Annotated in this window: 41 protein-coding genes and 1 pseudogene (1 of these 42 only partly in view); 24 read left to right on the top strand and 18 right to left on the bottom strand. The window is 61.4% G+C overall.

Going from position 1 to position 57,671, the window contains the following annotated elements:
- Window positions 1-101: 101 nt before the first annotated feature.
- The 5 genes from ACW73L_RS08190 to ACW73L_RS08170 form a co-directional block, all read right to left on the bottom strand.
- Window positions 102-1,382 (bottom strand): glycosyltransferase family 4 protein, encoded by a 1,281-nt coding sequence (locus ACW73L_RS08190; protein ID WP_498921239.1) that lies wholly within the window; start codon window positions 1,380-1,382, stop codon window positions 102-104.
- Window positions 1,363-3,018, bottom strand: a complete 1,656-nt coding sequence (locus ACW73L_RS08185) for a glycosyltransferase family 2 protein (protein ID WP_498921238.1) — start codon at window positions 3,016-3,018, stop codon at window positions 1,363-1,365. The genes ACW73L_RS08190 and ACW73L_RS08185 overlap by 20 nt, the downstream gene beginning before the upstream one ends.
- Window positions 3,019-3,656: 638 nt before the next feature.
- On the bottom strand, window positions 3,657-6,410 hold the full coding sequence (locus ACW73L_RS08180; RefSeq protein ID WP_498921237.1) for a glycosyltransferase: 2,754 nt from the start codon (window positions 6,408-6,410) through the stop codon (window positions 3,657-3,659).
- Window positions 6,411-6,979: 569 nt separating this feature from the next.
- Window positions 6,980-7,786, bottom strand: a complete 807-nt coding sequence (locus ACW73L_RS08175) for a class I SAM-dependent methyltransferase (protein WP_498921236.1) — start codon at window positions 7,784-7,786, stop codon at window positions 6,980-6,982.
- On the bottom strand, window positions 7,783-8,742 hold the full coding sequence (locus ACW73L_RS08170; RefSeq protein WP_498921235.1) for a transposase: 960 nt from the start codon (window positions 8,740-8,742) through the stop codon (window positions 7,783-7,785). Before ACW73L_RS08170 ends, ACW73L_RS08175 begins: the two co-directional genes overlap by 4 nt.
- Before the next feature lie 413 nt (window positions 8,743-9,155).
- Here ACW73L_RS08170 and ACW73L_RS08165 point away from each other — a divergent pair, with 413 nt between their 5' ends.
- The 3 genes from ACW73L_RS08165 (at window position 9,156) to ACW73L_RS08155 (ending at window position 13,585) form a co-directional block, all read left to right on the top strand.
- Window positions 9,156-11,183, top strand: a complete 2,028-nt coding sequence (locus ACW73L_RS08165; RefSeq protein ID WP_498921234.1) for a methyltransferase domain-containing protein — start codon at window positions 9,156-9,158, stop codon at window positions 11,181-11,183.
- A gap of 853 nt (window positions 11,184-12,036) precedes the next feature.
- Window positions 12,037-12,825: an ABC transporter permease gene (locus ACW73L_RS08160; RefSeq protein WP_498921233.1), complete on the top strand. Its 789-nt coding sequence runs from the start codon at window positions 12,037-12,039 to the stop codon at window positions 12,823-12,825.
- 4 nt (window positions 12,826-12,829) lie between these two features.
- Window positions 12,830-13,585, top strand: coding sequence for an ABC transporter ATP-binding protein (locus ACW73L_RS08155; RefSeq protein ID WP_498921232.1), 756 nt, complete (start codon window positions 12,830-12,832; stop codon window positions 13,583-13,585).
- Window positions 13,586-13,849: 264 nt separating this feature from the next.
- Here ACW73L_RS08155 and fdhE read toward each other — a convergent pair whose 3' ends face one another.
- The 4 genes from fdhE to ACW73L_RS08135 form a co-directional block, all read right to left on the bottom strand.
- A complete protein-coding gene (fdhE, locus tag ACW73L_RS08150; RefSeq protein WP_498921231.1) occupies window positions 13,850-14,737 on the bottom strand; it encodes a formate dehydrogenase accessory protein FdhE in 888 nt (295 codons plus the stop codon).
- Window positions 14,738-14,840: 103 nt separating this feature from the next.
- A complete protein-coding gene (locus ACW73L_RS08145; protein ID WP_498921230.1) occupies window positions 14,841-16,550 on the bottom strand; it encodes an ABC transporter ATP-binding protein/permease in 1,710 nt (569 codons plus the stop codon).
- Between the two features lie 243 nt (window positions 16,551-16,793).
- A complete protein-coding gene (locus ACW73L_RS08140; protein WP_498921229.1) occupies window positions 16,794-17,489 on the bottom strand; it encodes a hypothetical protein in 696 nt (231 codons plus the stop codon).
- 118 nt (window positions 17,490-17,607) lie between these two features.
- Window positions 17,608-17,853, bottom strand: a complete 246-nt coding sequence (locus ACW73L_RS08135) for a hypothetical protein (protein ID WP_498921228.1) — start codon at window positions 17,851-17,853, stop codon at window positions 17,608-17,610.
- A gap of 327 nt (window positions 17,854-18,180) precedes the next feature.
- Between ACW73L_RS08135 and ACW73L_RS08130 the strand changes: the two genes are divergently transcribed.
- Window positions 18,181-19,371 (top strand): hypothetical protein, encoded by a 1,191-nt coding sequence (locus ACW73L_RS08130; protein WP_498921227.1) that lies wholly within the window; start codon window positions 18,181-18,183, stop codon window positions 19,369-19,371.
- A 653-nt stretch (window positions 19,372-20,024) separates the two neighbouring features.
- On the top strand, window positions 20,025-25,616 hold the full coding sequence (locus tag ACW73L_RS08125; RefSeq protein ID WP_498921226.1) for a PAS domain S-box protein: 5,592 nt from the start codon (window positions 20,025-20,027) through the stop codon (window positions 25,614-25,616).
- A 139-nt stretch (window positions 25,617-25,755) separates the two neighbouring features.
- Here ACW73L_RS08125 and ACW73L_RS08120 read toward each other — a convergent pair whose 3' ends face one another.
- On the bottom strand, window positions 25,756-26,157 hold the full coding sequence (locus tag ACW73L_RS08120) for a hypothetical protein (RefSeq protein WP_498921225.1): 402 nt from the start codon (window positions 26,155-26,157) through the stop codon (window positions 25,756-25,758).
- 179 nt (window positions 26,158-26,336) lie between these two features.
- Between ACW73L_RS08120 and ACW73L_RS08115 the strand changes: the two genes are divergently transcribed.
- The 11 genes from ACW73L_RS08115 to ACW73L_RS08065 all read left to right on the top strand — a co-directional run bounded on the left by ACW73L_RS08115 (window position 26,337) and on the right by ACW73L_RS08065 (window position 36,799).
- Entirely contained in the window at window positions 26,337-26,834 is a 498-nt protein-coding gene (locus ACW73L_RS08115; RefSeq protein WP_498921224.1) for a hypothetical protein, read from the top strand.
- Window positions 26,835-26,998: 164 nt separating this feature from the next.
- Window positions 26,999-27,505, top strand: a complete 507-nt coding sequence (locus ACW73L_RS08110; RefSeq protein WP_498921223.1) for a hypothetical protein — start codon at window positions 26,999-27,001, stop codon at window positions 27,503-27,505.
- 36 nt (window positions 27,506-27,541) lie between these two features.
- Complete coding sequence (locus ACW73L_RS08105; protein WP_498921222.1) at window positions 27,542-27,841, top strand: hypothetical protein; 300 nt, start codon at window positions 27,542-27,544, stop codon at window positions 27,839-27,841.
- A gap of 88 nt (window positions 27,842-27,929) precedes the next feature.
- Window positions 27,930-28,532, top strand: coding sequence for a hypothetical protein (locus ACW73L_RS08100; RefSeq protein ID WP_498921221.1), 603 nt, complete (start codon window positions 27,930-27,932; stop codon window positions 28,530-28,532).
- Between the two features lie 52 nt (window positions 28,533-28,584).
- On the top strand, window positions 28,585-29,139 hold the full coding sequence (locus ACW73L_RS08095; RefSeq protein ID WP_498921220.1) for an NUDIX domain-containing protein: 555 nt from the start codon (window positions 28,585-28,587) through the stop codon (window positions 29,137-29,139).
- A 76-nt stretch (window positions 29,140-29,215) separates the two neighbouring features.
- Window positions 29,216-30,244, top strand: coding sequence for an FtsH protease activity modulator HflK (gene hflK, locus ACW73L_RS08090; RefSeq protein WP_498921219.1), 1,029 nt, complete (start codon window positions 29,216-29,218; stop codon window positions 30,242-30,244).
- Entirely contained in the window at window positions 30,241-31,194 is a 954-nt protein-coding gene (gene hflC / locus ACW73L_RS08085) for a protease modulator HflC (RefSeq protein ID WP_498921218.1), read from the top strand. The genes hflK and hflC overlap by 4 nt, the downstream gene beginning before the upstream one ends.
- 108 nt (window positions 31,195-31,302) lie before the next feature.
- Window positions 31,303-31,806, top strand: coding sequence for a helix-turn-helix domain-containing protein (locus tag ACW73L_RS08080; protein ID WP_498921217.1), 504 nt, complete (start codon window positions 31,303-31,305; stop codon window positions 31,804-31,806).
- Window positions 31,807-32,265: 459 nt separating this feature from the next.
- A complete protein-coding gene (locus ACW73L_RS08075) occupies window positions 32,266-33,696 on the top strand; it encodes a hypothetical protein (protein WP_498921216.1) in 1,431 nt (476 codons plus the stop codon).
- A 57-nt stretch (window positions 33,697-33,753) separates the two neighbouring features.
- Window positions 33,754-35,217, top strand: coding sequence for a hypothetical protein (locus ACW73L_RS08070; protein ID WP_498921215.1), 1,464 nt, complete (start codon window positions 33,754-33,756; stop codon window positions 35,215-35,217).
- A 136-nt stretch (window positions 35,218-35,353) separates the two neighbouring features.
- Entirely contained in the window at window positions 35,354-36,799 is a 1,446-nt protein-coding gene (locus tag ACW73L_RS08065) for a class I SAM-dependent methyltransferase (RefSeq protein ID WP_498921214.1), read from the top strand.
- A gap of 71 nt (window positions 36,800-36,870) precedes the next feature.
- On the opposite strand, the gene ACW73L_RS08060 is transcribed toward ACW73L_RS08065, so the two are convergent.
- Together ACW73L_RS08060 and ACW73L_RS08055 are read right to left on the bottom strand one after the other, a co-directional pair.
- Window positions 36,871-38,616, bottom strand: coding sequence for a tetratricopeptide repeat protein (locus ACW73L_RS08060; RefSeq protein WP_498921213.1), 1,746 nt, complete (start codon window positions 38,614-38,616; stop codon window positions 36,871-36,873).
- A gap of 87 nt (window positions 38,617-38,703) precedes the next feature.
- Window positions 38,704-39,465 (bottom strand): sulfotransferase family protein, encoded by a 762-nt coding sequence (locus ACW73L_RS08055; RefSeq protein WP_498921212.1) that lies wholly within the window; start codon window positions 39,463-39,465, stop codon window positions 38,704-38,706.
- A gap of 494 nt (window positions 39,466-39,959) precedes the next feature.
- Between ACW73L_RS08055 and ACW73L_RS08050 the strand changes: the two genes are divergently transcribed.
- The 3 genes from ACW73L_RS08050 to ACW73L_RS08040 all read left to right on the top strand — a co-directional run bounded on the left by ACW73L_RS08050 (window position 39,960) and on the right by ACW73L_RS08040 (window position 44,591).
- Window positions 39,960-41,717, top strand: a complete 1,758-nt coding sequence (locus ACW73L_RS08050) for a sulfotransferase family protein (protein ID WP_498921211.1) — start codon at window positions 39,960-39,962, stop codon at window positions 41,715-41,717.
- A 6-nt stretch (window positions 41,718-41,723) separates the two neighbouring features.
- Window positions 41,724-42,596 (top strand): hypothetical protein, encoded by an 873-nt coding sequence (locus ACW73L_RS08045; protein ID WP_498921210.1) that lies wholly within the window; start codon window positions 41,724-41,726, stop codon window positions 42,594-42,596.
- Window positions 42,597-43,115: 519 nt separating this feature from the next.
- Window positions 43,116-44,591, top strand: a complete 1,476-nt coding sequence (locus ACW73L_RS08040) for a choice-of-anchor tandem repeat GloVer-containing protein (RefSeq protein WP_498921209.1) — start codon at window positions 43,116-43,118, stop codon at window positions 44,589-44,591.
- Between the two features lie 250 nt (window positions 44,592-44,841).
- Here the strand turns inward: ACW73L_RS08040 and queE are convergent, their stop codons facing one another.
- From queE to ACW73L_RS08010, 6 genes are all read right to left on the bottom strand, one after another.
- Window positions 44,842-45,483 carry a 7-carboxy-7-deazaguanine synthase gene (gene queE / locus ACW73L_RS08035; protein WP_498921208.1) on the bottom strand — a complete coding sequence of 214 codons (642 nt, stop codon included), beginning with the start codon at window positions 45,481-45,483 and terminating at the stop codon, window positions 44,842-44,844.
- Between the two features lie 5 nt (window positions 45,484-45,488).
- Window positions 45,489-46,583 carry a 6-carboxytetrahydropterin synthase gene (locus ACW73L_RS08030; protein ID WP_498921207.1) on the bottom strand — a complete coding sequence of 365 codons (1,095 nt, stop codon included), beginning with the start codon at window positions 46,581-46,583 and terminating at the stop codon, window positions 45,489-45,491.
- A complete protein-coding gene (queC, locus tag ACW73L_RS08025) occupies window positions 46,580-47,296 on the bottom strand; it encodes a 7-cyano-7-deazaguanine synthase QueC (RefSeq protein WP_498921206.1) in 717 nt (238 codons plus the stop codon). Before queC ends, ACW73L_RS08030 begins: the two co-directional genes overlap by 4 nt.
- A gap of 118 nt (window positions 47,297-47,414) precedes the next feature.
- On the bottom strand, window positions 47,415-48,974 hold the full coding sequence (locus ACW73L_RS08020; protein ID WP_498921205.1) for an alkaline phosphatase D family protein: 1,560 nt from the start codon (window positions 48,972-48,974) through the stop codon (window positions 47,415-47,417).
- An 84-nt stretch (window positions 48,975-49,058) separates the two neighbouring features.
- On the bottom strand, window positions 49,059-50,339 hold the full coding sequence (gene purD, locus ACW73L_RS08015) for a phosphoribosylamine--glycine ligase (protein ID WP_498921204.1): 1,281 nt from the start codon (window positions 50,337-50,339) through the stop codon (window positions 49,059-49,061).
- Window positions 50,340-50,570: 231 nt separating this feature from the next.
- Window positions 50,571-51,563 (bottom strand): SPL family radical SAM protein, encoded by a 993-nt coding sequence (locus ACW73L_RS08010; protein ID WP_498921560.1) that lies wholly within the window; start codon window positions 51,561-51,563, stop codon window positions 50,571-50,573.
- Between the two features lie 507 nt (window positions 51,564-52,070).
- Between ACW73L_RS08010 and ACW73L_RS08005 the strand changes: the two are divergent.
- From ACW73L_RS08005 to ACW73L_RS07985, 5 genes and pseudogenes are all read left to right on the top strand, one after another.
- A pseudogene (locus ACW73L_RS08005) lies at window positions 52,071-52,724 on the top strand (DUF6531 domain-containing protein); the annotation flags it as partial.
- Between the two features lie 33 nt (window positions 52,725-52,757).
- Entirely contained in the window at window positions 52,758-56,471 is a 3,714-nt protein-coding gene (locus tag ACW73L_RS08000) for a glycohydrolase toxin TNT-related protein (RefSeq protein WP_498921558.1), read from the top strand.
- Window positions 56,468-56,710, top strand: a complete 243-nt coding sequence (locus tag ACW73L_RS07995; protein ID WP_498921203.1) for a hypothetical protein — start codon at window positions 56,468-56,470, stop codon at window positions 56,708-56,710. The genes ACW73L_RS08000 and ACW73L_RS07995 overlap by 4 nt, the downstream gene beginning before the upstream one ends.
- Before the next feature lie 139 nt (window positions 56,711-56,849).
- Window positions 56,850-57,074, top strand: coding sequence for a hypothetical protein (locus ACW73L_RS07990; RefSeq protein ID WP_498921202.1), 225 nt, complete (start codon window positions 56,850-56,852; stop codon window positions 57,072-57,074).
- A gap of 582 nt (window positions 57,075-57,656) precedes the next feature.
- Window positions 57,657-57,671: the 5' portion of a sialidase family protein gene (locus tag ACW73L_RS07985; protein ID WP_498921201.1), read on the top strand. The gene runs 2,145 nt beyond the window's last position; the window shows 15 of its 2,160 coding nt (coding positions 1-15); it begins with the start codon at window positions 57,657-57,659; its stop codon lies off the right edge, out of view.

The following is a 57,671-nucleotide window of genomic DNA, read 5'->3' as shown; positions in this document are numbered from 1 at the left end:
TAAGCGTTCCTGCTTCAACCGGCCGACCTAGTCGCGAGTCCGTCAGAGCACCATGACGAGGGCGAGAGCGAAAGTCCCCCAATGCAAGGTATCGATTCCACTCACGGGACCGCCGACAGACGGCGTTCACGGCAACAATTTTCGTAAACGGCAACGTGGGCCTGACAGATTTCCTTGATTGTGGGTGGAGGGACGATCCGAGCGCTCAAGCTCTCCCAGAGGCGTTGCGTGGTCGCCGCTTCAATCAAACGCCCTGCCAAATCCTTCGGGTCACCCACCCGGAAGTGTAAACCCGTCTCGTATGGCCGAACCTTCTCAGCCATCCCACCGATGTCGCTGCAGATAACTGGCTTCCCGTGGGAAAAAGCTTCCTGAATTACAAGCGGAGAGTTCTCCCACCAAATGGACGGCACTACTACCCAATCAACGTCCTGCATGATACTGGACAACGCTTCTCGTTGGTACGCCCCATAAAACCCGGCGGCAGTGCCAATCTCCGCGAGCAGTTGCCGGAACCGGCGCTGAAACGTTGCCGGCTGCTTCTCTAGGCCGCTTCCGTAGATCGAGAGGCAGAGCGACTCGCCGGATAAGCCCTGGCTTAGCAGCATGGCTTCCAGAAGTACCGTGACGCCCTTGAATAGGTTGATTTGTCCGAAATAGGCGAAGCGATTTCTTACCTTCTGTAGCGTTGGAACAAATGTGGTTGTGGGCGCTATAGGCGGTTGTCCGTTTTCCAGAAATATCATTCGCGAAGGGTCCAAACCCCAATCCACGTAACGATCGAACAGAAATCTACTGGGGCAAATGAATTTATCAACCAATGCGAGAAACGATTTGATATAGAGTTCGCGCAGAATAAACTCTTCCGTACGTTTCCCCGGAAAGCAATTCGCGCAGGCGGAGGGAGAGGCCTGCCAGCAAAGTTCCTGGCCGTTTGTGGTCACCATTTGGCCGTAATTGCAACAGATTGCGAGATATTCGTGTAGAGTAAGAACTATCGCAACCTCGCTGGAATAGTTGCGAACCTCGCGGATTAACTCAAGGCCTATGAGAATATAATGCTGAAAGTGCACCACATCCGGCTGTGTTCGCTTCAGGAACAGTCTAAACGCACCCAGCACGTCGCGGGTTTGTTCTAGGCCAATAACTGAGAAATGGAAGTAGTCGAAATGTTCGGACGTAAACAGTGTCTCGTTTGCGTGGTCGGGATAATCAAAAAATGTTCGACTGCCCCGACTTTCGATGGGGTCCGATCGGTGAGCCAAGAAAAAGGCCTCGCACTCGGGCCTCTCCTTAAGCTCTTGGAAAAGTCCGTAGGCAACATTCTCCCCACCGCCAAATGAGAAGGCCGGGTGCGCGTGACTAATTACAAGGATACGCATCCCATTCGCCTTCTTGTGGCCCGGCCGAATATCCTCGGCTTAAATCGCTAGAACCAGTTGACCGTCGATCACTCAGCCATCGATTGTATTCAATTATGAATTGCCAGGCGTGTGCATTCTGCAACGAGTATCGCGTAGGCTGCTTGAGGTGGTAAAGCGCCAACGTTTCCAGTTGATAGTTGATCTTGCCTAAACCACCCAGCCTACGACAGAAGTCTTTATCTGAAAAGGCGCCCCATAAAAAATCCTCGTCAAGGCCTCCGATTTCGAAATATAGTGTGCGATCGACCATAAGGCACGCTCCGGATATTGTGGGCACGGCATGTTTTCCGGAGTGCTCTCCGAGATGATTGCCAAATCCGCTCATGCTCTCTTTCTGCGTTTGAAGCTGTTCGTTTGACGTCGTCTTTTGTGGGAGTAGGTGTAGTCCGCTTGAGCGTTCGCCTTGTTCGAGTAGTCTCACTCCCAGTGCCCCTATATTCGGAAGTACAGCGTATGCACTCGTCATGGCTTTCAGCCATCCCTTGGCGGTAGGGAGAACGTCCGGGTGAAGTAGGAGAAGTAACTGTGCTCGAGCATATTCTGCGGCAATATTAGTGGCTTGGGCGTAACCTATGTCAGCGCTGCTGACGAGTACCCTAAATGCCAGTCCAAATAACGGCTCTAGCTGATCACACCAACGTGCGAAATGCTCATTGAGGTCCGCCTCCTCAAGTACAAATATTAGTTCCCCATCTTCCCAGTCGGCGTCATCCGCGAATAGACTAAGCTGGAACCGCATGCACTCTATCGGTAAAAAGAACGGAACTATGACGGAAACTGATGGGGCCTCTGGCTGTTTTCCAAATTGGAATTCCCTGGCCATGGGCCGATGCTGTTCCCTCGTCCTCCAGAGAACCGATACGGCATGTCCGAGTTTGTCTATCACGGCGTCCAAGTTCTTTCTATCCGGGACATAGCAGCTAGCCAAGTACTGAATTAAGTTTAATCTGTCGGTCGCTGGTTCGCAGACTGCCACTGATGGCAGTTGGCGGTGGCCGCCCCGAAAATGGGCGGTAACCTTGCAAACAGAGTGGGGTAGGTCAATCGCTGTTGGGGTTGGGATCCACGCCCAAAAGCCAACCTCGGAATTTCGCGGCACCCTTCCGATGGCGTTGAAGAAACAAGCTAGGTCCGGCCGGTGGTAGAAGGCCAATTCCCGTGCATGAATGTTTAAGGCATGGTCATTACCGAAGGTGCAGCTGAAAAGGTCAAGTGATGCCGAGAATTCAGCAATCCATCCGTTTAAAAGTAAACCCTCAAGAGGTAGATGGATAATCTTGTCGATGTGAAGTTGCAGAGCGCTGTTTTCGGTGTAGTCCACACCTAACGCGGCCGCTCGCTGTTGATAATCAAGCCATGCTTGATAGCTGGAAGTCCCTTTCAAGAGCGGGGACAGTGCTCGAAACGTTACTTGCTTGACTCTCAACTTCCAGGCCGTTGAGATTGGCGCTACCCGATATGCCGTTCGTACCGATTGGGCTCCCTGGGTGAGCAAGCGCAGGACGATAGAGCGAAACAATCGCTGGATTGGCGTTAGCATGATCGTCAGAAAGCCTTTGGTGAGATGATCCAGTGAGAGCCCAGGTTTGGTCAAGCTTGCCTTTCGAGGTCCGCATGTTTTGCGTGGTCTGTGTACCGCACACGCGACAAGTGAGACGTTGAAGCGAGCCGTAATTGACTGAGTCAGGGAGTCTTCCGGTCAAAAGGCAGGTTCTGCCTTGGGGCAGGATCGATTTGCCCAACTGTGAGGCGGGACATGGCGGCCGGACGCGCGAAACAGGGGATCGCGAGGCCGCTGTTCGACAGTTGAAATGATTGCCGTTACCGAACCACCCATGAACCTCCTCTAAGCCGTAGCTTACTCGTCCGGCTATCACGTACTGCGCCTTTCCTGCGGGCGGGGGCAGTCACAACTTGCGGGCAGTCCGGGTCGCGTGGTTTTCCTGTGGAGTCCTCACCGGAAACTAGCTGATCCCTGGAACGGTGACCACATGCCCCAGAGGGGCGGGAAGGGATGATCTTCTAAGTCGATTGCCCCCGGACTGACGTCTTGGCTGAGGCCCAGGGGAGACCACGCGACCCGGCTAGGCACAGCGCGAAGCGCTCGCGAAAATTTTCCCAAAATTCAGCCGGCGGTAACCATCGTAAAGCTGTTCGTGCGGCAATGTCAGGGATCCCGTTTCATAAGCAACAGATACCGACAGTCCCAGCGACAGGCGCGCGCAGGCCATTTCACGGAGTCGACAACGGCAAGTCCGCGACATGGCTCGGGTTCCTGCTGGACGCTCTCGTATAGATGGCTTCGTATTGATCAACCACTTTCGCAATGTCGAACCGCGCCGCAACCTTCGGAACCATTTGCCGAGCTTCATTATAAAATTGGCTATCGGCGGCGAAACGAGCGATCATCGACGCGCCTTCGTGAATCGGCAACGTCCAATCGAAGAGTGAAAAAAGGCCTCCCGCGACGCCGCCTTGTGGATGCGTCAGCATATCTCTAATTTCGCCAATATCGCTGGCGAGCACTGGCGCTCCGGCCAACAGGCACTCAATTACCGACAGCGGAAAACTCTCACCCTTAAATCGTGACGGGAGAAAACCAAGATTCGAGGCAGCGAAATAGTCGATCGGGTTTTCGACGAACCCCAAAAGATGTACATAATGAGGGAGTGTTTCGGATTTCAGCTCATCGTAGATCACGCCATCACCGAGAACTACCAGATGTATGTCACGATCAACCAGGGTGCGTGCTTCCTTCACCATCATTATCGCTTCACGCCAACCCTTCTCGGCCGTCCCGCGACTGGCGAGGCAGAGTACAAACGCACCAATCGGCACTCCGAGGAAATCTCGGGATACAGGGGAAATTTTTGGCGGTTTGATCCCATTGCCAATCTTGGTAAATCGCTCTGCCTGAAAGAAACCTCTTTGCTTAAAAGGCTGCAAGTTCTTCTCAGCAATGTATATCCATTCGTCAACGCTCCGCATGATCGTCGGGAGCTTGGCATCAATATAGTCGGGGTTATCAGTCTCGTAAAGGCCATGCATTGTGACCACATGCCGCACGTTCTGGTGCCGTCGTTGGATGTTCTCAGCGAGAAAATGGTCGACAAACGTGTGGTGGCTGTGAATGATTTCAATACCGAAATCATCGATAAGCTCATCAAGGCTGCAGGAAAGCCGTGAACGGTCCACCAGGGGAATCTCTGGAGGCAGCATCCTGCGCACGAGCGGATTGGGTTCGGCGCCATGGAAATCAAAAAACGTAACGGCGTACCCGCGTTCCTTGAGCGCCGCAGCGAGGCGTACGGGAAAGATTTCACCGCCGCCGGCACACAGCGAGAAGCCAACCATAAGGATGTTGGGCTTACGCGAAAGAGTCGCGCCGCTTGGCTTTTCAGGGCTGTAAAGTTGCTCAAATGTGGGTGTGGTCGAGGTACCTTCAGGGCAATTCGTTTGCCAGAATCGCTCGATAATCTGTCGATGTCTGTTCAAAACATCGCTGGGTGTGTTATAGAGCTTGGCGACTTCGATAGCGACACGTTCGTGTTCTCGATAGTAGGCATCGGAGGTTTGCGTACTGACTGAAGTGTTCTGCGTATGGAACCGATAGTAGCTATTGGTTTCCGGAGTAAAGGCCAACTTCCCGCCGCGGATTAGGTTTAAATAGAAGATCCAGTCCCCGCACAACCTCATTTTGGCCCAATCATCGTTTTCCAACAAAGGCATATGGGTTGGCTTACGAAACACGACGCTACTGACGTTCGGAATTGAATTCTTGATCCCAAGCGACTCGATCACTTCTCTGTGAGCCGTTTGAACATAACTGTGCGACCATCTATGTTCGTCGATTTCGGCAAGGTAAGTCTCAAAGCTGAATGTCAGCGGTCGGCCTTCGACATTCACGAAGATGTTTCGACAGTAAGCCAGTTGTACTGCCTCATCACTGAAGAAAGGAACTAGGCGGGACAGGAAATCTTCGTCACAAAAGTCGTCGCTCTCGGCAATCCAGATCAGGTCGCCGCGCGCAAGCGTTAGACCCTTCTTCCATTGTGCGAAGACGTTCCCGCTGTTGGCAGCGTTGGCGTGCAACTGGGTGATTTCATGGTGGCGGCGGGTGAAATCCTGAAGGATCGTCCAGCTGTTATCGGTGGAGCAATCGTCCAGGAGGATGACGGTGAAGTTGCGGTACGTTTGCCCATAGATGCTGTCGAGCCGCTGCTCCAGGAAAGGTGCATGGTTGAAATTTGGGACGATGACGGTTACTTCCGGACTCCGCGGATACGGAGAGTCCACCGGGGCTCGAAAGTGGAGGGGGCCGACGCCCGATCCATCGGGATAGACTGTTCCTGTTCTGGAATCCGCGGGATCGACCGCCTGGCTAGAATCAATCTCATTGATTGCGGCGTTGACTGCCCTGGGCTCTGAAATCGTCCCGCTGAATTTCGACGACTCGGCGGCCAGAAAGGAAGTGTGTCGTGGCGGTTGGTCCGACTCCGACCGTGCTCGGCCGGTTGCGACGGTTCTGATAATCGGGTGGAGCAACGCCAAGGCGCGGGTCTTTATGATGGCAAGCTTGGCGGATGTATGTGTTGACGGCGCCGCGAGTTGGGCCCGGACCCATTTGCCAACTTTAAGCCGCACTTCCGGCAGTCCGAGTTTTAGGAACCGAACGGGTGCCATCAGCCGCCAAGAGGTCGAGGCGTATAGCTCCGCGAGGTTCGCATCACGCTCGGTAAGGGCCCGCATTAGGTCAGCGATCTGTTCGTTACGCTCCAGAATAGTTCGATTGAGGGAGGCGATGTGGCTGTCACGGGCGGCGTTAGTACGTCTGAGATCCGCCAGCTGCGCTGTGAGGTTGTTGACGATCTGCTCCAAATCAGGTGGAACCGAATCCCTTATGCCGTCGAGCACTGGAGACGGCTCACAAACACAATCGGTGTCTATGGTAACGTCGTACATGTCGGTGGGTGAATGTGGCTTCATTCGGCAAATCTGGCTAGCGTGGACTCTTTGGTGCATTGGCTTGGGAGTGGATCGCTCATCGTATCGCACGGGATGAAAGACGGAACGCTCTTTGTCCGGCTCTGTTGTGGAATGTCAAGAGCCACGGTGATTCGCGGGACGCTACCATGATCACGTGATATAGGAGCTTCAATGCCATGGTCGAGAGATTCTTCCACGCCCGCCAACAGAACTGACCCCATTATCGCCGTTTTGAGACGCGGGAGCAGGCCCAGCAGAAAGTCTTCTAGTACATCTATGTATTATTCGACCGGCAGCGGAAGCATTCGACGCTTGGCTATGGAACTCCCGCCGAGTTCGATTAATAGTACCGAAAAGTCGCCTGATTTTGTGCCTGGCTAAGCCTAGCCAGATCTCTTTGATTGCTTTCTCTCGTTCATCTCGACACACATCGTCACTTTATCTCTATGGTCTCATTTGCGGTTGTGTGTCCGGTCTACTCTAGCCAAGTCAACCTTCACGCCGACGCCGAAATTTAAACTCAAGCCACTGCGAATCCTCAGTAGCCAAGAGTAGACTAAAGCCATTTATCATACTGTCAACTTGGAGACGGCCCGCAGCTTTCGGCTGATCAATACTTCAATGAGTTCCGCTCGTATTCCGTGCGCGAGGTCGTCAAAGTAGATAATTGTCGTGCGCAGTCCGCTATGCGCTTCGATGAACGGCACAATGTCGTATCCCCAATCGATTGTAACAAGGGATCCGTTGGCATCGATCGGATTCCCATGATAGTTCTCGGGGAGCAAATGCTCCACATTACCGTTCGGGTGTCGCAAGGCTCGTACTTGACTTGCCTTGTCTTTGCGCACGATAGGGACGGTAAAAACGTGGGATCCCCCTGGCTTCAGGGTCCGAGCAATCTCTGCGAAGGCCTTAGCCGGATCGAAAATGTGTTCCATGACGTCTTGGGTCACGACCATGTCGAACGACTCATCGGGGAAGGACAGAGCTTCGAGATTCTCGCAGCGCCACCCCGATGCATGTGTCTCGCCAAGTGGGACGTCAGGAAAAAAATGGCTTCCGATGTATTCGCGGCATTCCTTCCCTAGCTTGACACTTGCCCCTCTGCCGCAGGGAGAGGATTCGTGGATGCGGAACTCATGCCAACTCGGGAAGAATCGCTCGATGGCCAGCATGAGCGCTCGTTCCCTTGGAATGCTGCGGCAGTTGGAGCAGAGAAAATGGTCTCGGAGCCAAGGGTTGAAAGACTCGAACGTGACATTGGAATCGCAGGTGACACAGTAGCCTTTGGTCGAGAGAAAAGGTTCAGGGGACGGCCCTCTACCATCATTATTGTCGTCGAACGTCGCTCCGCCGTTCTCGCTCTTTTGAGTCATCTTAATCGCTCCACGCAGGTTTGTTCGATTAGGCACGCTGCAAGCATTAACAACGCAGTAAGACATCTCCAAAAACCTTGCAAGAGCCGATGGCGCGGCCAGGAGACACGCTGCAGGTGCTTGACAGCCCAGTATCTCCGGCTTTTTTCCGTGGAGTGGTTCCATTTGAAGCCCGAAATCACCGTTTTCGCGGATTTCAGGCGCTTCTCGTGCGAAATACGGTGACCAGGCCCAAGGTTTTCAGTCTGCACAACCGAGTTAGGTGATAGGTCGCATTTTTCCAGTGGAGCAGTGGCGTGGTGGGAGCCAAGCCGATACAGGGCGAGCCCCTCGCCGTCCAGTTGTTCCAAGGCGGCAAACAAGTGCTCCATGCGCACCCCGGCTCTGGGTGATGCGGGTGTTACGGAGTTTTGGCATTCCAAATAATGGCTTGCCTTGGCGCGCTTTTCGGTGCAGAGGGCCGCGGTGTTCTTCTTCCGTCGTGTCGCAGGCGCACACTCACTGGGCGTGGCCTGTTGTTGGAGAACCTCGGCTTCGTCGTTACCGATCCGTTGCCGCGGAACCGGGATCAGACTGACATCCATGATCTGCCCACCCCGTGCAGGGTAGCCGTGCTTCGCCAGCTCTCGATTGGCTGCGTCAAACAGGGTGTCCGTCGCGCCCGCGGTGATCAGGCGCTTCCGGAACGCCCGTCGCGTTGTGCTATCCGGAATCTGAGTGCTGTGCCGCAACCTAGAGAAGTATTGGAGACACAACCGATTGAGCAGTTGGAATTCCATCTGCTCACCTTTGAGATTGTACAGTCGCTGCAGCAAGAGCCCACGCACCATAATGTCGGTCGGAAACGGCGGACGTTCATCGCGTTCCCGACCAGGACGCGGGAGGGTCTGGTCGATCGCCGCCGCCAGCGTAGCGAAATGAAACTGCCCATTCAGCACTCGCAGAAAATCCCCCAACGGATTGATTTTCGAACCCGCCCTCCTTCGCGGCAAACAGCATCTCTTTGATCGTCGGCTCGCTCGGCTGTCTATCGACGATGCGATTCTCTCATGACGTAGGTTTCTCGAGGTGTCCATAAGGGCCCGCGGCCACACAGCTTAGCCCCGAAAGCTTACAGGGATCGGGTCCCTTGAGGCAGGGGCTCTGAGAAAGCTATTTTGCGATAACGACTTAATCAAGAGCTCCGGAGGGGTTCGATGCCGAAACATCGTAGCTCTGAGCGCCTTGAGTTTGGAAGGGTGGCAGCCAGCTTGCGCTGGTAACACGCCTCCCGGGGTGATAGCCTTTTCCGATGTCCATACGTCTTTACTCCGCGGTTGTCGACGCCATCGGCCCATTCCCACTCCAGGCCCGGTACCTGGTGTGGTCCTTGACCGAGCTTGCGGGGGTCTCGCCGCGGCAGATCGTTCTGCATGTCGTGAATGCTGCGGCCGACCCAGGGATTCTTGCCCGCTTGTCGGACTTGAACGTCGACATCGTGCCGGTAGATGCATACCCGGATCACCCTTACTGCAACAAGCTTCAGCAACTGCCCTGCCTGGCTGAGCGCGTTTTCGATGACGTTGTGCTGCTCGACTGCGACGTCATTGTCCTGGAAGAACCGCCACTGGCGACCGGCTGCGCCATGGGCAAGCCCGTGGACTTCGAACGCCCAGGCATCGCTATCGTCGAGCGACTCTTCGCTGAAGCAGGGCTCCCGCTGATACCAGCCGTCGCCGATGTCGACGGTGGGAAAACCGTTCGCGGCAACGTGAACGGCGGGGTCTATCTGATATCTCGAGATGTCTTCGCGCCCCTCGCGTCCGAATGGCGCAAGTGGGCCGCTTGGTGCCTGAAGCGTCGCGCCGTGTTCAACGATCAATGGATGCATATTGACCAGATTGCCTTTGCCATGGCAATTACCGCTCTCCGGACACCGTTTGCCGATCTCGAGCGGCGCTACAATGTGCCGACCCATGTGCGCCAGCCACCTGCGCTCGACTGCGACCCAGCGATCCTGCATTATCACCAAGCCCTGGATGATCAGTTTTTCTTGCGTCCAGTGCCAGACCTACCCAAAGTCAACACTGCTATCAATGAAGTGAATCGCCGCTTGGAAAACTGGAGACGGGAGCACTTCGACAACAGCGCCTTTTGGAATGCGAGATACTTGTCAAACCCGCGGCTCGGCTCAGGGGTCGGCTCCCGCGGGGCGACACTTGCTGTCAAGCGCCGCCTGCTCGCTAAGGTTGTTGAGCTCCTGCGGGCACGCACTGTTCTCGACATAGGCGGTGGCGACGGGCAAACGGTGTCCGAGTTGCCTTCTACCATCGGGGTCCATGCAACCGACCTGGCGGTTGCAGCCCGGCCCCTTTATCTCCAGGCTAACCCGCACGCGACCTGGGTACAACACGACATCACCGACGCGCCGCTCCAGACGAGCGCGGACCTGCTTATCTGCTTCGACTTACTCATTCATCTGTCGAGCCAACGGGAATATCGGGCGGCGATTCGGCACCTACTGGCCCAGGGCAAGCCGGTATTGCTTTCCGGCTTCGACGACCAACCCGTCGCGACGGGTCCAATGACTTATTTCCACGAGGCTTTGTCCGAATCACTTTCGAACGAAGGATTCATGCCCATTCCGGTCGGCGCGTATCGTGGACTGTTGGCTTGTGTTGCGCTGCCGGCGCATTCGGCCCGGGCAGCCCGGGACATCACGGATGCGACTCTGCGCCGCGCCGCCCCATTGGTGGACGATCCGCTCCTGCTGCTTGAAGCCTTGTGCGTCTCCCGCGCAAAGCTCGGCTTCTTTCCCAATCATCTGCCGCGCTGCATCGAGTATCCGTGGATCATACAACGGCTTGCCGGTCGTCGGGATCTACGGATCATCGAGGCTGGCGCCGGAGTTAGTGTGCTGCCCTTCTTGCTTGCTGATCGTGGGCACTCCGTCATTACAGCCGACCCACATCCGACTCGGCGGAACGACACATCCCCCGAGTCCTGGAACGAATGGGGATTCCTTGATTACGCGGACCTGGATCCGCGAATTCGTTCTGTGAATATTGCGTACCAGGATCTGGAACTCCATGGCGAGTTGGTGGACGCCGTTGTCAGCGTCAGCGTCATAGAGCATCTTACACGAGACACTCGACTCGCATGGATCAGCAAAGCCTTTCATCAATTGAAACCGGGCGGCTCGATCGTCTTGACTGTAGACACTGTGCCCTTCACGCGGAACTTGTGGTGTTACTCCGAGGGCCGTGAGGTGGAGGACCCGGTGCTCCACGGCACCCTCGACAGCATGCTGCAAGAGTTGGCAGAAGCCGGTTTTAAAGAGTTTGTTGTTGAGCATGCCCAATGGCTGCCTCAGTCACGCGTCGGAATGGGCCGTATCGAGGCCCGTAAACCGCAATAACGATCAACTGCTAGACAGGGGGCAATCCTCGCAAACCTGGTCGCCCCGGTTTGCCAAGCGTTCCGTCGATGACGGCAAATATTGCTGTCATACATCCTGCCTTGATCTGCGGCTGATTGACTGCGGGCCCTGATTGAATCGGTCACTGATTCCTGCTCGACTTAGCGATCTCGAGGATCTCTTAGAGAAGCGGGGTTTGCCAGTCACGGTCTGACCTACCCCGCCATCACCTCATGATTGCCTGAGCAATCTGTTAGGAAGGGAGTGTCACAAATTCTGTGTGTGAGGGGTTCAGGGAAAGGTCTTGTGATCACCGGATGAAGCGTTCTTCGTTGAGTATCGCAAACTGATTCATGGCGGTCTTCCAGCCGTGCGCGGGGCGCCCCCAGTCTGCGGTCACGACTTTAACCGCAGCGGACAGCCTGGGACCTTTGGAGCACTTACCTTCATTCACAATAGGCCGTCTGTAGTCGCCGCTGAGCACAGGTTGAGTTGCGCCTCGACGGGCGTTCGGACAAAATGCGTGCCTGCTGTCAGATGGCGAATTCGGGCGGCTTGGCCTGAGCTATCCGTGTCTGAATCGCGCCGATGACACTTTCAGACCGAGAGGGCGAGGTCAGGCTGGTCTCGCACAAGCTGTAAAGCGTTGTCGGCCCGATAAGCGCCAGTGGTCGCAGCGGCCTTTGTCGGGTTGCGCGACGAACGGGGGAACTCCCGGTCGCCTGCTGCTGTTTCGGTTTCAGCGGCAATCGCTGCTGGCGCTTCGTTGCCGGAATACTTTAATGAGCGCCCCGCTTTTGTCAGCTAGGCAACGGCCGCTGTAACTCGGACCTCCCAATCGACCATTCGATCCATGAACCAACTTCGTCTTGCCTTCGCAGACCTTGCCGACGGCTTAAGGGCCTGGCCCATCTGGGGCATGTTGGGATGGCAGGACGTCCGGCAGCGTTACCGCCGTTCAATCCTCGGTCCGTTGTGGCTGACCCTGAGCATGGGTGTCATGGTCGGTGCGCTAGGGTACGTCTACGGCGATCTCTTCAGGACGCCGCTCGATGACTATCTGCCGTTTCTGACGGTCGGCTTTGTCGCGTGGAATCTGATTTCGACGCTCGTTATCGACAGTTGTACGGCATTCATCGGCGCTACGGGCTACATTCGCCAGCTGCGATTGCCTGTGTCGCTTTATCTGTTTCGACTGTGCTGGCGCAATCTGATCATATTCTTCCACAATGCGCTGGTGTTCGTGGTCGTCGCCCTGATTTTCAAGGTTGTGCCGACGTGGCAGCTCCTTTGGCTGCTGCCCGGGTTGGCGATCATCCTCTACACGGGATTCTGGTTTGGTCTGGTGCTGGGCGCGCTCTGCGCGCGCTTCCGAGACATCCCGCAAGTGGTGTCCAGCCTGGTGCAGGTCGTCTTCTTCATGACCCCGATCCTCTGGAAGCCCGAGCTGTTGACCAGCCGCCCAGTGTTCGTGCAGGAAAACCCCTTCTTCCACTTCGTCGAGTTGATCCGGGGCCCCATGCTGGGCAACGGGATTTCACTCCAGACCTGGGCGGTGACCCTGGGTTGCGCACTGCTGGGTTCCCTGGTGGCCTTCTTCATGTTTGCCCGGCTTCGCCGCCGCATCGCATTCTGGGTGTAGTTCAGTGGCGCACATCACCGTACAGAACGTTTCGCTGGATTTTCCGCTGTTCGGCGCGGGCAGTCGCTCCCTGAAGAAGGCGATCGTGCGCATAGGCAGCGGCGGGCGCGTGGCGCGCGAGTCGAACGACACCGTTGTCGTGAAGGCGCTCAGGGATCTGTCCTTCACGATTTCGCACGGGGAGCGTGTCGGCCTGGTGGGGCCGAACGGTGCCGGGAAATCGACCCTGTTGCGCGTCCTGTCCGGGATTTTCGAGCCGGGCCAGGGCAAGGTCCAGTTACAAGGCCGGTCCGCAGCGCTCTTTGATCCGTCCCTGGGCATGGACATGGAGGCGACCGGCTATGAAAACATCTTTCTGAGGGGCTTGCTGATGGGGCTCTCCCGGGAGGAACTGCGGGAAAAGACGGAAGACATCGCCCGGTTCACGGAACTCGGGGAGTATCTGGATATGCCGGTTCGCGCCTACTCCAGCGGTATGTTGCTGCGACTGGCGTTCGCGGTCTCGACCAGCTTCGTGCCGGAGATCCTTTTGATGGACGAATGGATCGGCGCCGGCGACGCCCGGTTTCTGGACAAGGCTCAGGAACGGCTGGAGGGCCTGGTGCGTCAGTCCGGCATCCTGGTTCTGGCGTCGCACTCCGAGGACATCATCCGAAGGCTTTGCAATCGCGCGTTCCTGCTCGAAGGCGGCCGGTTGCTGGCTTCCGGCACACCGGACGAGGTCTTCGCACTTTACAACGCTCGCGGCGCGGCGGACTGACCCGCTCCGGCATCTTGCCGAGGGTCCGTGTGATCCGGTTCCGGCGACGCGATGTCCTTTTCTCCTGTCCAGCGTTGCCAGTTCACGTGCCAGCGCTCCGGCCTCTCGCCAAGTAACCGTTCGCGCCCCCCTCGCGGGAGCGGTCGGGGAGGCCGAGACACGCCGTGAATCCGTCCCTGGAGGCTCGGCTGCGGGTTCCCTCCCGCAGACGGTCTTGCCCTCCCGGCCCGCTCCCACTACCCAGCAAGGCAGCAGGGTGAATGGTTACTCTCGCTCAGCCCCCGGCAACAGAAACGGGTTCAGCCCAAACCGCGCGTAGCCTGCCTCCGCCATCATCACGTCCAGGCCAAGCGTCGCCATGTCATCGGCGAAGGACTCGAGCCCGGGGTGCTTTTCTTGATCCAGGATTTTCGTATAGGTCTTGCAGTCGTCGCAGGCTTCGGCCCGCACGCCCGCGTCGGCATCTTGGATGTGGTAGTAGCCGATGCGGCCGCTTGCCCCACACCAGACGCAGCGGATCCGGGGCAGGTTCCACTGCGTTGAGCAAAGCGAGCAGCACAGGTAGCGCAGTCCTTGCGTGTTGCCACCGGCCAGCAGCACGCTGCTGACGGGCGCCGAACCACACGCTGGACAGCCCCGGGGGCTCTGATCGGGGTCCAGAGCGACGGGGTCCAGTTGCGCGGCTGCGGCGGTCCAGACCACCTGCAGTGCCGCGGCCAACAGCGCTGCGTCGCCGCGGTCCAGTTGGTTCGGATTGCCTGAAAGCAGCGCAACGGCGAAGTCCTGTAGCACTTCCGGCGGCTGTTGTCCGAGGCGTGCAATACAGGCCCCGATGGGCTCATCCGGCACTTGCAGCGCATTCAGCAGCGCGCGCAGCGCCGTCAGCCAGATGTCGGGAAGAGGGGTATCCGCGCCGAGCGGCACAGGCCCTGCCCTCAGGATCGGCAGTAATGCGCTGCGCGCCAGTGTCGAGCAGACGCTTTGCTGTGCGTCGACAATCTTTGCCAGCAGCGCGAGGAACGGGGACAAACTGGCTTCGGTCGAGGCCAGTGCCCGCAGACGGTCCGCCCGCGCGCTGAATACCGTCGCCACGTCGGGCTGCAGGACTCGGGCGTATCCGGTGCCTTCGCTGCACGCAGTGTTCAGTGCCACGGCGCCCGTCCTGCCGGTGGCCGGCTGGAAGCATGCCGGCGGGGGCCCGCCGAGGTTGGGAATCCGCCCATGCGGGGCATCGCGGAGGAGATACGGGTGCCCATCATGCCGCGCTCTGCCACGCCCAGCCGCCATCCAGTTCGATCTCCAGCACGGCATCGTAGCTGCGTTGCTGCTCCTCGATGTTCTGTTGACCGGGACGGCCGATCACGAGGTACGAGATTCCTGCCGCGGACAGTTGCGCCAGCATCAGGCGTATTCGCTCCGGGTTCAGATCGGCGCTCGGCAGATTGATCACCGTAAATGGGGGCGATGCAATCAGAATTCGCGCGAAGGACAGCATGTACTGCTCGTTGAAGGTCAGCAGCGTTTCCCACTCCTGCTCCTTGTCGAGTCCGCCAGTCCGGGCGAGCACTGACTCGATCCCGAGCGAGCGCAGCGTCGCGATAAGGGTTTCGTCGTCGACGCTGCCGGGCTCCCCGGCCGATACCAGCGCCTCACGCAACGTGCCGGGCGGCAGGTAGGCCCGTTCGGGCAGGAACAACACGCGGCTCAGGCGGGGCCTGAACACCCTGCCCCGTCCGATGTCGAGAATGCCCGCCGTGGCCTTGAATATCGCGTCCTTGGCCGCGTCGTCGATCGCCGTGATCAGGGTGCGCTTGCCCTGCGGGATCGAGGCGGAGAGCTCCCGGACCAGGGTGTGTCCGTCGGTCGTGGAACGCAGGGTCAGGTTCTCGAAGGCGACGCGGTCGTCGCTCTCGGTCCAGTCGATGCCGGAGACGGTTTCGGTTTGCGCCAGCTCGATCGCATACCAGAGGTTGATCAACCTCTGGACTACGGCCGCGAACGATGAGATCGACTGAAACTGCGTGATGATCAGTGAAAAGGCGGCAACCAGGGTGGTAAAGGCCATTACCGACTGCGTGACGACGCCGAAGTCGACTTCACCGCGCATGTACAAGGGGGCCACCAGCAGAATGGGCAGCACCTGTACCAGATAGTTGTAGGCCGTCGTGAAAAAGCCGAGATTGCGGTTCACCTTGACGATCTTGCGAAAGTTTCCGGCCAGGTCGTCGAGCCGCATCAGCAACCTGCGGAGCAAGGGCTTTTCCCGGTGCAGCAGCGCCACGGACTCCGCGCGCTCGCTGATGTGCAGCAGTCCGGAGCGGAACGTCGCCTCCTTGTCCAGTTGCGCATGGTTGAGATCGATCAATGCGCCGCCCAGCCAGACCGTCAGCAGCGACCCGATCACGGCGTAGCCGACGGCGACCATGAACAGCGTCGGGCTGATGCGCCAAAGCACCCCGGAGAACGCGACGATCGTGAACAACCCGTTCATCAGCATCAGCGCGAACGACAGGGTTGTCGTCGTGAACGTCCGGACGTCATCGGCGATGCGCTGGTCCGGGTGTTCCATGCCGCTGTTCCGGATCACGGCGTCGTTCATCCGGTAATAGGTCGGATATTGCAGGTAGAGTTCGACGAAACGCCGCGTCATCCACTGACGCCACAGTATTCCAAGGCTCTCCTCCGCGTAGCGGATCAGTACCGCGACTACGGTCGATGCGGCGAACACGCCCAGGTAGATGGCGGCTTCACGCAGGTAGGTCGTCGTCTCCCGGTTGGCGATGGCCGTCATGAAGTCACGGCCGACGTAGCTGTTCAGTACGTTGAGGCCGTTCGTCGCGAACAGCAACATGGTCAACGTGACGAACAGGGCAACGGCTTTGCCGCCGACGTCCGACCGGGTTAGGTTCCGGATGAGCTGGACGAACAGGCCCCAACCCTGTTCGTTGATCGGAATATGCAGCATGCGACGCCCCTGCCGAGTTCTTGTCAGGCTCCCGATGGACCTGATCCTCACCGCGGGAGTAAGGATCAGGCCGTCAGCGAAGATAAGTGGGTAAGGGGCGCTTGTCGAGGTCTTTGCGTCAGTCCCTGAGGCCTCCAGGGTGCCGGATGAAGGTCATGCGGCGTGTGTCGGCGACCGGCTGACCTGCCGGACGCAGAGGGCAGAGTTCGGGCATCGTCCGTGTCGGCGCCGGGATGGTCCCGGTCAGAACCCGCTGCGGACCGTGTAGATGATCTCCTGGTTGTTGGCCTGCGTGACATCGATCTTGACATTGCGGAAGACGACCGACGTCGGGAAGGTCCCGATGTCATATTTGGCCTGCTGGGTGTACGACGGCCGGTCCAGCGATTTGCCGCGATACTCGCGGTATGAGAGGTGCAGCGTGTGATCCGCATACCCGTCGTAGGCGAGTTCGTACCTGAACGAGCCGCGGTGCGGTACCGGAATGTCCATCTTCGAATAGCGGAGCGGTGTCGACAGTGCACGTTCGACCCATGTCGATTGTTCCGGCGCGACCTGGACCGAGTCGAACACACCATCGCCACCGGTGTCCGCGAAGCAGGCCTTCGAGACGAATCCCGCGATCGGGTCCGAATAGATCTTCTTGTCCGAGCAGTAGACCTCGGTTTTGCCGAGTCGGGCAGGAAAGACCACTTCGCCCTTACCGATGAACAGCCCGCCGAGCCCGAAGGGCTGACGATTGGCGTCAAGGATGCGCGCCCCGGAACGATGCCAGTAGCTGTACTCGGTGTACATGAGGCCACCCAGCGGGGTATGGGCTGGCTGACCGACCAATGGCTGGCTGCCCGCGGCATCGCTGACCTGGGACAAGTCCGCGATAGGGAGCGGAGCGCATCCCGATAAGGCCAGCGCGCCGAGAAGCAGGGGCCGTGACAACATGTTGGCTACTCCTATTGCCGAGGGGAAAGATGCCGGCTGCTGCCCTCGCGGCGCGGGTTCAGGTGCGCGGCGCCGCGGCAGCGGTTACGACCTGGGAAGTATGCACGGCCAAGGGCCGTCAATGAACCGATTCTTCGAGTTCGCGGCGAAAACCGGGTCCCTCCCCTTCGAGAATGGTGCGCTTGAAGACTTGCAGGGCCTGATTCAGGCTGCCGCCGAGAGCATGCACCTGCAGCGTATGAAGCTTCAAGCTGACGGTGCCCAGGTCGACATGAAAGACGTTGCAACGGCGGCAGTAGCCGACTGAACAATGCTCGGTGCGGGCGAGAATCTCGATTCGACAGGTGGGACTTGGAGTCTGCATGGCGATATCTCCGGTAACGAGTGAAGGCCGAAGACATCATAAGTGAGAATGATTCTTAAAAAAAGACTGCCCGTGCCATCCATCTGCGGATTCCGCTTCCTGCCTCGGCGGGTCGGTGTCCTTGGCGGTAACCGCCCTGTCATACCGGATGGCTAGACTGCTGCAACTCAGCGTTAAGGGTGCAAGTTAAGGGTGATCGGCCTCGACACCGACGCCGCGCGGTGCTTCTGTCGTCTGCTGTGACGTTGTGAGGGGCCCGTCCTGGCTCTGCATGACCCTGTGGAGGTCTGCCCCCGGTTGGTCAAAGCCGCTTCAAACAGGCTATACGTGGCAGCTCATTGGTTCGTTGTCCGCTTCTCTGCGCTGGCGCTGGCGGCCAACGTGAGCGGGTGCATGTCGCCGATGACGCTCGATCGCGCGGTCCTTGGCTACGACCAGGCCAACGCCGACATTTTGGCGAAGCAGCTTCTGCTTAACATCGCGCGGTCGCGACATTCGCTGCCGGCGCACTTCACGGGGGTCGCGAATATCGCAGCGACCTACAACTTTCAGTTCACGGCAGGCGGCACGCCCGCGTTCACCGGCAGCAGCGGTGCCTTGCTGGCGCCGATCTTCGGTGGCAGCGTGTCGGAGAACCCGACCATCAGTGTCGTGCCGCTGCAGGGCGAGGAATTCACCCGGCGTCTGCTGACGCCCTTTCCGACCAGCAAGGTCATCCTGTTGCTACGGCAGAACTACCCCGTAGATCTGCTGTTTCGCGTGCTCTCCGAGGAATTCCGCCTGTCCACGCAAGGTCCGGACTTCATCTGCCACAACAAGCCTTCGGAGCAGGTGGGTTATCCGACGTTCCGCCGGATCGCGATGCACCTGTCGGCGATCCAGGACAGCAGCGATCTGCATATCGAATCGGTCATGCTGAGGCGTTCCTGGATTCTTCCAGCCGAGACCATGACGCTGGATGCGATGCAATCGCTGGCCAAGGATGACGTGGCGATCGAACTCGACCCCCAGACCCGGTTGTACTACCTGACCAAGCGCGTGCCAGGCGCGCTCGTGATCACCAACTACGATCCAGAGGAACTGATCGACGATGAGAAGATCAAGCTGAACGCCCAGGCCCAGGAGGGTCAAGCCAACGACATCATGGTCGACATCCGGGAGGGATATCCGGGTGGGGAGTACCCATTTCGCGGGTGGTTCCGCTTCCGGAGCTTCATCGCAATCCTGGACTTCATCGGTCGCTCGATCGATCAGGATCCAGAGTACTTCGTCGAACGCGATCCGCGGACGCCGGAGGTGTCAGAAAATCCGGAGAAAACGCTGGATGTGGTCGAAGGCGAAAGCGCGCCCGACGATGCAGACATGGTCGTCGAGTTCAATGACCATTACTACTCGCTCGCCAAGGACAAGGAGTATCCCTGGAACCGCGATGTCTTCCGCATTCTTCATCAGCTGTTTCAGATGGCCGTCAGCGAAGTCCCAAACTCCGGCGTGCCCAGCATCACGATCGCAAAATAGCGAGCACCCTAAGGTCTCCCGCCGGGGTTTGGCGGCTGCACAGCCGACGGCAGGCCGGGCGAGGCAGGCGTCGGGAACATCGGCGGGATGGGCACGGGGCGGATGGGTGCGCCCTGAACCGGCGCGCGCCGATCTTCGACGATTTGCGGCGAATACCAGAAACCGGGCGATCTCGACCGCGGCGTCCCGCGTTTAGTGGGCGCCGAGGTTTTCGGGGGAAGTGTCTGGGCGGTTCGTTCCAACGTGGCGCTCGTTTTACTGCCCACCGCGTCGCGCAGTGGCTGCAAGCCTTGAAAGCCAAATCCCGGCGTTGCCGTCAGGGCGAACCACAAAACCGCCGGACCGGCGCGATCGAGGAGTCGGCTCCCCATCTCTGCAAAGTTCCGCTGAGTCATTGACTTTCCCTCAATACGCTAACCACGTCGGGTAGCTGCCGATTCGGTCGAGGAGCTTTCCGAAGCCAGATTGAGATCCCCATGGTGAAATTCTGTGGAGACGAATGTCCTAACGCGGTAATGAATCATTCTGGCGTAGGGCGCGGTCCTTGCGCTAGGCTACACCTTGGAAATAGTTCCAATGATGGCTGTTTCCGTGCGCCCTTCCTAGCCCACCACCGCAACGCTGCGACCCCGTCCCACGAAGGACAGATCCTGATGAGCCAATCAACAGGCGGCCACCAGCCCGGCGGTGGAGCGCAAGCGAACTTGGAGAGTTGCATCGAAGTGGCCGAGCGCGCCGTCCTCCGCAGTTTCATGCAGGGCATCCCGGACCCGGTCTGGCTGAAGGATTGTCAGGGTGTTTACATGGGCTGCAACCCCGCGTTCGAACGGCTGTGCGGTCTGTCGGATGCGGCCATCCGAGGCAAGACGGATCGGGACCTTTTAGAGTCCGAATTCGCGGCCCGCTTCGAGGCCCAGGATCTCGAAGCCATGGAAACGGACGAGCCGCAACGTCACGACGAATGGCTGCGCTATGGGGCCGGGACTGCCCCGGCTCATTTCGAGATCACCAGGACCGCGCTGCGCGATGCCTCCGGTCGATCCATCGGGCTTGTCGGTGTCGTACGCCCTGCCCCGACCGGTGAGCACGCCGACAGCGAGTCGAGGCTGGCCCGGGACCGACTCGAATTGGCCCTCGATGGCTCGGGCTGCGGCTACTACGATGCCGACCGTCGCGCCGGCAGATCCCGTATCGACCCGCGCTTGCTCGCCACCTTGGGTTATGTGCACGACGAACCCGCTTTTGCCGATCGCGGTTGGCTGAATCTGGTCCATCCCGACGACCGGCCTGCCATCGAAGCGCAACTCGCCGACTGCGACGCCGGACGCCGCGACGGCTTCGACTGCGAGTACCGGGTACGCACCAAGGATGGGCAATGGGTCTGGATGCTCGACAAGGGCAGGACTGTGCGGGACGAATCGGGCCGGCCGCTCCGCGAAATCGGTATTCTGCTGCCGATCACCGAGCGCAAGGAGCTGGAACTGCGGCTGCGCGACAGCGAGGAGCGCTTCCGCAGCTTGGTCGAGAACTCGCCGATGGCTTACCAGTCGCTGGATATCCATGGGCGCTTCATCGACGTCAACGAACAGCTCTGCCAGTTGCTTGGCTACGCGCGAAGCGAGTTGATAGGACGCGGCTTCGACGAGGTCTGGGACGACACGGCGCGCCCAGAATTCCCGGACCAATTCGCCAGCCTCAAGCGTGAGTCGGCGACCTCGGTGGAATTACGCTTGACGTGCAAGGACGGCAGCGCCGTCGACGTGATCCTCGAAGGGCGGGTTCAGCGCGACGCTGCCGGTCGGTTCATCCGCACGCATTGCCTGCTGACGGACATCACGGCCCGGCGGCGCGCCGAGGAGGCGCTGCGTGAGAGCGAGGCGCGGGCCAAGCTCATCTTTGCGGCGTCGCCGGTCGCCATGTTGTTGGTCTCGGAAGCCGGCGTGATCGAGCAGGCGAATGCGTCCGCCGAACAGACCTTCGGCTACGACCACGATGGGCTGACCGGCCGTTCTATCGAGGAACTCGTGCCCGCTCGGGTACGCGAGGCCCACCCGGGCCTGCGTGCCGGCTATATGGCCAACGCGCTGCCGCGTCGGCTGGGGTTGGGACGCGAATTGACCGGGAAGCACGCCGCGGGGCATGAGATCCCGGTCGATGTCAGCCTCGCGCCGGTCGTCGTAGCCGGGACCAGGCATGTTATTGCGTCCGTCGTTGACCTGACCGAGCGGCGCGCTGCCTCTGCCGCTATGGAGCGAGTTCGGGAACGGCTCGATGCGGCGATACAGGGGGCCGGCATCGGTGTCTGGGAGTACGACTGCGCGACCGACTGCGTTTACTGGGACGAGACTATGTTGCGCTTGTATGGCCTGCCGCCCGGCACTGCCGTCACGGTGGCCGACTGGGTCTCCGCCCTGGCGCCGGAGGACCGGGATGCCCAGGCCGATCTGTGGACTCGCGCCTTGAAGGGCGAAACTGCCTACGACACCGCCTTTCGTATCTGCCGGCCGGACGGCGACGTCCGATACATCCGTTCGTTTGCGTTTTTGCAGCGCGATGCGTCCGGGGCGGTGGCTCGGACCGTTGGCGTCAATTGGAACGTGACAGACGAGCAGCGGGCTACGGCATCTCTGCGCGACAGCATGGAGCGCTACGACGAGTTGGTCGGGCGCATTCCGGTTGGGGTGTATACGTTCCGGATACGCCCTGACGGCACGATGGGCATGGACTATGTCAGCGACCGCTTCGCCGAGCTGCTCGGCATGGACGCCGCGGCGCTGATGCGAGACCTGCAGGCCGCTTTCGATATCGTTCACCCCGACGACTGGCCCAGCCTGCAAGCAGCGATTGCCCGCCGCGACGAGCACAACTGGTGGGAGGGGCGCGTCCTTGTTGATGGCGCTTTCCGCTGGCTGCGCCTCGATGCCCATGTGAACATCTGTCCGAACGGCGACTCGATCCATAACGGTGTCGCGAAGGACATCAGCGACCGCAAGCGGGTCGAGGAGTTGGAGCTTCGCTACCGGGAGGACCTCGAAGCTGCGGTCGCCGCACGTACGGCGGAACTCCTGGAAGCGCAGAAACAACTCTCCGTCACGGCAGAGCGCCTGCAACTGGCAACCGATGCGGCGGAGATCGGTGTGTGGGAATGGCGGATCCCGGAGGATGAACTGATCTGGGATCAGCGCATGTTTGAACTCTACGGGACCAGATCCGATGAGTTCAACTCAGCGTACCAAGCCTGGTCGCGCGCGCTGCACCCGGACGATAAGATTCGGGCCGAGCGGGAGATTCAGGAAGCCGTCGATGGACTGGGCGAATTCCGGACCAACTTTAAGGTGGTGCATCCCGACGGGGCGATACGCCATATCGAGGCCTTCTCGCGCGTCGTGCGCGATGCGGACGGTCGCGCCTTGCGTCTGGTCGGGGTCAATCGCGACATCACTGCGGAGAAGGAGGCGGAGCAAGAACTCGAGCGGAAGGAGCAGCGCTGGCTGGTCGCGCTCGAAGCCCACGACATGGGAGTCTGGGACTGGAACGTGGCGAGCGATGAGGTGCTGTACTCGCCGCGCGTGCTGACCATGCTCGGCTATGAGCCGGGCGAATGGCGCAGCCATGTTGACGAGTGGAGAATCCGTATTCATCCCGCCGACGCCGAGCGCGTGTTCGCTACGCTGGCGGATTACTTCGCGGGCCGTGCAGCGCGCTATGCGCCGGAATTTCGCTTGCGCTGCAAGGATGGCACCTACCGTTGGATCTTGGATTGCGGCAAGGTCGTTGAATGGAGCACCGATGGCCGGCCGCTCCGTATGATCGGCACCCATACCGACATCGACGAGAGCAAGCATGCCGAAGCCGAGCGGTCCCGCCTTATTGCGGTCGTCGAGGCCAGCGGCGATCTGATCGCGACCGCTGACACCGCGGGCCGACTCACGTACATGAACCGGGCCGGTCGGCGGATGCTGGGCATTCCGGACGATGAGCCGCTGGATGCCACGCACATTTCCGATTACCACGACGCCGAGACCTTCCGACGGGTGGCCGAGGTGGGCTTGCCCGCGGCCATCGAGCACGGGGTGTGGTTCGAGGACAACGTGGTCCGGCACCGCGACGGCTCGCCCATCCCCGTGTCGCAGTTGATCATCGCGGAAAAAGCCTCCGACGGCAGTGGCAACGTCGAAGTCCTGGCAACGATCTGCCGCGACATCACCGAGCGCAAGCGGGTGGAGGTGGCGCTGAAGGAGCGCGAACAAACCTTCCGCCTTCTGTTCGAAGGGGCCCTCGACCCGGTCATGCTGATTCACGAAGGGCGGTTCGTCGAGTGTAACGATGCCACTGTGGCCGTTCTCGGCGCCAGCGGGCGCGAGGACGTCATCGGACATTCACCGGTCGATTTCTCGCCGGAATTCCAGCCGAACGGTCGGCGCAGCGACGAGTATGCCGCGGAGTTGCTCGGTGCCGCGCTGCGGGGCGTGCCCTGCCGCTTCGACTGGCAATGGCTCAGACGCGACGGTGCCGATGTCTTCATCGAGGTGTCACTGACGTCGCTGAGGTTGCAGGGACGCGAGCTGCTCTACTGCGGCCTGCGCGACGTCACCGAGCGCCGCTGCCTCGAGGCCGCGCTCGCCGACGCACGTGATCAGGCCGAGGCGGCGAACCGCGCCAAAAGCACCTTTCTCGCGAACATGAGCCACGAGATCCGGACGCCGATGAACGCGATACTCGGCCTGACACATCTGCTCGCCGAGCGGAGCGTCGATCCCGAGCAGACGCAGCGCCTGCGCAAGATCGGCGATGCGGCCCAGCATTTGCTGTCCATCCTCAACGACATTCTCGACATCTCGAAGATCGAGTCGGGCAAGCTGCAACTCGACGCAACCGTCTTTGAGGTGGCTGGGCTGTTCGAGGCCGTCGAAGCGCTGTTCCACGACTCGGCTGCCCAGAAGGGTCTGGTGTGGAGAGTCGAGACCGACCCGCGGCTGGACTGCACATTGATGGGGGATCCGCTGCGTCTGCGTCAGATCCTGGTCAACTTCGTCAGCAACTCGGTCAAGTTCACCGAAGCGGGCCAGATTGCGCTGCGTGCGCGGCTGATGGCTGAGGATGACGAACATCTTCTGGTGCGCTTCGAAGTCCAGGACACGGGCATCGGGATTGCGCCGGAGGCCATGCAACGGCTGTTTTCGGCCTTCGAGCAGGCTGACGGAGAGGTAACCCGTCGCTATGGCGGCACCGGGCTTGGATTGGCGATCAGCCGGCGTCTCGTGCATCTGATGGGCGGGGAGATCGGCGTGGAGAGCGTTCCGGGACAAGGCAGTCTGTTCTGGTTCACCGCGAAACTGTTGCGTGGGAGCGATCCTGCTGCCGGCCGGGTCGACCCCGCTCTGCAAACTCCCGCCACGCCGGCCGCGGTGCGTGCGCGTCATGCCGGTGCGCATTTGCTGCTGGTCGAGGATAACGCGCTGAATCGCGAGGTCGTCCTCGATTTGTTGAGCGATTGCGGTTTGAGCGTGGATGTGGCCGAGGACGGCCGCGCGGCTGTCGAGCGGGTCGCCGAGTACGATTACGATCTGATTCTGATGGATATCCAGATGCCGGTCATGGACGGACTGACGGCCGCGGCGATGATCCGGCAGATGCCCGGCCGTGACAAGGTGCCGATCCTGGCGCTGACGGCGAACGCGTTCGCCGAAGATCGTACCGCCTCGCAACAGGCGGGCCTGAACGAGCATCTGGCAAAGCCGATCGAGCCGGCGGCCCTTTTCGGTGCCCTCCTGCGCTGGCTGCCTCTCGGCGGAGAGGCCGACAGAGGCGCGCCGGCCGCCGCGGCGTCGTGGCACCCTCGGCCTGCCCCCGAGGAGCCGGCGACCGTCCCTGCCGGAGCAGACCGGCTTGATGTGCTCTCGAACATCGAGGGTCTGGACGCGAGACAGGGGCTGGAATACCTCGGCGATCAGATAGAGGTCTATGTGCGCGTGCTGAAACTGTTCGCGGAACGTTGCGACGCTGACATCGCCGCCTTGCGCGCAGCCCTTGCAGCCGGCGAGTTCCAGGACGCGCGGCGCATGGCGCACACGATCAAGGGGAACGCGGCCGTGCTGGGTGCCACGGCGCTGCAGCCGCTAGCGGCAGCGCTTGAAACGTCGATCAAGGAGGGCGAGGCGCTGCCCAGTTTGTTGCCGCTGATGGACAGCGTGGCCGCCGTATACAGTGCACTGGCCGCGGATTTGATCGCCCGGCTGTCGTGAAGCCGTAGATCGTAAAACCAGCCGGCAGTGAGCCTGATCCCGTTGCGGATCCCGGAGCGGCGGATTGCCCGTCCGCTGACCTGAGCCGGAGTGCTGCCGGTCCGGCTCGGGTGGGGCGAGCCAGACCGGGCTTGCGGTTTTACTGGCGGTGGTGCGCGCCGCCGGCAGCTGCAGGGGCGCCAGTCGCCGGCTCCGCCTTCTCGATCACCGTGCGCTCGTCGACCTTCAGCAACGTGATGCCCTGATCCATGATGTAGCGGCATTCGGCGCGCTTGGCCGATCCGATGTTGTTCCAGGCCAGGGACACGTAAGTCAGATTGTCGCTGCTGGATTCCGACGGGGTATAGGGATGCGTGCCCACCTCGTTTCTGACCGCCTCGGTGCATTTGTCGAGTGCCAGCGTATTGAGCATGCTCGATGTCTGCAGGAAAGCCCCCTGGATCTTCTCTTGTTGCGTCTCCCGCGTCGTCCCGACAATGATGAAGCCGACAGCCATCAGTATGCCGAACCCGATTGCCGCCTTGATGAAGTTGGATTCCATTTTTTCCTCGTGGTTCTTGTGGTTGTGTGCGCCCCGAATATAACAAGAACGGCTTGGGCTTACGAGCAGGTCGGGCAGCTTCCATGCGTCACTGATATTGCCTCACTGCAGGCAACTTCTTGTCCGCAGCGGCCCGGGACGCGTTAGAATCGCGCGACGTACGGACTGGAGGGAAAACGATGGCAAGAGTCGATCGAAAGGCGCGCCCGTGTCTCGTCGCGGCGGTCACCGCGTTGGGATTGATTCTTACGGGATGCACCAAGGAAATGGGCAACCAGTTGGGCCAGTTCGCCGGAAATGTGGGCGGCTCGTACCTTTCTCAAACGGGCATCCCTGGTACCCAGTCCGTAGGCGATCTGACCACGAATATCGGCGGCCTGATCGGTGAAGAGATCGCCAAGTATCTCGACGAGCGCGAGCGCCTGCAGGCCGAAGCGGCGGCGCGCGAAGCCATCAACAGCAACAAGGTCGGTCCCGGCTCGACCCGCACCTGGAGCAGCCAGAGCAATCCCGGCGTGTCGGGCGGTTCGACGGTGATCGCGCAGAGTAACGGCGCCGATGGGCGCGAGTGCCGGACCCAGCGCAACTTCGTCAACGTCAAGGGCAAGGATGTCGAACAGACCGAAACGCTGTGCCGCGACCCAAAAACCGGGACCTGGTCCGCGGGGGTTGTCTGAACCCGTTGACCGGCCGGGGGCGCGCTGTCCTGGCTGCCGCCCTTACGCTGGCCGCATCGGCTGTGTCGGCTGAGGGATATCCCTGCCCGGCTTGGCCGGCCGCCGATACCGGTTTCTGGCAGCCCATGACGTATCGCCGGATGGCCACGCCAAAAGGGGTCGTCGTGATTGCCGAAGGGCAGATCAAGTCCGGCGAATCATCGCGCCTCAAGATGCAGATCCAGCAAGCGCTCGCGCAGCCCGGCGGCATTTACGAAATCTGGTTCAATTCGCCGGGCGGCGATTCGGAGGAAGGCCAGGCGATGGGCCGCGTGATCCGCGGTCTCGGCGTGCCGACCCGAATCCGTACCGGTGCCTTCTGCGTCAGCGCCTGCTCGGTTGCCTTCCTGGGAGGCGTGTTTCGCACGATCGAGGCGGGCGGCGCCTACACCGTCCACATGTTCTCGAATTTCAGCGGCTACGAGTCCAGCCAGGCCCTTCAGAACACGGTCAAGCAACTGCAGTCGCTGGAGCAGGACGCGGCCCAGTACGCCGCCGAGCGCTATCAATACCTGCTCGAGATGGGGATCTCGCCGCAGGTGGCCAAGCACGGTTTCTCGGTGAAGAACCAGGCGGCTTCCTGTCCGCCGCGCGCTGTGCTGAAACAGTGGAATGTGGATAACTCGTCCTGATCTCTTTGTATCGATGACCTCCCGAGGAAGACTGACATGACGCCACGCAATGCTCCAGCCCGTGCGGATTGCCGCACCGTGGCGCCTGTCCTGCTGGCCTTATGGCTGCCGCTGGTGGCAGCGCCTGTGCTGGGTGCCCGCGAAGAGGGCGCGACGCCTGCGACCGACTCCAGGGCCGCGGCCCCGATCGAAGTCCCTAAGGCATCTGCGAAGCCCGAACGGACCGAGAGCCTGGCCAAGCCGCCGGGCGGCACCCGGCCGGACCCCGAGCAGGCCAACCCGGGTTTGTTGAATCCCTGTCACGGCAGTCCTCAGCCGAAATGGTGCGGGGAGTGATCGAAGATCCCGCCGGCGCGGCGCCGGGCTAGGGCCGCGGGCGCCGATGGCGCTGATCCGGCGGTGGTTGCGCAGGACCAACCGGGCAATGGAACAGGAATCCAGGGGCGTGACCCAGGGCAGTTCGTGGTGGGAACGCAACCGGCAAACGGTCGAAATCATCGGCATCTGGGTCGAGGCCCTGGGGGTCGTCACTGCCGCCGTGCTGGGTATCCAGCAATATCGCGAGAACTCTCAGGCCGATAAGGTCAACATGACGCTGAAGTACCTCGACCGATTTCAGGAAGAGCGTATCTTCAAGGCACGTGGCGATCTGGACGCGGCCTGGAATGCGCGGCGCGAACAGGTGTTCGCGCTGTTGCAACAACCTGACGGTGAAGCCAGGCTCGCGGCTTTTCTCGAAAAGTCGATCGCCGACGGCGGCCTCGATCCGGCGATCGGCGCCGTGATGGATTTCTTCGACGAGCTTCAGGCCTGCACCACCTCGGGCCTTTGCGACCGCGACACGGCGCTCCGGTTTTTCGGCAAGTACGCCTACGACTTTCACGGCTTGCTCGCCCCGCATATCGCGCTGCAGCGCAAGGAACTGCGCGATCCGCAGATCGGTTCGGGTGTCGATTTCTTCAGTCGCGAATACCGAAGGGCGCGCGAAAAGGCGGACAAGTCGGCGCCCCAGGGGCTGACCGGATGAGCCCGGCTTCCCAACGATACCTGGAGTCACTGACGGCGACCAACCCAACACCATGACCAAAGTCGGCAACTGGCTACGCAAGACCCGGGACATCGTCTACCGGAACAACTGGATCACCGTATTCCATGACGAGGTCGTCAACCCGTCGGGCGGCGACGGCATCTACGGTGTCGTGCGCTTCGAGAATCTGGCGATCGGGATCATCCCGATCGATGACGAGGGCTTTACCTGGCTGGTCGGACAGCATCGCTATCCGCAGGACAAATATTCCTGGGAGATCCCCGAAGGGGGCGGAAGGATCGGTGTGGATCCGCTCGATAGTGCGCAGCGCGAGTTGCAGGAAGAGGTGGGTCTCGGCGCGCACCGCTGGGAACGGGTGCTGGACATGGACCTCAGCAATAGCGTCACGGATGAGGCGGCTATCGTCTTTCTGGCGCGTGACCTCTACCCATTGGAGGCGACGCCGGAAGAAACCGAGGACCTCAGCCTGGTTCGTGTGCCATTCGGCGAAGCGGTCGAACGCGTCATGCGGGGCGAAATCACCGACGCCATCTCGGTGGCGGGCCTGCTGAAGGTCCACGCGATGTTGAACCGCGGCCAGATCTGACGCCTGACCCGGACGCCCGAGGATCCCGTCCTGGGCAGCGCGACCGAATAGTCTCACGGCGAAAGGAGGGAGAGTGATGGATACAGGCTTGCCGGATGTGCCGGGACTACCGCCGGGTTCCGGTCGAAAGAGTCCGCGCGGCGGCTTGTGGCAGTGGCTGTTCGGCGCCGTGCGGCTTTCTGCCCTGCAGTTGGTTGGGGTGTTGTTGGCGCTGCTCGGCTTGTGGACCTCCTATTACACGATTCCTGCCGAGTCGGAAGGCATCGTGCTGCGCTTCGGCGAGTACATCCTGAAGGTGCCTCCGGGCCTGCATTTCAAGCTGCCGTTCGGCATCGACGAGGTGTTGACGGTACCGACGCAACGTCAATTGAAGCTGGAGTTCGGCTTCACGACCCCTTTCCACAGCAACCCCGACCAAGTGGCCCAGAGTCCGGAAAAGGAACGCTCGATGGTGACCGGGGACCTCAACTCGGCCTTGGTCGAGTGGATCGTGCAGTATCGCATCACCGAGCCGGAGACCTACCTGTTCGCGGTGCGCGAGCCCGGCCAGACCTTGCGCGACATCTCCGAGTCCGTCATGCGCGAAGTGGTCGGCGACCGCACGGTCGATGAGATCATCACGATCGGGCGTCAGCAGATCGAGGACCGTGTGCTGCAAAGGATGCGGGAACTGACGGAGCGTTATCACCTGGGCTTGTCCATCAACCAGGTTCAGTTGAAGAACGTGAATCCGCCGGAACCGGTGCAGCCCTCGTTCAACGAGGTCAACCGGGCTCAGCAGGATCGTGAGAACGCGATCAATCTGGCCAATGGCGAATACAACAAGGCGGTGCCGCGCGCCCGGGGCGAGGCCGACCAGAAGATCCGGGCGGCCGAAGGTTACCGGTTCAAGCGGGTCAACGAAGCCGAGGGCGATGCTGCGGCTTTCACGGCGGTGCTGGAACAATACGTCAAGGCGCCGGAGGTCACGCGGACCCGCATCTACCTGGAAACGCTGGGCGAGGTGCTGCCGAACACCCGTCAGGCGATCATCGTCGATGATTCGGTGCAGCAGCTCTTGCCAATGCTGCCCCTGCCCGAGCATCTGCCAGGGGTGACGAAATGAACGGGTGGCGCCGTGCGTTGATCGGCCTGTCGGCGCTAGTCGTCGTATTGCTCTACTCGGCGGCGTTCACCGTCGATCAGACCGAACAGGTCATCATCACGCAGTTCGGGCGGCCCGTGCGCGAGCCGATCATCGACCCCGGCCTGCATTTCAAACTGCCGCTGGTGCAGCAGGTCACGCGCTTCGACAAGCGCTATCTCGCCTGGGACGGCCCGATGGTGGAGATGTCGACCAAAGACAAGACGTATCTGCAGGTCGATACCTTCGCCCGCTGGCGGATCACCGACCCGCTGCGCTACTACCTGCGGCTGCGCGACGAGCGCAGTGCCCAGTCACGACTGGAGGATATCCTCGGTTCGGAGACGCGTACCACGATCGCCCGTCACGAACTGACCGAGGTCGTCCGCACCGACAAGGATCGCGTGCCCTTGCAGGACGAGGCCATGGGCGCCGTCGGCGTGCTGCGCCCGATTCATTTCGGGCGCGTGCAACTCGAGAAGGATGTGTTCACCGCGGCGGCGCCGAAACTCGAGGAGTTCGGCATCGAACTGCTGGACGTGCGCTTCAAGCGCATCAACTACAACCCGGAAGTGCTGGATCGCATCTACCAGCGCATGATCAGCGAGCGCCTGCAGATTGCCCAGCGTTTCCGTTCGGAGGGTGAGGGCGAGGCGGCGCGGATCAACGGGAACAAGGACCGCGACCTCAACGAGATCGCATCCAACGCTTATCGGCAGGTACAGCAGATTCGGGGCGAAGCCGATGCCCGGGCAACCGAAATCTACGCCCGGGCCTACACCCAACGTCCCGAGGCTGCCGAGTTTTACCGGTTTCTGAAGAGCATGGACACCTACCGGAAAGTCATCGACCCGGACGCGACCGTCGTGCTGTCCACCGGCTCCGAACTGTTCTCGCTGCTGAAGCGCATGGATGGGAAGGGAGGACGGTGAGTCAACGGTAGTTCGGGCGCGCTGGTGTGGACCACGGCGCAATCCCACGACGTGGCAACATGCTTGCCTCACTTGGAAGTTCAAAGCGCTATCAATTGGATAGGGGAAATGAACCGCTCGTATTGGAGCCTGCTCACGCAGCAAATCCGTCAGACCTTGTCCTGTAGCCAGGAAAAACTGGCGTCGCAACTCGGCATCGACCAGGGCACCGTATCCCGTTGGGAGCGAGGCGTCACCGAACCGGTCTACCCGATGCGCGAAGTCCTGATGCTGATGGCGCGGGACGCGGGTCTGACGCCCATGGAAGACATCGCCCAGTTCGTTCGAGCCAGCCCGTTTCTCATCGTGTTGACGGACAGAAACCTGCGTGTGGTCGCCGCGTCGGTCTCCAGCGGATTTCGGGAAAACGTCTGTTGTGTCGAGCAAACTCCGGAGCATGAACGCGGCCAGTTGCTGGATTTCGGTGATCGTTTGGAGCAGGCGGGATTCTGGGACGGTGAGTGCTCGCGTCTGGATTATCGGTTTCGCGACGGTGACGCCGATCGCGTTGCCGTCGCAACGCCCGTGCGCGTCAATGGAATGGTCTATGCGCTGGTGCAGAAGCATGTGTAGCCGGTCCGCGCTTCACGCTTGCGTCACCCCGGCGCGACTGGCCGTAGTCACTTATTCCCCTCCCCGAGCCTCGAAGCGAAGCCCATTCAAACGTGCATAAACCTGCCGTGGACAAGGGTCATCGGTAAGCATAATGTCCGTTGCGGGCAGGGGGCATACCTCGAATGGTCATCCAGCCACCCATGTAGTCGGTAATTTCCTACGCTGGATGGCCGTTACGGCTGACCACTCTCGCCGACCTGTGACGCGTCCGCCGAAGTGGCTGAACAAGGCCCCTCGGCGTCCGTTGATCCGCCGGACAGAGAGCGTCTCCCGTGAATTCCTTGGCGCCTGACGGATGCAATCGGCATGGCCCCGAGGTCGCCACCGCTCCTCATGCCAGGGCCTGGTTCGGGCAGAAGCCCTGACGCCTGACGTACCCGGCATCAACGAGTAACCACAACAGCCAGGAGAACGCATATGCGTACCGCCAGCAAGATTGTCCTGATTGGCACCGCGCTGCTCGGCGCCCAACCCCCCGCGCTTGCGGAAAGCAACCCGAACGACAACCAGATCTACGTACCGGTGTCGCAGTGTCGCGTGGTCGACACCCGCCAGTCCGCCGGCGGCAATCTTGTCGCCAATGTCGCCCAGGATTTCTACGCCTACGGGGACGCGGTCCAGATCAGCGGCCAAGGCGGCAACCCTGCCGGTTGCGCTGATCCGAAAGCCCCCAACGGTCCGGAACCGGCGGCGGTGGCCGTGAACATCACGGCGGTCGGTAACCAGGCCTCAGGCAACGGCAACATTCGCGCTTCCGCCGTCGGCGTCACGCCGGCCAATGCGCTGGTCAATTTTACCCAAGGCACCAATCTGTCCAATGCGGCCATCGTCCCGATCTGCCGCGGGTCTTGCTCCGGCGGAAAGCAACTCAGCCTGATGTCGGCGTTGGCCAACGTCCCGGCCGTGGTCGATGTGATCGGTTACTTCTATCCCAAGGGCACCCATGTCGTCACCGTCGCCACCGACGGCGGCGACTTCACCAGCCCGATCGACGCCATCGCCTACCTGAAGGCGCTCGTCAGCGGCAGCGATCCGGATGCCCCCAGCGCCACCAACCCCTGGGTCGTCCAGATCGATCCCGGCACCTATGCACTCGGGGCCAGTGCGCTGGTGCTCGACGTGCCCTACGTCACCGTCAAGGGCGCCGGTTCGGATGCGACCGTCCTGACGGGTGAGGGGGCAAATGCGACCGGAGCCGTCCAGGTCAAGGTCGATACCACGCGGCTCGAAAGTGTCTCTGTCCGGATCGCAGCAGGCATCACGGACGGTACCGGTATCGTCATCGACAACTCGGCCGACGCCAGCAGCGAGATACCGGTCATTTCCGAGGTTGCCGTGAGCGCCGACGACGACGGGCAGCAGGGTTTGATCATGGAGGAAGGCAGCAGCGTCTCTCTCGTCGGCGGCTCTGTCCTGGGCGAGGACTTTGGTATCGAAGCGAATCATACCGGCGTCGCCGTGTTCGTGGACGGCACGGAAGTTATCGGCAACAACCGGGGCGCTTACATCGGTCTGGGGGCCTCGTTGACCGCAAGAAATGCCCAGTTCATCGCGCTCGAAGGCATTCTCGGTGAGGCAGTCGTGAACGGGCCGCTGTCCGCTGTAAGAATCAGTCACTCGACGCTGAGGGGCGAGGGTCTGGCGGCTTCGGCCCTGGCTCTGGCCTCGCTTCTGGAGATCCAGCAATCGACGATTGACGGTCCCGTGACCGACCTCGCCGGCATCGTGCTGATCGGCGCCAGTCAGGTTACCGGAACCGTGAGCGGGTTGCCGCTGCTCACCCGTTGCGTAGCTTCGTACAACGGCAACTTCCAGCCGCTCAATTCCGCCTGCACGGTCGCGCCCTGAATGATGGTCATGCGAAGTCGATTCGTGATTCCCTCAAGAAACAGAGAGAAGAATTCGATGAAATGGGAAACCACACTCGCCCTGGGCGCGGCCGCGCTGCTCGGCGCACAACACCCCGCTCTCGCGGAGAGCAACCCGAACGACAACCAGATCTACGTGCCGGTGGCGCAGTGCCGGGTGCTCGATACCCGACAGTCGGCTGGCGGCAATCTGGTCGCCAATGTGGCGCAGAACTTCTACGCTTACGGCGATGCCGCTGCGATCAGCGCCCAGGGCGGCAATCCTGCCGGTTGCGCGGACCCGAAAGCGCCCGACGGTCCGGAACCGGCGGCGATGGCCGTGAACATCACGGCGGTCGGTAACCAGGCCTCAGGCAGCGGCAATATCCGCGCAGCGATCGCTGGCGTGATTCCCAGCAACGCCCTGGTCAACTTCAAGCAGGGTACGAATCTGTCGAACGCTGCCATCGTCCCGCTGTGCCGAGGGGCGCTGTGCCCCGCCAACAAGCAGTTGAGCCTGATGTCGGCGCTGGCCAATGTACCGGCCGTGGTGGATGTAACGGGTTACTTTTATCCGAAGGACACGAACCTCGTCACGGTTGCGAAAGACGGCGGGGATTACGTTTCTCCGTCCGATGCCATCGCCTACCTGAAGGCCCTTGTGGTCGCTGCCGATCCGGCCGCCCCGAGTGCCGCGAACCCCTGGATCGTGCAGATCGATCCGGGTGTCTACAACCTGGGTGCCAGCCCCCTGGTCCTGGACGTGCCCTACGTGACCGTCCGCGGTGCCGGGCAGGCAGCCACGATCCTGGAGGGCCTCGGCGCGTCGGCATCCGGCGTGGTGCAGATGCCGGTCGATGCGGTGACGCTCAGCCAGCTGAGCGTCCGTGTGTCCGGAGCCGGATCGCGGCGAGCCATTCGGGTAAGCGCGCCCGGAGCCCCGGGCTTGCCTCCGGCCTTGCTGTCGCATGTGTCCGCGTCGGCAGTCGGCGTATCTTTCTCGGTCGGTGTCACCGTGCTCCCCGGCGCCCAATTGAAGATGGTCAAGGGCGCGGTGAGTGCGGAGAGCCCCGGGGTCGTCAGCGATGCCATCGAGGTCAACGAGGGCGCGACTATCGAACTGGAAGGCACGACCGTCAAGGCGCCGTCGGGTTGGGCGCTCGAACTCACCGGGCTCGGCGGCACAGCCGCGACGGCAGTGGCGCGGAATGCGCAGTTCATCGGTGGTCCGATTGGCGTCGCGCTGCTTAACGGCAATCTCCAGGCCGACGCCTGTTTGCTCGAGGCGACCGCAGTGGGTGGCAGGGCGCTTCATGCAACACAGGATGCCCCTTCGACGGCAACCATAAGACAGTCGACGGTCAGTGGTCCGGTGGCGCTCAATACGTTTCCGGCGCCGTCGAGCACGACGCGCATCGCCGCCAGCAAAGTCGCCGGTACCGTCACGCCGGGTACCGCCTCGGTCACCTGCGTTGCGTCTTACAACGGCAACTACGTCGGATTGGGGAGCAACTGCCGCTGAACAACGCGGTCGAGGCCAGGCGAGGGTGGATGGGGCCAGCCTCGCCTGACGTGTGCGATTTACGGACGCGGCGCTTGGGATACGACAGGAAACGCGTAAACACGCCGAGAACAACCGGAAAGAAAGGCGCTAGCGCATGGAAAGCCGATACGATGCCCCGGACTACGTCAACGAGCAGGTCAGAAGCGGGAGGCACCGCGGTGTGGTCGGTGGTTGTTGGGAGGAAATGGGACAGCGACAGTTGGACTTCCTGATCAGCCACGGCCTGAGTGCTGACGATCGGCTGATCGATGTCGGCTGCGGGAGCCTGCGGGCGGGGGTCAAGCTGATCCCCTTCCTGCGTCCCGGGCATTACTGGGGGATTGACAGCAACCCGTCGCTGCTGGAGGCCGGCTGGGAGCATGAGCTGGGGCCGCTCGGCTTGCAGGAGCGTCAGCCGCGTGAGCAATTGGTGATGCTCGACGACTTTCAGTTCGAGCAATTGGGGCAAACCTTTGACGTTGCCCTGGCGCAATCGCTCTTCACGCACTTTTCGTGGAACCGCATACGGCGCTGCCTGGCCCGGCTGGCGGCCGTCGTTCGGCCCGGAGGGCGCTTGTTCGCCACGTTTTTCGAAGTGCCGAGCGGCCAGGATCCGGAGTTGCCGATACGGCAACAGCCTGGGGGTATCGAGACCTATAGCGACCGCAATCCCTATCACTACCGCTTTGAAGACATCGAACTCGCGCTTCGGCATCTGCCGTGGCGTGCTGAGTATCTAGGCGACTGGGAACATCCACGCGGCCAGAAGATGCTGGCCTTCGAACGCGGCGGCAGCCGGTTGGACGAATCCGCGGTCACCCGCGCGCTCTGTGTCGACGAGGCAGCAGGACTTCGCGCCGGGAGCCACCATTACCGGGCATTCGTCGGACCGCCGGCCCGGTTCGATTTCCTGAGTGCCAGTCAGTTCGCACTGCTGTTTGCGCTCGGTCTGACCGACCGCCACCGGGTGCTGGATTTCGGCTGCGGCTCGCTGCGACTTGGCCGGCTGTTGATCCCGTTCCTGCGGGAGCGTGGTTACTTTGGCATCGAACCGGAGCGTTGGTTGATCGAGGATGGCCTTAGCCGGGAATTGGGGCATGACGCGGTGCGGATCAAACATCCGAGTTTTTCGCACGACCCGACCTTCAACTGCGGCGTGTTCGGCAAGCGGTTCGACTTCATCGTGGCCCAGTCCATCGTATCGCATACCGGACCCGATCTGGCCCGGAAGCTGATCGGGACTGCGGCCGCCGCGTTGAAACCATCGGGCCTGATGATTCTGTCGTACCAGCGCAATGATTCAGCCGTGCCGGATTGGCCCGCCGATGGCTGGCACTATGGCAGCGGCTGCGTCAGCTATACCGAGGAGCAGATGCTGGGACTGTTGGCCGAAGGCGGATTGCATGCGTGTGCGATCCCCTGGCATCACCCGACCCTGACGTGGCTGGTGGCCGCCACCCAGCCCGACCGATTGCCCAAGCCCCGCCACCGACGCTGGTTGCGCGGGCGGGCGCTGCATGACCCGCGCTTCGTGCAGCCTGCGAAGCGTCGAGCGGATTGAGCCGAGGCCGAGCCGGACCCGCGCGGAGAATGTGGTGCCGCGGTCGATGGTACGGGCAGCGGACAAGAGCCTCAAGCCGGCAAAAGGGCCGCGATGTGCTTGCAGAAACGGCTCATGAGATCCCGCCGGCATCCGTCATCGGACGGGACGCTGACCAAGGACATCAGGCGCGGAGACTGATCGCGCTGCTGAAACATCCGCTTGACCGCAGCCGACTTGTGCTCAAGCGCCTCCACAATGCGGCCCTCACGATACAGCCAGCGACACCATTGTTCCTCGATGGCAGGTTCGTCGGGTGCTACTTCGCGAGCACGCGTCAGCCATTCCCCGGCCTCCTCTTGAAAGCCAAGATCGATCAAGAGCCGTCCCAAGGCGGCTCCAAATCTGCGGGTCTGACCCGCCTGGCGCAACAGCGCCGCGACGATGTCCGCACACTCGCCCATTCGGCCCTGAGCGGCACGCAGCCGTGCCTGAGTCATCAATAACGGAGCGTGTGCGGGGTCCGTGTCGAGACCGGCGGCGATCAGCCGCTCGGCTTCGGGAAAGTCTGATTCGGACAGCGCGAGCGCGGCCAGCCGACCCAGCGCTTCCAGCGACCTGGGCTCGTTCTGCAGCGTTTGCAGCCAGAGCTGACGTGCCGCATCGAGATTCAACCGGCTCGCATGAATGCCCGCGAGCCGCAGTTGGAGGGGCCGATGACCGGGGAACTTGCGGATCCCCTCGCGCAGGACCGACTCCGCCTCGGCCAGTCGATCTTGCCGCGCCTGGGTGTCGGCGAGCCGCAAGCGGAACCGGGGACGCCTTGGGAATTCGCAGATGCCCCTGGCAAACAGATCCGCCGCCGGCCCGAACGAGCCTTCCGCCAGGAGTCTGTCACCGATCGACTCGATGTCGCGGGGTCGCAGTGGCGACGGTAACGGACGGGGCAGCCCCGATTCGTCTGCAGCAGGCCTGCACTGCCCCTGACATAGGGCAATCAGTCGTTGACGCAATTCGTCGCAGGATGTGTCGACGGCGGGCTGCTCTCCGTGGCTCGGCTCTTGCTCCGCGGCCGCGTCACGAGCCAGGGTCTGCAACTCGTTCCAGAGGCCATCCAGTTCTCTTAGCAGTTCGCCCGGCACAGCGAAGAACGGCTGACTGGGGGCCTTGGCATAGAGGGGGTTCACTGTGCCGGGTGGCTGTGGTTCGAGCGGTAGGCCGAGCTCACGACGGACGGCCGCCGCAATGGGATAACCGTGCAGAACGGCGTCCTGTGACACGACCAGACAACGGCCGGGGTGCCGGCGAGCGAACTCGACGAGGTGCCGGTTGTAGGCCAGCCACATTCTGAGCGGCAGTTCGGGTTCCAGCCAGAAACGCAGATGCACGTTCTTGGAGCTGCCCTGAATCAGTGCCAGCGAGTGACGGTCGCGCAGCGATGCGGCGCATGACCAATAGTCGCGATAGACCATCACGACGCTCAGGCTGGGACAGATTTCGGCCCAGGTTTCGAGGAACAGGCACACGCGCGGGTCCTTGAATCCCCAAAGCGTCCCTAGCTCGCTGCGTCGTCGCACGTAGGCTTCGAAGCTTCGCTTTCTCTGCTGCGACACCGCGATCGGCGCTGGATCGGCATGCTGCCAGTTGGAATCGCGCTCGGCCAGGGCGCGGTCATGCAGATGAACCACATCGGCATCTTCGAAGTGACCGTCCGGATTCGACGCGGTGCCGCCGAAGAGCTGCGAACCGAGATCGAGGCCCGCTGCCTGGAGTTGCTGAGCGGTCATCGACGTGCCGCTGCGATGGAATCCGGCGATGATCAGGGGCGAAGGCGTCACGTCGGGCTGTCCTTTCCGGCTGGTGGGGCTTCCGGTCCTCGGATCCGCAACGCTGGACGCGTCGGACAGGCGCGCCGGCTGGCGGGTTCAGCCGTCCAACGGCAGCGTGAAGGCATAGCCAAAGGCGTCGAAGTCCTTCCGATAGAGCTCATAGACGCGTCGTTGAAGATCGGCATCGTAGTAGCGTGTGAGGTTGACGTTTGCGGACGTACGATGGCGATCTTCCGCCTTGTAATACTTTTGAAAGTCCGGCGAGACAAGGCGGCCAATGTGGTGGAAATCGGCTTCGAAGGTCTCGAACCTCCCCACGAAGTCATAGGCGATGGCGTCCTGGAATGTCTGGTAATACTGGATGCGCCAATGCGGGTCCATGACACTGATGGGCTGGGCTTCAACGGCCGCCAAGAACTGCTCGAACGAGATTTTCGTCTGCTGCGACGATGGGTCGTATCCTAATTGCCTGAGGATCTGAATTTTCTGCGTGGCACTGCCCACGATCTTGTCGAGATAACATGACAGGAAGCGAGTATACGGATTTCGCACGAAGCAAAATTTCAGCAGGTCGCCGCGGGACAGGAACTTCGTCAGGTCTCCCACTTGGGCCGGGCCGAGCAGAGGGGAAAACTGGCGCTTGTGCATGTCGGCCCATTGTTCGTGATGGAGCTCGTCATCTCCCAGTTCCAGTCGCTGCAGCGTCAACTTGATCGTCGAGCAGGCCACCTTCGGGGTTTCGACGTAGACGTATCCGTGCTTGAGCGAAATATTCAGACCGTAGTTGAAGGTTTCGACGGGGACGTAACGGGCATAGCGACCTGCCGCTTCAGTAAAATTCTTCCAACGATTGGACATGGTGTGCTCGATGCAACTTCAATGCGCTGCAGATCGGGTAGTTTCGATGGGCGCCCTTGGTGGCATGGCGGGTGAGTTACCCGGTCTACGGCACGGGATTGCTGACGAGGAACGTCTCATGCGCGCGACGGCGCGGGAGTGTCAGGACCGCCCGTGCGGTGTGCCGGGGCATCGGTCCTACCTTGTCTGGGCGGGCTCGGTGCCGCGCGCATCGGGCCAAAGACGGTACCAGAGAGTATCCCCGCGATGCCGCCGTAGCGTCAATCAATTCCCCATGGCCTGGACATCCTGTCACTGCGCCCGCGGGAAATCCAGGCAAGGCAGTGATTCACGATGAATTCAGTCCGCTTGAGTGATGCGGCATGCGCGGTGGGATACCCTGGGCTTCAACTGTTCAACCCGCCACCGAGCAAGGGGGGGAATGGTTACGCCCGCGCTTTCGTTCCGCTGTTGCGTGGCGGACAATGCCTCCCTGACTTCCCGCTAAGCGCGCAATGACCTATCCCGAATACTGTTTTACGTTCGTGTGCCAGTCGGGCGAGTTGGAGATCGAGTCCATGCTGCTGGCTTCGTCGCTACGCCTGCAGATGGGCGATGGAATCGATCTGGTCGCTTGCGTCCCGCAGCCGGAGTCGGTTTGGGGAACCCTGTCGGCGACGACTCTGGCCTTGCTCGGCGAACTTCACGTTCGCCAGGTTCCTGTACGCAACGGAATCGCCCCGTCTTATCCCATCGGCAACAAGCTGGGTTGCCTTGGTGTTGCGACAGCGGCTTCCCGAACCATTTTTCTCGATAGCGACATCATTTGCTTGAAGGCCTTGCCTCAGGGCGCTTTTCCCGCCTCGTTCAACGCGGTGCCGGCCTTCGATGTCACGTGGCCGTCCAATGCCAATGACTGGAAGCCGCTTTACGCGGCATTCAATCTTCCGGTTCCGGAGCGGCGTCTGTTGACCCCGATTTCGGGCAAATACATGTGGCCCTATTTCAATGCCGGGGTGATCGCTGTTGAAAGTAATACCGAGTTTTCCAGGGTGTGGGAAGACTGCGCCCAACGCATTGACGCCATGGATGAAGTGGCGAACAAGCGCCCGTGGCTGGATCAAATCGCATTGCCGATTGCGGCAGCGAGGCTGGGACTGGATTTTCGCTGCCTCGGCGAGGATTTCAACTTCCCGGTCAGCTGGTCGCCTCTACCGCCCGCCACGCCGTACCTCTGCCACTATCGCTCACCGGAGGTGCTCTGCCGCGAGCCCCTGCTGAGGAAGACGGTCCGGATGTTGGCCGACCGCCATCCCGGTCTGGCCGAGTTGCTGCGGACCGGCCCCAAGCATTGGGCACGGGTTATCGCCCCCCCGCGTGGTTTGCTGCCGGCAGCAACGGATGCAGCGAGCCCTTCGGAGCCGGGCGAGCAGACGGGGACGACGGCCACCCCGGATCGTCTGCCGGAAATCATCATCACGGGCATCCCCCGCAGTGGGACTAGTCTGCTGTGTCGCTTGGTGGACGACCTGCCGGATTGCGTGGTCGTCAACGAACCCGAGGAGATTTGCACCCGGCTGAACCGATGCGTACACCCGCGTTGGCTGGCGACGTTCTATCGCGACCTTCGCGCGGATATCGTTGACGGTGTCGGGGTTTACAACAAGGTAGCCAATGGACGTCTGGTGGAGGACACCCGCATCATCGACGAACGCGTGCTGTGCCATCCGGAGGTCAGTCGGCCGGATTTTCTGCTGGGGACCAAGAACACGTTCATCTATCTTGCCCGCCTGCAGGTCCTTCGGCGCGCAATGCCGGACGCGCCCATCGTGGCACTGGTCCGCCACCCGCTCGACACGATCGCCTCGTGGAAAGACAGCTTTCAACATCTCGCCGAGGTGAACCTGTCGACCTTTCCGGTCTCGTATACGCAGAATCCGTTTCTGACCGGGACGGAAAAACGGCGGCTCGGCGCCATTATGCACAACCAGAGCCCGGCGCAGCGCCGGGCGCTGCTGTGGTCGCATCTGGTCGCGACCCTTCTTGCGCATCGAGATAGCCTGATAATCGTGCGCTACGAGGATGTGATCGCCGATCCGGCTGGCGTGCTGTGGGGCCTGTTGTCCCGGGTTCCGGATTACACGCCGCCGCCTTTGGAAAACATCGATCTCCAGCCCCGTAGTCGCCGTCATCTGCTCAACGACGATGACGTTCAGGCCGTGAGTGACCTGTGCCGTTCCTATGCGGCGGAGTTCGGCTATAAGGATTTTTGACCGACGATGGACTCGCCCGAAACGCCCGCACAGAACATGAAGCCCCTCGTCATTGCCACCGTCTTCGCGCCTTCCCCGCTGAACGCCGAATGGTATGCCCTGCAGAAGAAGTTCATCGCGGCGTGTACCGAGGTTGCGTTCGATTACTGGGTGGTGTTGAACGGTGTCGCGCCAGACGGGTTTGACCCTTCGGATATCGCGCTGGTCAACGAGGAGAATATCGGTCATGGCGAGGCCCTGATGCAGCTCGTTGAGCTTTTTCGGCAGCGCCGGAACTACGAGAATTATCTGATCCTGGATAGCGATGCTTTTCCGGTGAAGCCGGGCTGGTACCGTATCCTTGACGAGCAGATGAACCGCCTCGGCAAGGAGGTCGCGGCGCCCGTCCGAGCCGAAAATCTCGACGTATTCCCGCATCCCTGTGCCTTTTTCCTGAGAGACCGCATCGTCGACGATCCGCGCCTCGAGTTCCGCAAGATCGGTGCCCTACGCAACCTGCTCGGGATGAACGTCAACGATGTCGGTTGCGCGACCGCGTCGATGTCCGATGCCCTGTTCCCGTTGATGCGTTCCAATGTCGTCAACGTGCATCCGGTCGCGGCGGCGGTTTACCATCACCTGTTCTATCACCACGGCTGCGGCAGCCGCGACTTCCACTTCCGTGTGACCAAACGCTTTCCCTATTGTGAGCACTGGTACGACGTCTCGCGCCAGCCAGCCCATGGCCGGCGGTTGAACGGCGCCATCATGCGGAATCCCGAGCGGTTTATTGCTCGCCTGATGGGGCTGAATGAGCCGCTGATGCAGCCCTTCCTGAAGGATCCTGTCGAGTTTGATGCAGCCGGAGCCGGCCCGTCAGCGACAGGCGCGGGCGTTTAGCTGCGACGAGCGCAGCGGTGCGTTGACAGCGGGTTCTCGATGGACATGCGCACCCTGGGGCTGAGGGAGTCGGTTCATTGGGCGGCCATTGCCTGCCGGCCAGGATCTGCGCCGTGTCCTTTGTTTCCACGAACGATCGCGTCGATGCGCGGTTTCTCGGCCTGATGCCGCGTGAGTCCCGGGGCGCCGTAGCGGATTCGTACGCTGAGCCTCATGGCCTCGCTTCGGCCTGACATGCCTGCCGCCGACAGCAGTTAACGCCGCTACCTTTCTCTTTTCCTCCACACGATGTTTACGGGTGCCCCGGGGGTTGGGTCCCGGGCTTTTTCCGCCGGTCGGCCGGGCACCCCGTCGTTCGTTGGGCGACGGTTGGTGCAAGCGATCGCGCCTGTAGGCGTCTCCGCATGCTCACGTGCCTACTAGACTCGTTGCCATCGAAGCCTTGCAGGCTCTTCCAAGGGGCTGTGAGTCGCGAGGGTGCTCTCTTCAGCCTTGAGACATTTTGTTGGGGAAAATGCGATGAATACGCTACCGAAAAATTGCAAGCACCGTGGACCAAGCGCCATGCCAACGCTGTTGGCGGGATTGTGCGCGCTGGCATTGGCCTCGCCAGTCCAGGCCGCGAAATATCGCGTCGTATCACGGTTCAAAGGGGAGGGCTTTACGCATTCCTCCGCCGTGCCCTTGATCCAGGGTACGAATGGCGCGATCTGGGGTACGACACCCCGCGGCAGCGGCTACGGTCAGATCTTTTGGATCTTCCCATACGATAACACCCCTATCGTGCTGGCCCCGCTTGGGCAGGACAAGACGATTAAGTTCCCTCAGGGAGGTCTGATGCTCGGAGGAGATGGTCTGTACTACGGCGTCACGGAGCCCTTGCGAAACCCCCTCAGTCCACCGAGGGTCTTTGCCTTCAACGGTGATAGTTACCGCTTTGAAGAAGTTACTCCGCTCGTCGAGGGCTGGAAGACATCGGCTCCGCCGATTTGGGCTCCGGAGGCGGGAGATAACCCAGGGGGATCCGTGCCCATGTTCTACGGAGTGGCATCGGATAGTCGTGGCGGTGTCGTCTTTCGCCAGAGGAGCGGTCAAAATCTGGAGACCTTGGCTGATCTGAAGCCTGCTTCAACGGGGAGCGATCCCCTTGGTCCCTTGCGGCTGGCGTCGGATGGAAAGTTTTATGGCACGGCTTCAAGCGGTGGCCAGTATGCGCAAGGAACGGTTTTCTCGATACAGGCTAGCCCGGCACCGAAAATAACCAAGATTTACGATTTTTGTCGTGATGCGACCTGCGGAGGTACACCCAACGGACCACTCGCTCTTGGCTGGGATGGTGCGCTCTACGGCACCACGCAGGACGGCGGGAATCAAGGGCATGGGACGGTATTCCGTATTCAACCAGGCCAGCCCGCGCAGTTCATTCATAGTTTCGATGACAAGAACCAGGGCTGGAAACCCAGCACGGGCCTGGTGTTGGGTAGCAACGGCAAGCTATACGGCACGACTTCGACCGCAGGACCGAACGATAAGAACTGCGGCACCATTTTTAGTCTTTCGCCGGACTACATCAATGCGCCCACAACATGGACTTTCAAGGTTGAGCATGCGTTCAACGGCAACGCAGGTTGCGCTCCGATCTCTCAGCCGATGGTGCATAGCAACGGGCGTATTTATGGCATGACAGCCGGGCCAGCAAAGGCGTTGCTATATGAGCTCGACGTCGGGGCAAAGCCGGCCGTCGTGCCGGTTCAGCAGGGCGCCCAGGAAGGCACCGCAATAAGCCTTCTGGGGCAGGGATTGTCCAATGTGACCAGTGTAACCATCGGTAGGGTAACGACTAGAGAGTTCAGGGTCGTTAACGATACCTATATGACAGTCGTCGTGCCTGAGCAGAGTGGCTTCCCGGTTATGGCAGAAGCCCGGGTGACCCTTAATGACGGTAGTGAGATCGGGGGCGCTGCGCCTGTAGTGATTCTGCCTATCCCCGACTAGGCAAGCACCGATGTATTCAGATCTGCCGGCGATGCAGGGATGCATCGCCAGGATCAAACGCTGGCAACGTTGAATCGCGAGTAGCGGTGAGGCGAAACCGAGTTTCGTCTCACCGGCTCCGAACAGCAGGACTCCTGTTCAGAGTCTCCCTCGCGCAACAAGCGGGCGCTTGTGCCTCGCCTCCCCGCAAGCTTGCCGGTTATTGCGCCGGGTCAATGCGGTATTCGCGTAGGGGTCCGCTTCTTCGTGTTCAGGGAATCCCCAACAGCTTGTGGGTCTGCAGGCCGAGCCGCCACTGCGGGTGCGCCAGGCAGTAGCGCAGAGCGAGTGCGGTGTTCTTCTCCCGATCCGGGCCGTCCATCGGCTGCAACAGGAACCGATCGAAGGCTAGGCCTGCGAAACGCTCGGGTGGCGCATCGGCTTGCGGATAGACCAGCTTCAGTTCATTGCCCTGCGTCAATACCAGTTCCGCGCTCGACTTTGGGCTGACACAAAGCCAGTCGATGCCCGGCGGCGCCGGCCGTGTGCCGTTGGTCTCGACGGCGATTTCGAAGCCACGGTTGTGGAAGCACTCGATCAAGGGCGCATCCAGTTGCAGCAGCGGTTCGCCGCCGGTGCACACGACGAAGCGTGTTCCAGACCCCGCGCTGTCTTCGGGCCAGCAATCGGCAACCGCCGCCGCCAGGGCGTCGGGTGTGGCAAAGGTTCCGCCGCCCAGGCCGTCGGTGCCGACGAAGTCGGTGTCGCAGAATCGGCACACGGCCGCCGCCCGGTCGGCCTCGCGCCCGGACCACAGGTTGCAGCCGGCGAAGCGGCAGAACACCGCCGGCCGCCCGGCCTGGGCGCCCTCGCCCTGCAGTGTGTAGAAGATCTCCTTGACCGAATAGCTCATCGCGTTCAGGCCGGCAGCGCCGGGCCTTCCTCGCCCCAGCTCAGCAGCACGCCGCAGCCGGGTGTCTCGTACAGGTCGATCCGATCCAGCGACGGCAAACGCTGGGTCATTTCGGACCGGATCCACTGCGCCAACGAGCCCGGGTCGGCGTCGACAAGCCCCGGCAGTGCGTTCAACAGATCATGGTCGAGTTGCCGGTAGATCGGCGTGAACAGCTCCTTGACGTCGCCGTAGTCGACCGTCCAGCCGTGCACCACATCGAGCGGTGCGGTCAGATGCAGCCGCACGATGTAGCTGTGACCGTGCAGGCGCCGGCGCGGATCGCCCTCGGGCGCCTGGATCAGGCGCAGCGCGCTTTCGAAGCGGTGCTCCTTCCAGATGCGGTAATGCCGCCCGTCGTAATGGCAGCCGGCGGTGTGCGTCTCGTAGACGGTAACCCACGACAGCTCCGGCAGCACTGCCGCAAGCCGGCGCCAGATCCACGCGGCGAGCTTCTCGCTGGTCGGATTCTCGAGGCCCGGCACATCGTTCAGGCAGGTATGGTGCAGTTCGGCTTGCAGCGGTTCCCAGAGCCGGCCGAGGTAATCGAAATCGACGCCCATGTCGCGCTGGGCCAGATCCTGCTCGGCATGCACGATGACCTCGAAGCCGTGCCCGTGCATGCGTCCGCAGCGGTGGCCGGGCGGCACGTTCGGCAACTGGTGGGCCGCCTCGAAGCGGAAGCGCCGCCAGATGTGCGCGCGGTCGTGCGTGTCGAGGTCGGCGCCCTGCTCGCTGGTGCTCTGCACGCCGACCGATTCGATGCCGGGGACCTCCAGCCGCGCCCTGATCCAGCGGGCCAGGTTCTCGTCGGTCGGGATGGGCAGGTGTTCGTTCAGGTCGGCGTAATCGAGCGGGGCCAGGCAGGCACCGAGCGCCGTGCCGAGCGCGCTCGTCCCGGCGCCATGGAAGCCGCCCCAATCGTCCGGCACGGCGGCGCGGACGCGTGCCAGGAAACTGTGACCGTGCAGGCGCCGCGAGCGGTGCCCGTCCGGCAGGACCGGTATCCGGCAGGCGGCCTCGAAACTCGCGGCCGCGACATGCAGCAACCGGGTGTTCACGCGTCGGCGAGCCCGAAACGGCTCAGCAGCGGGTCGGCGAGTCCGGCCTCGGCGAAGCCTTTCGCGCGTAGTTGGCAGGAGTCGCAGGCCCCGCACGGCGCGCCGTCGGGTGCCGGGTCGTAGCAACTGCTGGTCCAGGCGTAATCGACGCCGAGTTCAGTGCCCCTTCGAATGATGTCGGCCTTGGTCAGTGCGATCAGCGGCGCATGAATCTTCAGCCGCTGCCGCCCTTCCACGCCGGCCTTGGTCGCGAGATTGGCCATGGCCTCGAACGCGGCGATGTACTCGGGCCGGCAATCCGGGTAGCCGCTGTAGTCGAGCGCATTGACGCCGATGAAGACGTCGCTGGCTCCGAGTACTTCGGCCCAGGCCAGCGCGAACGACAGGAACACGGTATTGCGGGCCGGGACGTAGGTGATCGGGATGCCCTCGGCCATCGCGTCGGCACTGCGCTGCTTCGGCACCGGCAGGTCGCTGGTCAGCGCCGAACCGCCGAACTGGCGCAGGTCGATGTCGGCGATCACGTGCTCCTTCGCCTGCAGCGCCTCGGCCACGCGCTGCGCTGAAGCGAGCTCTACGCTGTGCCGCTGGCCGTAGCGGAAGGACAAGGCATAGGCTTCGAAACCTTCGGCGCGGGCGATAGCCAACGTCGTCGTGGAATCGAGGCCGCCGCTGAGCAGGACGACGGCTCTTCGGATAGGGGGTGCAAACATCGGGTGGCGCGGTGTTCGGCGAGGTGACGAGGGCAGGCTGGCCGCGCCGATCCCAGAGACGGGGACGTGCGCTCAAGCCGCCCAATGATTGTAAACCGGTACGATGCCGGCGGGGACCTCAGGCCGGTTTGGGCCCGGGCTTTCCGTCCTCGACGACCCAGGATGAGAGCGTGTGGCAGTCCGAGTCGCGCTTGCGGACGTCGGCCAGCGCGCGAAGGTCGACCAGACAACGCCCCGGCGTCAGTTCGAAGCGGGCGTAGCCCCGCGGCACGCCGGTGGCGAAATGGATGAAGTCGGCGCCCTCGCGCTTGCCGGTCTGGATCAGATCTTCCGACGGCGGTTGCGAGCTGATCGAGCCGCAGACGAACTCGCTGGCCACGACCGGCGACTTCGGGTCGTCGAAGTCGGTCTTCAGGTCATTGACCCAGAACGAGTGCACGTCGCCGCCGATGGCGATCGGGTTGGCGGGCTTAGCGCTCGCAAGGCACTCCATCAGCCGCTTGCGCGCGGCCGGATAGCCGTCCCAGCAATCGGTGTAGATGTTGAGACCGTCACCGGACTTGGCGTCGATCTGCGCCATCACGGTTTCCTGGCCCAGGATGTTCCAGCGTGCCTTGCTGGTTCTGAGGCCCGCTTCCAGCCAGCGCTCCTGCCGCGCGCCGAGCAGCGTGGCCTCGGGATTCAGCCGTTCGTTGCAGCCTTCGACATGGTTCGAGCCGCCGCGGCCGGGCTTCGGACAGGGCTGCGGACTGCGGTACTGCCGGTCGTCCAGCATGTGGAAATCGGCCAGACGGCCGAAAGCGACGCGGGTATGGATGCGCATGTCGGGGCCGAACGGCACCATCGAGCGGCGCAGCGGCAGATGCTCGTAGTACGCCTGATAGGCTGCCGCCCGACGCCGCAGGAACCAGTCCGGTTCGTCGTCGTTCTCGGAGCGGGACCCGGCGTAGTCGTTTTCGACCTCATGATCGTCCCAGGTCACCAGCCACGGGCAAAGGGCATGCGCCGCCTGCAGGTCGGGATCGGTCTTGTAGCGGGCGAAGCGGGCGCGGTAGTCGTCCAGCGTGATCGGCTCCGGGCCTTCGTGCTTCCGTACGTGGTCCTTGCCCCAGGACGATTCATAGATGTAGTCGCCCAGATGGACAATCAGGTCCAGGTCGTCGGCCAGCATGTGCCGGTAGGCTGCGTAGTAGCCCTGCTCGTACTGCTGGCACGAACCGACCGCGAAGCGCATCCGGGACGGCTCGGCGTCCAGCGCCGGCGCCGTGCGCGTCCGTCCGATCGCGCTGGTCGCGTTGCCGGCGTGAAAGCGGTACCAATACCAGCGGTCCGGCTCCAGGCCTTCGACTTCGATATGAACCGAATGGCCCCAGTCCGGCGTCGCGTAGCCGGAACCCTTGGTGACGATCTTGCGGAAGGCTGCGTCCGCCGCGACCTCGAATGCGACCGGTACGATGGCCGGCGCCATGCCGCCTCCCGGTGCCAGCGGCTCCGGCGCCAGCCGGGTCCACAGCACGACACCGCCCGGCAACGGGTAACCCGAGGCGACGCCCAGTGCAAACGGATTGGCGGCGAACTTAGTCTGTGCTGACAGGATGCGCGGCAGCGCGCCGGCGGCGGCGAGGCCGCCGAGTGACTTCAGGAAACGGCGGCGGTCGTACGGGTAGCGTTGGTTCATGTTACGGGGGAATTGGTAAACCCGGGGCTCAAGCCTAGCCCACGCGCTTTACGGTTCCAAGACCGCTGCGGCGCAGGGGGCGACTCAGTCCCGCCCGATGGCCCGGTAGCCGATATCGGTGCGGTAGTAGACGCCGTCCCATGCGATGGCCCGGGCCCGGCGGTAGGCCAGGCGCTGGGTTTCGGCGACCGTGTCGGCCAATGCGGTGACGCACAGAACCCGCCCGCCGGCCGTCACGATCTGGTCGTCGTGCCGGCGCGTTCCGGCATGGAACACCTTCACGCCGGGCTCGTCCGGCGCGTCAAGACCGCTGATCGGATCGCCCTGTCGATACTCGCCCGGATAGCCGCCCGCCGCCATCACGATACCGAGCGCCGTGCGCGGGTCCCATTCGGCCGAGACCTCATCGAGACGACCGTCCAGCGCCGCCAGACACAGTTCCGGCAGATCGCTCTTCAGCCGCAGCATGATCGGCTGGGTTTCCGGATCGCCGAAGCGGCAGTTGAATTCGAGCACCTTCGGCTCGCCCGCGGGGCTGACCATGACGCCGGCATACAGGAAGCCCGTGTACGGCAGGCCTTCCGCCGCCATGCCGCGCAGTGTCGGCAGGATGACTTCCGCCATGATCCGCTCGTGCAGCGTGGGTGTGACCACCGGGGCCGGCGAATACGCGCCCATGCCGCCCGTGTTCGGACCGCGGTCGCCATCGTCGCGCGCCTTGTGGTCCTGCGAGCTGGCCATCGCCAGCGCATGCGTGCCGTCCGCCATCACGATGAAGCTGGCTTCCTCGCCCTGCAGGAATTCCTCGACGACGACGCGGTGGCCGGCCGAGCCGAACACATTGCCGGACAGCATGTCCTCGACCGCGGCGATCGCTTCTTCCTGGGTCTGCGCGACGACGACGCCCTTGCCCGCGGCCAGTCCGTCCGCCTTGACGACGATGGGCGCGCCGCGCTCGCGAATGTAGGCGATGGCCGGTTCGGCCTGCTCGAAGGTTTCGTAGGCGGCGGTCGGAATGCTGTGGCGGGCCAGGAAGTCCTTGCAGAAGGATTTCGAGCCTTCGAGCTGCGCGGCCAGGCGGGTCGGGCCGAAGCAGCGCAGGCCCGCGGCCGTGAACTCATCGACGATGCCCTTCACGAGCGGCACTTCCGGCCCGACGATGGTCAGGTCGACGGCATTGTCCTGCGCGAACCGCTTCAGCCCTGCGACATCGTCCGCGGCGACGTCGACATTGGTCAGCTTCGGTTCGAGTGCCGTGCCGGCGTTGCCCGGCGCGACGAACACCCGGGTGACCCGCGCCGACTGCGCGCACTTCCAGGCGAGGGCATGTTCGCGGCCGCCGCCGCCGACGATGAGTACCTGCATGGGGGGAATCGAAGCCTCTCGTTGCCAGTGGGTTGTAGGCCGTGATTATAAGGGAGCGCGCCGCTTTGTCGGGCACACCGGCCCAATCGCATTAACCCTCAAGTCCGTCATGCCCCCGGGACCACACGGAGCCCACCACCACGGCGGCTGACGGCCCGTCTTCCCCACACCGTCATTCCGGGTGGGAACCCGGAATCCACGAGTCCAGGGATGGCGAACGCGAAGCCTGACTCAGGCCACACACGGGAAGAACCGATCGGCTGCCACATACCGCAGGATTTCGTTGCGGCAGAAGCCCAGCAGCGCTTCTTCCAGATCCGGGCGGTAGGAACTCATCCCGCGCCGCGATTCGAGCGGACCCGCGAACAGCTTTTCGTCCGGATATAGGTCGGTCATCCGGCGCAGAAAGGCGTCGGGCAAGCGGAAGGCGCCGAGACTCACCGAATGGATTCCGGCCGGATCCAGCACGCCAAACACCTCATCGAACATCGCCCGGTAACGGTCCTGCCAGCCGTCGACATAAATCACCGGATCGAAGCGCAGGCCGATCGGCCAGCCCTGGCGCTGCAGGCGCTGGGCCGCCAGCAAGCGCTTGGCGGGCATCGGGGCCTTGTGGTCGACCGCGGCCGCAATGGGTTCCGGCATGAAGCTGAACGCGACGACGGCGCGCTCCAAGGGTTCCACTGCCAGCAGCGAGCGCACTTGCGTACTCTTGGTCCGCAGCTCCAGCCAGGCGTTCGGCAGTTCCCGGAACAGCGGCAGGAACGCGGCCGCGAAGCCGGTCACCGGTTCCAGCGCGAGGCTGTCGCAGTCGTAGCCGGAGAAGAAGTGCACGGGCTCCCCGCCGGCCTCATCGGCGATGCGCCGGATTTCCCCCTGGAAGTCCTCGTAGTTGACGAACAGCAGGTAATTCGCCGAACGGTACATGCCCTGCAGGAAGCAGTAACGGCAGTCGTACACGCAGTTCAGCATGTGCGAGAAATAGTAATTCCGCGCGGCGCCGATGCCGTAGCCGGGCGGCGCCGGCAGCACGAAATTGCGGTACTTCTCGGCCAGGATCAGCGCCGGCTTCTGCTTCTGCAGCCGAAAATTCTGCGCCTTCGGATTGAACACCTCGCCATAGCGCGCGCACGGCACGACCCGCGCCTCGGGGAAGCGGGCGGTGACTTCGTCGGTGCGGGGATGATCCCGGATCGCGGATTCGATGTAGAGCGTTTCGATCAGGGCTGGGACCGTAAGGGGCGGGTTGGTAGGGTGGCGACTTTACGAGCCGGAGACGTTTAGGCTGCATTGTCTGGCGGAGTCAGCCTGCATTCGCCGGGCGCTCGATTCTAACTCATCAATTTCGGCGGATATCCCCGTCGCATCACTGTCTAGCCGCGGAATGTTTGAGAGTGCCGGATTCCGGACGAATGGGGTCAGGTTGCATTGCTTCGTTGGGAACTGCGATCCGGGTCAGGCGCCAGGCTGAGCAAGAATGCGCAAAGGCCATCACAGTTCACGCAGTTGACACCATTATCGGGCTCAAGTTTTCGGCACTGTGTCCGACAAAGCCAGAACTGCAACCTTTGTTCAAAGGCTGTGGCGCAAGCAGTCCACTGTGAGCGCATTCCCTCAGGTCGTTGGTTCGGGCCGATTCTCGCCGGGGATCGGTTGTTAGATGTCGTCGGCCCATGACCCTGTGTTTGCGTTCGCAGCTTCCAGTCAAGTTGCAAAATCCGGAGATGGGCTATGGCTAAACGATTCGGTAGAGGCGCGAATGCGCTGCGCGTCGCGCGGTGGGTAGCGGCAATTCCACTCGTTGCGTTGTTGGGTTTCGGACGCCCGGGCTTGACGTGTTCACTCACGTTCACGAGCCCGGCGCGAGGCAGCACGGTGACTTCGCCTACCGTCGGGGTATCCGGCACCGGAACGGGCACTGCCAATGCCGGTGATCCCGGAACAGTTACCGCGACGATCAACGGTCAGGTGTTCTTCTCGCAAAGCGGTACCTTCACGACACTAATCAACTTCCTCGGGTCTGGAGCGGCATCCGTGTCGCTCAGGGCCGGGGCGAACGTACTCAATGTAAGCGGTTCGGCCGGAGCCTGCAGCGCCTCCGATTCCATGGTCGTGTATTACACTCCGCCCCCACCGCCCGAACAGAAGGCCGCGGGGGCACCCCAGATCTGTAACGGTACCAACCCGATCGATGGAGGTAACGGAAACAAGTTCCAGACGGAGCGTGACTATCTCGGGGCAGGACCCTTTCCGCTGCTCTTCGAACGGTACTACAACAGCCGCTTCGACATGCATCGAAGCCTCGGTCAACGCTGGCAGCACAGCTACGACCGCCGGATAACCGCTACCAGCGCAGTAGCCTACGTCATTCGATCCGATGGCAGGGCGCTTCGGTTTTCCGCGTCGGGGACTGCATGGATGGCCGATGCCGACGTTTCGGAACGTTTGTCGCGCCTGACTGATAGCGCTGGGAAGCCTAACGGGTGGGAGTTCGTCACCGCCGACGACACCGTCGAGTTGTATGACGGCAGCGGCCGGCTCATGTCGATCAGGCCCAGGGGCGGTCAGGTCCAGAACCTCACCTACGATAGTGCTGGCCGCCTCGTCAGCGTTGCGGAAGCGCCTTTCGGTCGGCGTCTCGCGTTCGGTTACGACGCGTCCAACCGGCTAATTAGTGTGATCGACCCAGCCGATACCATCACCCGGTTTACCTACGATCCGGCGGGGCGTTTGATCTCCGTGACCTACCCTGACCTTACGGACTCGGATGACTCGGACAATCCCAAGCGACAGTATCTCTACGAAGACGCGCGGTTCCCTCATGCCCTGACGGGGCTTATCGATGAAAACGGTGTCCGGTATGCGACTTGGGCCTACGATGCCAATGGCAGGGCGATCAGTTCGGAGCACGCGGGAGGGCTCGACAGGTTTCAACTGACTTACAACGCGGACGGTAGCTCAACCGTCACCGACCCTCTCGGCGCGGCACGTACCTTCAGTTATCAGAACCTGCTAGGCGTGCCCCGTGCGACGGGATTGAGCGAGCCGTGTGCCGCGGGCTGTGGAGCGCAGACAGCCAGCACGACTTACGATGCGAATGCCAATATCGTGAGTCGGACCGATTTCAACGGTGCGACGACCCATTACGTTTACGACTTGACGCGTAACCTCGAGCTCAGCCGAACCGAGGCGGTGGCCACGCCCGCCGAGCGTACCGTGACGACCGAGTGGCATCCCATATTTCGAATTCCGACGCGAGTCGCCGATGCCAAGCAGGTCGTGAGTTTCGCTTATGACCCGTCCGGCCGCCTCGTCACGCGCAAGGTCACAGTGGGTAAATCGAGCCGTTTCTGGCGCGCCAGCTACGGCCCCGACGGGCAAATCTCGCAAGTCAATGGCCCACGGACCGACGTACCGGATCTGACGACGTTCACATACTACGCAGGCGATGCGATCTGCCCGACGGGCCACCCGACCGGTTGCCGCGGGCAACTCCAAACCAGCCGGAACGCCAAGGGTCACCTGACGACCTTCAGCGACTACGACGCACACGGGCGTGTCGGCCGGGTGGTCGATGCCAATGAGTCGGTGACGACGTTCACCTACGATGCCAGGGGGCGGATTACGCGGACGAGCACCGATGGTAGCGTCACAGCGTATGCGTACGACAAGGCCGGTAACCTGCTTCGCGTCACGGGACCGAATGGCGCGTATCTCGCCTCGACATACGATGGCGCGCATCGCCTGACTGGCATTGCCGACCGCGCCGGTAACCGCATTCAATACACACTGGACGCAGCCGGTCATCGCGTGCAGGAAGACGTCTATGATGCTGCTGATCTGCGGGTACGCACTCAGCAGTGGGCGTATGACACGCTATCGCGTTTGTCGACGGCGGTGGACGGATCCGGTCAAGCCACGTCCTACAGCTACGATGCGAGCGGTAACCTGATCGGCGTTCTCGATCCGGCCAACCGGTCATGGTCCCAGGTCTACGACGCGCTGAATCGGATGACGGCTGTCACCGATGCTGCGGGAGGGGTGACACGCTACCAATACGACGCGCTTGATCGGTTGCTTAAAATTACCGACGCGGAGGGCCTGAACACAACCTACGCTTACAGCGGGTTCGGCGATCTGACGCAACAGGTCAGTCCCGATACCGGTAAGACCCGCTACACCTACGACTCAGCCGGCAATCGCGCGTCGCGTACGAACGCGGACGGTGTGATTGCAACTTACGTTTACGATGCGTTGAACCGCCTGGTCTCTATCGACTATCCAGGCACCGCGGCTGATGTCGCCTACGTTTGGGATTCCGGCGTCCGCCAGAAGGGATTTCTCAAGCAGGCACGGCGCGGCGACTATACGGCCAACCTGACTTGGACACGCCGTGGCAAGCTTGCAGCGGTGCAGCGCGCCAAGAATGGCGTTCCCATCGCCGACGGATTGGTCCGGTATACCTACGATAAAGCCGACCAACTCGTCTCGATCCGTTTCGGCGATACCCGAGAAGTGCAGTACACCTACACCTCGAACGGATCGGTCAGCCGCGTTCAGGTCATCGAACACACGACGCCTGGTGATCCAGCAGGCGATCGCGTCAGCACGCTAGCGAGCGCAATCGAGTACCTGCCGTTTGGCCCTGTCAAGAGCCTCACTTACGGTAACCGAGTGATGCTTTGGCGTGCTTTCGATCTGGACTACCGGCTGAAGCAGCAGACCATTGGGACAGTACAGAAGCTAGCCTATGCGTACGATGCCGCCGGCAATCTGTCGACGGTCACGAATAAGCTCGTACCGGGCGCGAGCCAGTCATTCGCTTACGATCCTCTTGACCGGCTCATTCAGGCCTCGGGCCCACTCGGTGTAGTCAGCTACACCTACGATGCGATCGGCAATCGCGTTGGCGAAATGTTTGGCGCCAAGTCCACGGCCTATGTCTATCCCCCTGCCAGCCATCAGCTGCTTTCGGCCAACAGCGATGCGATCCGGGAGTTCAGCTACAGCGCGGCAGGTAGCGTGCTCACGGGTGGAGATCTGTCGTTCACCTACGATCCGGATGGACGCTTGAGGGAAACCCGTCGTGCAGACCAGGTTCTGGCTGGTTATGTCTATGACGCGTTCGGACAACGGATCGAGAAGACAACTGGCGGCACTTCCCGGTCCTTTGAATACGACCTGGGTGGCCGATTGTTACGCGAGTCTGGTCGGGACTACGTCTATCTGAACGGCGAACTGCTGGCTCTGCTCGATGGGGACAACCCGCATTTCGTGCATGCGAATCACCTCGGCGCACCGGTTGCGGTTACGAACGGCGCCAAACAGGCAGTCTGGCGTGCGGAGTACGAGCCTTTCGGTAAGGCTGACTTGACGAATCCCGCGCTGATCCTAAACGTGCGTCTGCCCGGTCAGTATCTCGATTCCGAAACCGGGCTTCACTACAACTACTTCCGCGACTACGACCCGACGCTTGGTCGGTACATTCAGAGCGACCCGATTGGACTAGCGGGTGGGGTGAGTACGTACGCATATGCCGCCAGCAATCCGATCAATGCGATCGATCCCGATGGCAGGATACCGCTTGCGTTAATTCCAGCCGCGAACTATATGTTCGGTTTGTTTCTTGGGGGAGGCTCAAGCGCTGCTCTACAGTACGCGATCCTTGGTTCGGTAGATATAAATCAGACTATAGACGATGCCCTTTTGGGTGGAATTCTTGGGATCATAAATCCAGCGCTTAGTCTTTCTTCAGGCCTTAGGGCTGCTCGATGTAGTGCTCCGTCAGTTCCGCCTGCGGCGCGTGCGCTCACAAGTTACTATCCTCAAAACAACGGGTTCATTGGTCATGGTAGAGCGTTCACATTGCTTCCCGGCACAAAAGTAGATCGCTTTGGGTTTTCCGGCGGACGATTCTTATCGCCAGAGGGAACGCCGGCTACAATGAGATCCCTTCCTCCGCTCACCTTTGAAAGACCTTATGTGAAATTCGAGGTGCTTAAGCCTCTTGAAGTTCAGGCTGGTGAGGTCGCTCCCGCATTCGGAGAGTTAGGGTTTGGTACACAATTTGTAACGCAAGAGTCAATCCGGAAACTTATCGCTTCCGGCCACTTAATGGAGGTTCGTCCATGACCGTAGATTCCTTAATTCGCTTGCTCAAAGAGAAGGGGGCGCATCCAAACGCTGTAAGCGTTGGAATAGGTGTGCCACGAGCAGATGAAATGTACTGCTTGGTCAAGGACGGTAAACGTTGGGAAGTCTATTACGCGGAACGTGGCGAAAAGGTTGATCTGGAAGTGTTTGAAAGCGAGGATGACGCATGCACCCATCTTTACGATATTCTTAAGCTAGATTCATCTGTTTGGGTTTGAGGATGTCAATCTATCGCACTCCTAGTAATCCAGGGCACGCCTAATGTTGTGCGTTTGGGGTAAAAAGTGGGGTAATGGAGTAATTCAGCCGCAATAGGCGCCTTGAAGGCCGTAATGAATGGACTGTTCTGTTTCTGAAATGAATAAAGTTTTTCCCGCTGCCAATACACTTGAAGACACGGAATTGCTCGGCGAGGCTGCATTGCGCTACGCCGATACACTGAAGAAGCTAAAGGTAGATCTGGATGTCTGGGTGGTGGAGTATTTTGATGAGATTACGGGCGATAAGTGGGTAATGGATTGCCCGGAATCCGAAAGACAGGGAGGCGGTAACCCTCGCCTCAGAAAGATGGGGCGTGCTTAGTCGTTATGTACCTTGTCTAGGACCTAAATCACCATTATCGTTTGCTTCATCAGGACCGTGGCGCAGCAAGCGTCACGGTCTTGATTCCCTGAAGATAATGTTGTCCCCAATCTGAGTGGCGGTCCCTGCGACATTCGCTTATGCGAAGGAAGGAGACTCTAGTGCCAACTACGCAGTTAAACTGCGTGTAAAGCTTCAGAAGTCGGCGCGGCGTGATTCGGCTGTCGCGGTTGTCGGCAGCGAACAACGGATCAAGGCGCGCAACCAGTTCCAACAAGAAATGGGTCTGATCCGGCCACGGAACACCGCCGACTTCTGCTTCTGCAGCCGGAAGTTCTGCGCCTTGGGACTGAACTTCTCGCCATAGAGCGTGCACGGCACGACGCGCGTGTCGGAAAAAGAGTGACGATCTCGGACGACCGCGTGAGTGCGGGAGCCCCGTCTTCCACCTTTACCCCAACACCCACGCCACCGCTCTCAACACCCCCGCTTCCCGACCCCGCACTTCGGCATGACGCCGTTCCATCGACCATACTTGAAGGGCTTCGACAACTGACGTTTGAACCGTCTGGAGTATGTGTCATGAAAGTCTATCGA

The sequence above is a fragment of the Methylolobus aquaticus genome, from assembly GCF_054172105.1.
This window is presented reverse-complemented; position numbering and strand designations above follow the sequence as displayed.

What these genes read in the sequence shown, in the direction of transcription:
- ACW73L_RS08190 (WP_498921239.1), bottom strand. Translation starts at nt 1,382, where the DNA reads ATGCGTATCCTTGTAATTAGTCACGCGCACCCGGCCTTCTCATTTGGC.
- ACW73L_RS08180 (WP_498921237.1), bottom strand. Translation starts at nt 6,410, where the DNA reads ATGAAGCCACATTCACCCACCGACATGTACGACGTTACCATAGACACC.
- ACW73L_RS08175 (WP_498921236.1), bottom strand. Translation starts at nt 7,786, where the DNA reads ATGACTCAAAAGAGCGAGAACGGCGGAGCGACGTTCGACGACAATAAT.
- ACW73L_RS08160 (WP_498921233.1), top strand. Translation starts at nt 12,037, where the DNA reads ATGAACCAACTTCGTCTTGCCTTCGCAGACCTTGCCGACGGCTTAAGG.
- ACW73L_RS08145 (WP_498921230.1), bottom strand. Translation starts at nt 16,550, where the DNA reads ATGCTGCATATTCCGATCAACGAACAGGGTTGGGGCCTGTTCGTCCAG.
- ACW73L_RS08140 (WP_498921229.1), bottom strand. Translation starts at nt 17,489, where the DNA reads ATGTTGTCACGGCCCCTGCTTCTCGGCGCGCTGGCCTTATCGGGATGC.
- ACW73L_RS08135 (WP_498921228.1), bottom strand. Translation starts at nt 17,853, where the DNA reads ATGCAGACTCCAAGTCCCACCTGTCGAATCGAGATTCTCGCCCGCACC.
- ACW73L_RS08125 (WP_498921226.1), top strand. Translation starts at nt 20,025, where the DNA reads ATGAGCCAATCAACAGGCGGCCACCAGCCCGGCGGTGGAGCGCAAGCG.
- ACW73L_RS08120 (WP_498921225.1), bottom strand. Translation starts at nt 26,157, where the DNA reads ATGGAATCCAACTTCATCAAGGCGGCAATCGGGTTCGGCATACTGATG.
- ACW73L_RS08115 (WP_498921224.1), top strand. Translation starts at nt 26,337, where the DNA reads ATGGCAAGAGTCGATCGAAAGGCGCGCCCGTGTCTCGTCGCGGCGGTC.
- ACW73L_RS08105 (WP_498921222.1), top strand. Translation starts at nt 27,542, where the DNA reads ATGACGCCACGCAATGCTCCAGCCCGTGCGGATTGCCGCACCGTGGCG.
- ACW73L_RS08100 (WP_498921221.1), top strand. Translation starts at nt 27,930, where the DNA reads ATGGAACAGGAATCCAGGGGCGTGACCCAGGGCAGTTCGTGGTGGGAA.
- ACW73L_RS08095 (WP_498921220.1), top strand. Translation starts at nt 28,585, where the DNA reads ATGACCAAAGTCGGCAACTGGCTACGCAAGACCCGGGACATCGTCTAC.
- hflK (WP_498921219.1), top strand. Translation starts at nt 29,216, where the DNA reads ATGGATACAGGCTTGCCGGATGTGCCGGGACTACCGCCGGGTTCCGGT.
- hflC (WP_498921218.1), top strand. Translation starts at nt 30,241, where the DNA reads ATGAACGGGTGGCGCCGTGCGTTGATCGGCCTGTCGGCGCTAGTCGTC.
- ACW73L_RS08080 (WP_498921217.1), top strand. Translation starts at nt 31,303, where the DNA reads ATGAACCGCTCGTATTGGAGCCTGCTCACGCAGCAAATCCGTCAGACC.
- ACW73L_RS08075 (WP_498921216.1), top strand. Translation starts at nt 32,266, where the DNA reads ATGCGTACCGCCAGCAAGATTGTCCTGATTGGCACCGCGCTGCTCGGC.
- ACW73L_RS08070 (WP_498921215.1), top strand. Translation starts at nt 33,754, where the DNA reads ATGAAATGGGAAACCACACTCGCCCTGGGCGCGGCCGCGCTGCTCGGC.
- ACW73L_RS08065 (WP_498921214.1), top strand. Translation starts at nt 35,354, where the DNA reads ATGGAAAGCCGATACGATGCCCCGGACTACGTCAACGAGCAGGTCAGA.
- ACW73L_RS08055 (WP_498921212.1), bottom strand. Translation starts at nt 39,465, where the DNA reads ATGTCCAATCGTTGGAAGAATTTTACTGAAGCGGCAGGTCGCTATGCC.
- ACW73L_RS08050 (WP_498921211.1), top strand. Translation starts at nt 39,960, where the DNA reads ATGACCTATCCCGAATACTGTTTTACGTTCGTGTGCCAGTCGGGCGAG.
- ACW73L_RS08045 (WP_498921210.1), top strand. Translation starts at nt 41,724, where the DNA reads ATGGACTCGCCCGAAACGCCCGCACAGAACATGAAGCCCCTCGTCATT.
- ACW73L_RS08040 (WP_498921209.1), top strand. Translation starts at nt 43,116, where the DNA reads ATGAATACGCTACCGAAAAATTGCAAGCACCGTGGACCAAGCGCCATG.
- queE (WP_498921208.1), bottom strand. Translation starts at nt 45,483, where the DNA reads ATGAGCTATTCGGTCAAGGAGATCTTCTACACACTGCAGGGCGAGGGC.
- queC (WP_498921206.1), bottom strand. Translation starts at nt 47,296, where the DNA reads ATGTTTGCACCCCCTATCCGAAGAGCCGTCGTCCTGCTCAGCGGCGGC.
- ACW73L_RS08020 (WP_498921205.1), bottom strand. Translation starts at nt 48,974, where the DNA reads ATGAACCAACGCTACCCGTACGACCGCCGCCGTTTCCTGAAGTCACTC.
- purD (WP_498921204.1), bottom strand. Translation starts at nt 50,339, where the DNA reads ATGCAGGTACTCATCGTCGGCGGCGGCGGCCGCGAACATGCCCTCGCC.
- ACW73L_RS08000 (WP_498921558.1), top strand. Translation starts at nt 52,758, where the DNA reads ATGGCCGATGCCGACGTTTCGGAACGTTTGTCGCGCCTGACTGATAGC.
- ACW73L_RS07995 (WP_498921203.1), top strand. Translation starts at nt 56,468, where the DNA reads ATGACCGTAGATTCCTTAATTCGCTTGCTCAAAGAGAAGGGGGCGCAT.
- ACW73L_RS07990 (WP_498921202.1), top strand. Translation starts at nt 56,850, where the DNA reads ATGAATAAAGTTTTTCCCGCTGCCAATACACTTGAAGACACGGAATTG.